This is a genomic window from Elusimicrobiota bacterium (assembly GCA_041660925.1).
Taxonomy (GTDB): domain Bacteria; phylum Elusimicrobiota; class Elusimicrobia; order UBA1565; family UBA1565; genus JBAZUV01.
The window spans coordinates 171368-226146 of record JBAZVI010000003.1; the positions used below are offsets into that span (position 1 = coordinate 171368).

General features: G+C 69.7%; 56 protein-coding genes and 1 tRNA gene (2 of these 57 running past the window's edge). 29 read left to right on the plus strand and 28 right to left on the minus strand.

The annotated features are described in order from the left end of the window. Nucleotides 1-1446: the 5' portion of an OPT family oligopeptide transporter gene (locus WC969_05840; GenBank protein ID MFA6029352.1), read on the minus strand. It extends 357 nt beyond the left edge of the window; the window shows 1446 of its 1803 coding nt (coding positions 1-1446); it begins with the start codon at nt 1444-1446; its stop codon lies beyond the left edge, outside the window. A gap of 112 nt (nt 1447-1558) precedes the next feature. Here WC969_05840 and WC969_05845 point away from each other — a divergent pair, with 112 nt between their 5' ends. Next, nucleotides 1559-2071, plus strand: a complete 513-nt coding sequence (locus WC969_05845) for a hypothetical protein (protein MFA6029353.1) — start codon at nt 1559-1561, stop codon at nt 2069-2071. 53 nt (nt 2072-2124) lie between these two features. Here WC969_05845 and WC969_05850 read toward each other — a convergent pair whose 3' ends face one another. Beyond that, nucleotides 2125-2463 (minus strand): rhodanese-like domain-containing protein, encoded by a 339-nt coding sequence (locus tag WC969_05850; protein MFA6029354.1) that lies wholly within the window; start codon nt 2461-2463, stop codon nt 2125-2127. On the opposite strand from WC969_05850, the gene WC969_05855 reads away from it, so the two are divergent. Beyond that, a complete protein-coding gene (locus tag WC969_05855) occupies nt 2464-2745 on the plus strand; it encodes a 4a-hydroxytetrahydrobiopterin dehydratase (GenBank protein ID MFA6029355.1) in 282 nt (93 codons plus the stop codon). Here WC969_05855 and WC969_05860 read toward each other — a convergent pair. The 4 genes from WC969_05860 to WC969_05875 form a co-directional block, all read right to left on the minus strand. Beyond that, nucleotides 2742-3131 (minus strand): response regulator, encoded by a 390-nt coding sequence (locus WC969_05860; protein MFA6029356.1) that lies wholly within the window; start codon nt 3129-3131, stop codon nt 2742-2744. The genes WC969_05855 and WC969_05860 overlap by 4 nt on opposite strands. A 126-nt stretch (nt 3132-3257) precedes the next feature. Next, nucleotides 3258-3872, minus strand: coding sequence for a NifU family protein (locus tag WC969_05865; protein MFA6029357.1), 615 nt, complete (start codon nt 3870-3872; stop codon nt 3258-3260). A gap of 7 nt (nt 3873-3879) precedes the next feature. After that, entirely contained in the window at nt 3880-4230 is a 351-nt protein-coding gene (locus WC969_05870) for a rhodanese-like domain-containing protein (GenBank protein MFA6029358.1), read from the minus strand. A 100-nt stretch (nt 4231-4330) separates the two neighbouring features. Then, on the minus strand, nt 4331-4543 hold the full coding sequence (locus WC969_05875) for a hypothetical protein (protein MFA6029359.1): 213 nt from the start codon (nt 4541-4543) through the stop codon (nt 4331-4333). Nucleotides 4544-4759: 216 nt separating this feature from the next. On the opposite strand from WC969_05875, the gene WC969_05880 reads away from it, so the two are divergent. The 3 genes from WC969_05880 to WC969_05890 all read left to right on the plus strand — a co-directional run bounded on the left by WC969_05880 (nt 4760) and on the right by WC969_05890 (nt 9599). Then, nucleotides 4760-6361: a hypothetical protein gene (locus WC969_05880; protein MFA6029360.1), complete on the plus strand. Its 1602-nt coding sequence runs from the start codon at nt 4760-4762 to the stop codon at nt 6359-6361. A 248-nt stretch (nt 6362-6609) separates the two neighbouring features. Continuing rightward, complete coding sequence (locus WC969_05885) at nt 6610-8676, plus strand: hypothetical protein (GenBank protein MFA6029361.1); 2067 nt, start codon at nt 6610-6612, stop codon at nt 8674-8676. Next, nucleotides 8673-9599, plus strand: coding sequence for a TatD family hydrolase (locus WC969_05890; protein MFA6029362.1), 927 nt, complete (start codon nt 8673-8675; stop codon nt 9597-9599). The genes WC969_05885 and WC969_05890 overlap by 4 nt, the downstream gene beginning before the upstream one ends. A 118-nt stretch (nt 9600-9717) precedes the next feature. Here WC969_05890 and WC969_05895 read toward each other — a convergent pair whose 3' ends face one another. Next, nucleotides 9718-11211, minus strand: coding sequence for an oligosaccharide flippase family protein (locus WC969_05895; GenBank protein ID MFA6029363.1), 1494 nt, complete (start codon nt 11209-11211; stop codon nt 9718-9720). 37 nt (nt 11212-11248) lie between these two features. Here WC969_05895 and WC969_05900 point away from each other — a divergent pair, with 37 nt between their 5' ends. Next, on the plus strand, nt 11249-12973 hold the full coding sequence (locus WC969_05900; GenBank protein MFA6029364.1) for a glycosyltransferase family 39 protein: 1725 nt from the start codon (nt 11249-11251) through the stop codon (nt 12971-12973). Between the two features lie 61 nt (nt 12974-13034). Here WC969_05900 and WC969_05905 read toward each other — a convergent pair whose 3' ends face one another. Continuing rightward, entirely contained in the window at nt 13035-15044 is a 2010-nt protein-coding gene (locus WC969_05905) for an FIST N-terminal domain-containing protein (protein MFA6029365.1), read from the minus strand. A gap of 106 nt (nt 15045-15150) precedes the next feature. Here WC969_05905 and WC969_05910 point away from each other — a divergent pair, with 106 nt between their 5' ends. Together WC969_05910 and uvsE are read left to right on the plus strand one after the other, a co-directional pair. Further along, nucleotides 15151-16359, plus strand: a complete 1209-nt coding sequence (locus WC969_05910; protein ID MFA6029366.1) for an aminotransferase class I/II-fold pyridoxal phosphate-dependent enzyme — start codon at nt 15151-15153, stop codon at nt 16357-16359. Nucleotides 16360-16361: 2 nt separating this feature from the next. Next, complete coding sequence (gene uvsE, locus WC969_05915) at nt 16362-17327, plus strand: UV DNA damage repair endonuclease UvsE (GenBank protein MFA6029367.1); 966 nt, start codon at nt 16362-16364, stop codon at nt 17325-17327. On the opposite strand, the gene WC969_05920 is transcribed toward uvsE, so the two are convergent. The 3 genes from WC969_05920 to WC969_05930 form a co-directional block, all read right to left on the minus strand. Next, nucleotides 17324-18532 carry a hypothetical protein gene (locus WC969_05920; protein MFA6029368.1) on the minus strand — a complete coding sequence of 403 codons (1209 nt, stop codon included), beginning with the start codon at nt 18530-18532 and terminating at the stop codon, nt 17324-17326. The genes uvsE and WC969_05920 overlap by 4 nt on opposite strands. A 62-nt stretch (nt 18533-18594) precedes the next feature. Then, nucleotides 18595-19908: an adenosylhomocysteinase gene (gene ahcY / locus WC969_05925; protein MFA6029369.1), complete on the minus strand. Its 1314-nt coding sequence runs from the start codon at nt 19906-19908 to the stop codon at nt 18595-18597. A 57-nt stretch (nt 19909-19965) separates the two neighbouring features. Next, nucleotides 19966-20358 (minus strand): response regulator, encoded by a 393-nt coding sequence (locus WC969_05930; GenBank protein MFA6029370.1) that lies wholly within the window; start codon nt 20356-20358, stop codon nt 19966-19968. A gap of 52 nt (nt 20359-20410) precedes the next feature. Here WC969_05930 and WC969_05935 point away from each other — a divergent pair, with 52 nt between their 5' ends. From WC969_05935 to WC969_05945, 3 genes are read left to right on the plus strand one after another with little or no spacing between them, the layout of a single operon-like run. Next, nucleotides 20411-21103, plus strand: coding sequence for a response regulator transcription factor (locus WC969_05935; protein ID MFA6029371.1), 693 nt, complete (start codon nt 20411-20413; stop codon nt 21101-21103). Nucleotides 21104-21105: 2 nt separating this feature from the next. Next, nucleotides 21106-21540 carry a cytidine deaminase gene (locus WC969_05940; protein ID MFA6029372.1) on the plus strand — a complete coding sequence of 145 codons (435 nt, stop codon included), beginning with the start codon at nt 21106-21108 and terminating at the stop codon, nt 21538-21540. A 55-nt stretch (nt 21541-21595) separates the two neighbouring features. After that, the gene (locus tag WC969_05945; GenBank protein MFA6029373.1) at nt 21596-22579 is read left to right on the plus strand and encodes a metallophosphoesterase; all 984 of its coding nucleotides are present in this window, start codon (nt 21596-21598) and stop codon (nt 22577-22579) included. A 10-nt stretch (nt 22580-22589) separates the two neighbouring features. Here the strand turns inward: WC969_05945 and WC969_05950 are convergent, their stop codons facing one another. From WC969_05950 to WC969_05960, 3 genes are read right to left on the minus strand one after another with little or no spacing between them, the layout of a single operon-like run. Next, nucleotides 22590-23099, minus strand: coding sequence for a nitroreductase family protein (locus WC969_05950; protein MFA6029374.1), 510 nt, complete (start codon nt 23097-23099; stop codon nt 22590-22592). Between the two features lie 14 nt (nt 23100-23113). Beyond that, a complete protein-coding gene (locus WC969_05955; GenBank protein ID MFA6029375.1) occupies nt 23114-24121 on the minus strand; it encodes a DMT family transporter in 1008 nt (335 codons plus the stop codon). After that, nucleotides 24118-25173 (minus strand): enolase C-terminal domain-like protein, encoded by a 1056-nt coding sequence (locus WC969_05960; GenBank protein MFA6029376.1) that lies wholly within the window; start codon nt 25171-25173, stop codon nt 24118-24120. Before WC969_05960 ends, WC969_05955 begins: the two co-directional genes overlap by 4 nt. A 35-nt stretch (nt 25174-25208) precedes the next feature. On the opposite strand from WC969_05960, the gene WC969_05965 reads away from it, so the two are divergent. From WC969_05965 to WC969_05975, 3 genes are read left to right on the plus strand one after another with little or no spacing between them, the layout of a single operon-like run. After that, nucleotides 25209-26273, plus strand: coding sequence for a HEAT repeat domain-containing protein (locus WC969_05965; GenBank protein ID MFA6029377.1), 1065 nt, complete (start codon nt 25209-25211; stop codon nt 26271-26273). Further along, on the plus strand, nt 26270-26509 hold the full coding sequence (locus tag WC969_05970; GenBank protein ID MFA6029378.1) for a hypothetical protein: 240 nt from the start codon (nt 26270-26272) through the stop codon (nt 26507-26509). The genes WC969_05965 and WC969_05970 overlap by 4 nt, the downstream gene beginning before the upstream one ends. After that, nucleotides 26510-28003, plus strand: coding sequence for a hypothetical protein (locus WC969_05975; protein ID MFA6029379.1), 1494 nt, complete (start codon nt 26510-26512; stop codon nt 28001-28003). A gap of 223 nt (nt 28004-28226) precedes the next feature. Here WC969_05975 and WC969_05980 read toward each other — a convergent pair. Next, a tRNA-Arg gene (locus WC969_05980) sits at nt 28227-28298 on the minus strand. A 74-nt stretch (nt 28299-28372) separates the two neighbouring features. Here WC969_05980 and WC969_05985 point away from each other — a divergent pair. Beyond that, nucleotides 28373-29218, plus strand: a complete 846-nt coding sequence (locus WC969_05985; GenBank protein MFA6029380.1) for an RNA-binding protein — start codon at nt 28373-28375, stop codon at nt 29216-29218. Nucleotides 29219-29372: 154 nt separating this feature from the next. Here WC969_05985 and WC969_05990 read toward each other — a convergent pair whose 3' ends face one another. From WC969_05990 to WC969_06000, 3 genes are read right to left on the minus strand one after another with little or no spacing between them, the layout of a single operon-like run. Continuing rightward, nucleotides 29373-30134: a glycosyltransferase gene (locus WC969_05990; GenBank protein ID MFA6029381.1), complete on the minus strand. Its 762-nt coding sequence runs from the start codon at nt 30132-30134 to the stop codon at nt 29373-29375. Further along, on the minus strand, nt 30131-31114 hold the full coding sequence (locus WC969_05995; protein MFA6029382.1) for a hypothetical protein: 984 nt from the start codon (nt 31112-31114) through the stop codon (nt 30131-30133). The genes WC969_05990 and WC969_05995 overlap by 4 nt, the downstream gene beginning before the upstream one ends. After that, complete coding sequence (locus tag WC969_06000) at nt 31114-31332, minus strand: hypothetical protein (protein MFA6029383.1); 219 nt, start codon at nt 31330-31332, stop codon at nt 31114-31116. The genes WC969_05995 and WC969_06000 overlap by 1 nt, the downstream gene beginning before the upstream one ends. A 76-nt stretch (nt 31333-31408) precedes the next feature. On the opposite strand from WC969_06000, the gene WC969_06005 reads away from it, so the two are divergent. The 8 genes from WC969_06005 (at nt 31409) to WC969_06040 (ending at nt 38609) form a co-directional block, all read left to right on the plus strand. Further along, the gene (locus WC969_06005) at nt 31409-31681 is read left to right on the plus strand and encodes a hypothetical protein (protein ID MFA6029384.1); all 273 of its coding nucleotides are present in this window, start codon (nt 31409-31411) and stop codon (nt 31679-31681) included. Further along, nucleotides 31678-32838 (plus strand): aminotransferase class V-fold PLP-dependent enzyme, encoded by a 1161-nt coding sequence (locus tag WC969_06010; GenBank protein ID MFA6029385.1) that lies wholly within the window; start codon nt 31678-31680, stop codon nt 32836-32838. The genes WC969_06005 and WC969_06010 overlap by 4 nt, the downstream gene beginning before the upstream one ends. A 13-nt stretch (nt 32839-32851) precedes the next feature. Beyond that, the gene (pepT, locus tag WC969_06015) at nt 32852-34144 is read left to right on the plus strand and encodes a peptidase T (protein ID MFA6029386.1); all 1293 of its coding nucleotides are present in this window, start codon (nt 32852-32854) and stop codon (nt 34142-34144) included. A 122-nt stretch (nt 34145-34266) separates the two neighbouring features. Then, on the plus strand, nt 34267-34470 hold the full coding sequence (locus tag WC969_06020) for a cold-shock protein (GenBank protein ID MFA6029387.1): 204 nt from the start codon (nt 34267-34269) through the stop codon (nt 34468-34470). Nucleotides 34471-34622: 152 nt separating this feature from the next. Next, on the plus strand, nt 34623-35123 hold the full coding sequence (locus tag WC969_06025) for a rubrerythrin family protein (protein ID MFA6029388.1): 501 nt from the start codon (nt 34623-34625) through the stop codon (nt 35121-35123). 179 nt (nt 35124-35302) lie between these two features. Beyond that, entirely contained in the window at nt 35303-35953 is a 651-nt protein-coding gene (locus tag WC969_06030) for an alpha/beta hydrolase (protein MFA6029389.1), read from the plus strand. 161 nt (nt 35954-36114) lie between these two features. Next, entirely contained in the window at nt 36115-38076 is a 1962-nt protein-coding gene (locus WC969_06035; GenBank protein MFA6029390.1) for an OPT family oligopeptide transporter, read from the plus strand. Next, nucleotides 38073-38609: a dCMP deaminase family protein gene (locus WC969_06040; protein ID MFA6029391.1), complete on the plus strand. Its 537-nt coding sequence runs from the start codon at nt 38073-38075 to the stop codon at nt 38607-38609. Before WC969_06035 ends, WC969_06040 begins: the two co-directional genes overlap by 4 nt. Nucleotides 38610-38701: 92 nt before the next feature. On the opposite strand, the gene WC969_06045 is transcribed toward WC969_06040, so the two are convergent. The 9 genes from WC969_06045 to WC969_06085 form a co-directional block, all read right to left on the minus strand. Further along, nucleotides 38702-39082 carry a DUF3467 domain-containing protein gene (locus tag WC969_06045; GenBank protein MFA6029392.1) on the minus strand — a complete coding sequence of 127 codons (381 nt, stop codon included), beginning with the start codon at nt 39080-39082 and terminating at the stop codon, nt 38702-38704. Then, the gene (locus WC969_06050; protein ID MFA6029393.1) at nt 39082-40278 is read right to left on the minus strand and encodes a porin; all 1197 of its coding nucleotides are present in this window, start codon (nt 40276-40278) and stop codon (nt 39082-39084) included. The genes WC969_06045 and WC969_06050 overlap by 1 nt, the downstream gene beginning before the upstream one ends. Nucleotides 40279-40300: 22 nt before the next feature. Continuing rightward, a complete protein-coding gene (locus tag WC969_06055; protein ID MFA6029394.1) occupies nt 40301-40675 on the minus strand; it encodes a metallopeptidase family protein in 375 nt (124 codons plus the stop codon). 69 nt (nt 40676-40744) lie between these two features. Continuing rightward, nucleotides 40745-40945, minus strand: coding sequence for a cold-shock protein (locus WC969_06060; GenBank protein ID MFA6029395.1), 201 nt, complete (start codon nt 40943-40945; stop codon nt 40745-40747). 217 nt (nt 40946-41162) lie between these two features. Then, entirely contained in the window at nt 41163-42440 is a 1278-nt protein-coding gene (locus WC969_06065; GenBank protein ID MFA6029396.1) for a peptidoglycan DD-metalloendopeptidase family protein, read from the minus strand. A gap of 10 nt (nt 42441-42450) precedes the next feature. Continuing rightward, a complete protein-coding gene (locus tag WC969_06070) occupies nt 42451-43221 on the minus strand; it encodes a TSUP family transporter (GenBank protein ID MFA6029397.1) in 771 nt (256 codons plus the stop codon). Next, entirely contained in the window at nt 43218-44348 is a 1131-nt protein-coding gene (locus WC969_06075; GenBank protein ID MFA6029398.1) for an MFS transporter, read from the minus strand. The genes WC969_06070 and WC969_06075 overlap by 4 nt, the downstream gene beginning before the upstream one ends. A gap of 113 nt (nt 44349-44461) precedes the next feature. Continuing rightward, on the minus strand, nt 44462-45385 hold the full coding sequence (locus WC969_06080) for a HAMP domain-containing sensor histidine kinase (GenBank protein MFA6029399.1): 924 nt from the start codon (nt 45383-45385) through the stop codon (nt 44462-44464). Between the two features lie 323 nt (nt 45386-45708). Further along, nucleotides 45709-46242: a hypothetical protein gene (locus tag WC969_06085; GenBank protein MFA6029400.1), complete on the minus strand. Its 534-nt coding sequence runs from the start codon at nt 46240-46242 to the stop codon at nt 45709-45711. Between the two features lie 249 nt (nt 46243-46491). Between WC969_06085 and pruA the strand changes: the two genes are divergently transcribed. The 6 genes from pruA to WC969_06115 all read left to right on the plus strand — a co-directional run bounded on the left by pruA (nt 46492) and on the right by WC969_06115 (nt 53821). Continuing rightward, on the plus strand, nt 46492-48120 hold the full coding sequence (gene pruA / locus WC969_06090; protein ID MFA6029401.1) for an L-glutamate gamma-semialdehyde dehydrogenase: 1629 nt from the start codon (nt 46492-46494) through the stop codon (nt 48118-48120). A gap of 103 nt (nt 48121-48223) precedes the next feature. Next, a complete protein-coding gene (locus tag WC969_06095) occupies nt 48224-49738 on the plus strand; it encodes an alpha-amylase family glycosyl hydrolase (protein ID MFA6029402.1) in 1515 nt (504 codons plus the stop codon). After that, the gene (locus WC969_06100) at nt 49735-50550 is read left to right on the plus strand and encodes a ferredoxin--NADP reductase (protein MFA6029403.1); all 816 of its coding nucleotides are present in this window, start codon (nt 49735-49737) and stop codon (nt 50548-50550) included. Before WC969_06095 ends, WC969_06100 begins: the two co-directional genes overlap by 4 nt. A 219-nt stretch (nt 50551-50769) precedes the next feature. Next, the gene (locus WC969_06105; protein ID MFA6029404.1) at nt 50770-51675 is read left to right on the plus strand and encodes an EamA family transporter; all 906 of its coding nucleotides are present in this window, start codon (nt 50770-50772) and stop codon (nt 51673-51675) included. Between the two features lie 172 nt (nt 51676-51847). Further along, the gene (locus tag WC969_06110; GenBank protein MFA6029405.1) at nt 51848-53230 is read left to right on the plus strand and encodes a nitronate monooxygenase; all 1383 of its coding nucleotides are present in this window, start codon (nt 51848-51850) and stop codon (nt 53228-53230) included. A gap of 162 nt (nt 53231-53392) precedes the next feature. Next, nucleotides 53393-53821, plus strand: a complete 429-nt coding sequence (locus WC969_06115) for a hypothetical protein (protein ID MFA6029406.1) — start codon at nt 53393-53395, stop codon at nt 53819-53821. 42 nt (nt 53822-53863) lie between these two features. On the opposite strand, the gene WC969_06120 is transcribed toward WC969_06115, so the two are convergent. Beyond that, nucleotides 53864-54779, minus strand: partial view of an LOG family protein gene (locus WC969_06120; protein MFA6029407.1) — the 3' end only. Its footprint extends 3914 nt past the window's final position; only the last 916 of its 4830 coding nucleotides appear in the window; the start codon falls outside the window, past its right edge — the gene reads right to left on this strand; it ends in the stop codon at nt 53864-53866.

Here is a 54779-nt window from a genome sequence, read left to right on the forward strand (position 1 = left end):
CTGAGCGCCGGGGGCCGGCCACTGCTCGGAGCCGAGGGCCTCGGCGTTCGGGATGAGGAGGCGGTAGGCCGGCACGACGAAACAGGAGCCGGCGACGACGCCGAAGAACTGCGCCCAGAACTGCTTGCGCGCGTCGGCCTTGAGGATCCAGCCGCTCTTGAGGTCGGTGAGCAGGTCGGCCGAGTGCAGGCCGATGCCGCCCGTGACGTTGGCGGTCATGAGGTTCGTCACCGCGTTGCCCGGGTCGAGCGCGCCGAAGGTGATCTGCGTGATCTTCCCCAGCGCCCCGGTCGGGGTCGTGTCCGTCTCGCCGGTGACGCGGCACGCGACGATGGCGATGAAGAAGGAGAGGAGGATGGAGATCGCGCCCATCCAGACCTTGATGCCGAAGATGAACCACTCCAGGTAGACGACGATCGGCGAGAGCACGGCCATCCCGACGATGAACCAGAGCATCGGGACCTCGGGGACTTCCCCCTCCTTCTGCGCCTCGTGGCGGCCGAGCAGCGAGGCGCCGACGCTCTTGACCGCGCGCAGCACGCTCTCCCACTGGAAGGCGAAGGAGAGGAGGCCGCTGGTGAGCATGATCGCCGAGCCGAACCAGACGCTCCAGGCCACGATGTGCTTGTAGCCGAGCTTGGGGTCGATGATCCCCCGGGTGTAGAGCATGGGCGCGAGGATCCCGAAGTTGATGAAGGCGCCGAGCAGCATGCTCCAGGCGGCGCGGAATCCCATGATGGCGCCCGCGCCGAGCATGATGAGCGAGCCCTCGAAGCTCAGCGTGAAGTCCGCGAGAGGGCGGCCGGCGAGGGTGAGCACGGGGATCTTGATCTTCTCGGGCAGGTTCAGCCAGTCGGCCTTCCACGGCGCTCGGACGTCGCGCAGGAAGGCGACGACGCCGCCGGCGACGCTGGCCCAGCCGAGCAGCTTGGCCTTGCCCTCGCCGCCCGAGCCCCCCTCGCCGTAGAGGGCCTTGAGGGTCTCCGCGGTGGCGATGCCGGTCGGGAAGCGCAGGCCCTCGAGGTTGATCATCTGCTGCTTCATGGGGATGGCCATCACGAGGCCCATCATCGCGATGCTCGCGATCCAGAAGAACATCTGCCAGGGGTCCATCGTCGTGCCGGTGATCATCATGAAGGCCGGGATGGCCGCGACGGTGCCGCCGCCGGTCATGTAGCCCGCGGCGCTCGCCGTGGACTTCATGATGTTGTTCTCCATCATCCCGAACGCCCGGCGCACGATGCGCAGCTTGAAGAGCGCGGAGAAGATCGCGAAGGCGAGGATGCTGGCCGTGATGGAGACCCCGAGGCTCCAGCCGGTCTTGAGGGCGACGTAGAGGTTGGAGAGCGACATGAGGCCGCCGAGCAGCATGCCGGCGACGATGGCGCGCACGGTGAGCTGGGGGACTCCGGCGTGCGGGTCCGCGGCGGCGTGGGTTGGGGTCATGGGGGGCTCCTCAACGGCGCTGGAGGGAGGTTATCATTTTTCCATCCCCCCCGTTCCCGCGCGCGCGAGGGTATTTGATATCATCAAGGCGTCGGTCCGGAGGGAGGCGACGATGGCCGCTGCTGCCGAAGGGGTCTGGGATTTCGCGCACGAGATGGGGAAGGCCGTCCATCTCATGGATCATCTCTGCGAGAGGGGCCGCGCACGCAGCGCCTACCTCGTCGACATCGGCGCCGTCGGCGAGGCCGCGCAGGCCCTTCTGCGCACCCGCAAGGTCCTCGCCGCGCGCTTCAAGGTCCGCCCCCAGCCCATCCCGACCGAGGCCGGCATCCGCCTGTGGGCGTCGCTCGGCGGCGCCGTCGCGCTGCTGACCACCGTGCTCTGCGACAACGAGCGCAAGGGCGGGCGCTGGACGCTCGCGGGCCGTCCCTTCGCCAAGGCCGAAGTCGAGGACCTCGTGCGCGCCGTCGCGGTCCTGCAGGCGAACCGGCACCGCCTCGAGGAGGGCTGGCGCGGCCGCGACATCGGAGCGATCCTCACCCAGTGTTTGAGCCGCTGCCCCGCCGAGAAGGGCTCCTGCCCCTGCAGACCTCGACCCCTGTCTCGACAGGACAGGGGTCGGTAGGCTTTGAAATCCGGCTTCGAGACGGGGAGCGGCTCTCTCGTCGGGAGAGCCGCTCAGGCCTTGGGCATCGAGGGGTCGACGCGTTCGGCCCAGGCCAGGATGCCGCCCGTCAGATTGAAGACCTTCGCGAAGCCCTTCTCCTTCAGGAAGCGCGCGGCCTTGGCCGAGCGTCCGCCCGAACGGCAGTGCACGATGATCTCGTCGGAGACCCGGAGCTCGCCGAAGCGCTGCGGGAGCTCTCCTAAGGGGATGAGCTTCGAGCCGGGCAGGCGGCAGCGCTCGTGCTCGTCGGGTTCGCGGACGTCGACGAGCGTGAAGCTCTGCCGGGCGTCGTACTTCGCTTTGAGCTCCTCGACGGTGATCGACGGCACGTCGCTGCTTCCGAAGAACATATGCGCTCCCTCCTGAACAGGCACGAGATCGACGCCCTTCTTCCCGGCGTCCCCGGCTGGCGGGTGGACCGCTCCGTGCGTCTCGAGCGTTCCTGGAGCTTCTCCGGCCTCGAGGCGGCGGCGGCCTTCCTGCGCCGACTCGACGGGCTCTCCCTTGGACGCGAGGACGTGACGCTCTCCGGCTCGTCGGTCCGCGTCCTTCTCGGGGCCTCCGGGGGGCTGCTGCGCGCCGACTTCGCGCTCGCGCGCAAGGTCTCCGCTGCCGCCCGGCCTCCCCGTTAGCCCGGGGAGTTCCCCTTCAGCATGTACGCGAGCCGTTCCTTCAGCTTGGGGATGCTCACCGGCTTGCTCATCCAGAAGGTCCCGCCCGCCTTGAGGCCCTCGTGGAAGGACGCGTCGTCGGTCATGCTCGTGATGAAGATCACCGGCACGTCCCGCGTCGCGGGCAGCGCGCGGATCCTCTTGCAGACCTCGAAGCCGCTCACTCCCGGCAGGTTGACGTCGAGGAGGACGAGGTCGGGCTTGTAGGACTCGGTGATCTCCGGGGTCCCCTCCCCGAAGGAGAGCGAGACGACCTCGTAGGAGTCGGCGAGCGCCTTCTCGTAGAGCTCGCGGACGGCGACGTCGTCTTCGACGACGAGCAGGACCGGCAGCCGCTTCCCTTCCATGTCTCCCCCGGGTCATGCGGCGCCGACCGGCGCCGCATGTTGTGCTAAGACAGTGTAATATACATGACAATAATAGTCAAGTATACAGAGCACGGAATCCGGCGGTCGTTCTCGCCGGATTCCATGCTAGTGTTCGCAGCCCTCTCCGTGCTCGTGATGATGGTACGGGGCCTGCCCGGAGCCGTGGTCGGTGACGTCGAGTACGTCGTCGAGGGAAGGGATGGCGTCGCGCAGGGCCCGCTCGATGCCCTGGCGCATCGTCATGCGCGAGTGCGCGCAGCCCTGGCAGCCGCCCAGCAGGCGGAGCTCGACGACGGCGCCGTGCACCCCGGCGAGCTCCACTCCCCCTCCGTGTCCGGCGAGGGCGGGATTGATCTCCTTGTCGAGCATGTCCTGGACCTTCGCGCGGATCTCCGCCTCGGAGGGCACGTTGCTCTTCGCGCCGGGCGCCAGCGCGGGCTTCCCGGAGGCTCGATGGGCCTGGAGCGCGGTCGCGACCGTGCGCGCGAAGGCGGGCCAGTCCTCGGCGTCCTCGCGCGCGACCGTGACGGCTCCGGCCGCGATCTTCAGCGCGCGCACGCCTTCGAGCGCGAAGAGGGCCTCGGCGAGGGGCGCTCCCGCGGCGGAGGCCTTGTCCTCGAAGTAGCAGGGAGGCGTCCCCTTCAGGGGCGGCTCGACGTCGAAGCGGCAGACGGTCCAGTCTCCGGCGAGCGTCGCGGTGATCTTCAGTTCTTTGGTCATGGGGGTCTCAGGCGTAGCGCGGCGTCAGAGGGTCGATCTCCTGCGACCAGGCGTCGATGCCCCCCCGCAGGGCCTTCACGTTCGTGAAGCCCTTCTGGGTGAGCACGCGCGCCGCGTCGAGGCCGGAAGAGCCGAAGTGGTCGCAGAGCACGATGTCGGAGTCCTTGGGCCAGCTCGCGAAGAGCTCGTCGACGAGCTTGCGCGTGGCCAGGCGGGCGTCGGGGATGTGCAGGACCTGATACTCGGGCGCGCTGCGCACGTCGAGGAGCGTGAACTTCTCCTTCGCCGCCAGCTTGCGCGCGAGCTCCTTGGGAGCGATGAGGAGCTTGTCGTCGGGGTCGTTCTTCTTCGCGTTCATGCGGAAAATGATAGCAATTCACGCGGAAACGCGGCGGCCCCCTCCCCCCCGGATGCTCGCGCATCCGTGAGGGACAGGGGCCGTTGGGGGTATAAGCCGTCTAATTCTTCTTAGACGCTGAAACGCTCAGCGAAAGGACCCGCTTGTTCCCGCGCGGGACGGCGACGCTCCACGAGCCGCCCACGAAGATAGGGATCATGGTCGCCTTGCCGTCCGACATGCGCTTGCCCCACGAGCGGAGGAGGCTCGCGGCGGGTCGGTCGACGGGCTTCGTCTCCCTGTCAGGCCCTTTGACGACGGTTTCTTTTGCCATAGGGTACACCTCTGCCGATAGCTTAACGCGGGAGCTCTCCCCCCGCATGAAGCGAAGGGCCCCAGCGTCGGGGGCCGAAAGGCCCCAGACGCAATTGGGCCCAAAGACCTAGTAAGCTGAGGTCGAACAAGATGGGTCCATAGACCCTCCGGCCGGGGGCCCCGGGCCCCCTGGACAAAAGAGGAGCGCGCGATATACTATCTTCTCGGAGCGTCTATGACACGAAACCTCTTCCTCCTGCTCGTCTTCGCCGCCGCCCCCGCCCTCGTCCGGGCGCAGGGCAACGTCAAGGTCGACGCGGGCGCCGTGAACCTCTCCGGAGCTACCGGGGTCGTCGGCAGCGGCGTCGGGACCGTCGGAACCGGGACCTCCCTGCCGACCGGCGGGAACATCCAGATCCATACGGGCCCGGCGCTCCCCTCGGTCTCGGGGGGCAACCCGAGCGTCCGGACGCACCCGGGCGGAGCCAACGCCTCGGTCAGCGTCGCCCAGCCGGCCGCGTCCTTCACGGCGCCGGCCGCGGTGCAGCAGCAGAACACGCAGCGCTCCGTCTCCCCGGCCTCGGCGCAGACGCCGTCCCTCACCCCCAAGTCGGTCGTCGGCGACTCCTCGGCGCTCCCGAAAGGGACGCCCGGAGCGGAGAACGCCGCTTTCCTCAAGCCCGAGATCCCCGGCGGGCCGGGAGGCTCGGGCGTCGGCGGCGCGGTGCAGGAGCTTCAGAAGGCCCGCGAGCGCGAGCGCAAGGGCGCCCAGGGGCAGGTGGACGGGGCGCTGAACACGATGTTCGACTCCTCGAAGACCCGCGCGGCCGGCCGCGAGACCGCCGCCCAGAACGCCGCCTCCAAGAACAGCTCCGCGGCCGAGGTCCTGCCCGACCCGCGGATCATGGGTCCCGAGAAGGCCCTCGAGAAGGTGCGCTCGCTGGCCGCCGGCGCCTCGCCGGCCGACGCCCCGCGGCTCTATGAGCACGCGGTCTCCATCGCCAAGGACATGCCCGCCGCGCGCTCCGGTGCGACGGTCAAGAAGATCATCTCCGACGCCTCCGTCCGCGCCCCCAAGGCCGTGCCCGAACTCGCCGGCGACGCCCTTCGCTCGGCGGCCGAGAACCGTCGCGCGGAGACGGAGCGCTACACGAAGGCGCTCAACGGCTGGAACGGGCTCCTCAGCACGCCGCAGGAGCAGTACATCTCCAATCTCCCCGAGTTCCAGGCCGCCGTCGAGGCCGTCCGCGCCCAGGCCGAGGCGGCGAAGGGGCGCAAGCTCCCGACGCCCAAGGTCGCGGCCTCCATCGTCAAGGGCAGCGAGCGCCCGCGCCTCCTCCTGAAGGTGAAGCTCGACGCCGAGCTCGCCTCCGACGTCCCGACGGTCCCGCAGGCGCTGGCCCTCTCCATGGCCCTGCCCGAGCTCCGGACGGTCGCCGCCTGGGAACTCCCCGCGGCGGGCGCCGAGCTCCGCGACTCCTTCGGCCTCGCCCCGCGCGGCAGCCCGGCCGCGTTCTATCGTGCCGCCCGCGCGGAGGGGCGCTCCGTGTTCGCCTCCTTCTGGCTCGCCTCCCGCCGCTGGCTCTCCGCGCGCTCTCTCGCGCTGAGCGAGCGCCTGCGCCTCGCCGTCCTGCGCCTGCTGCAGCGCTTCGGCTTCGTGCAGGGCACGCCCGCGCCGGCCTTCGACGTCGACGTCTCCGACGCCGCGCTCGCGCCGCTGCGCGCGCAGCCGGCCCGCGAGCTCCGCGACGCGGACGGCTCGCGGCTGCAGTCCGACGGCCTGCGGCTCGGCTACCGCATCCACCCGACCGACCAGGGCTCGCTACGAAGTAAGTGATGCACTTCGGGGGCCCGATATTGAGACGATTTCTAGGCGCGACGAGGGAGCATAGCTTAAGCTATGTGACCGAGGAGCAACGCCGAAATCGTCCGATAGCGGGCCTCCCCAAAGGGCCGGGGCGCTTTTGGGCTGCGCCTTCGTCGTTCGTCGCTCACATAGCTTAAGCTATGCTCGCTCCTCACTCCTCGGCTCGCTCCAAAATCGCCTCCGGCGAAGTGTATCACTTACTTCGTAGCGAGCCCTAAGTGAGACCGCGCGGAGCCCTCGTCGGCGCGCTCCTCCTCGTCCTCTTCGCCGCCCCCCTTCCGCGCGCCCAGCCCGTCTGGGAAGTGCGCCGAGGTCCCGCCGTCCCCGAGGCCGCCCGCTGGTTCGCGGAGCGCGACCGCCTCCTCGATTCCCTCGACGCGCTCTTCTGGGAGCTGCGCGACGGCTCCCTCGCTCCGGACGCCGTCCGCGCCCGGGGCGCGGCGGACGCGCTTCTCTCCGCCGCGCGCGAGTACTCGAAGCTCGCCGGCGACGATGAGGCGCTCAAGGCCGCCGACGCGTCCGCCAAGAGGCTCCTGTCGCTCGTCGAGAGTCCCGGCCGTCTGAACGCCGAGGCGCGCGCCGCGCTCTACGGACTGAAGGGCTCCTCGGTGCACCGTTTCGCGCGCCTCATGCTCCAGCGCGCGCTCGAGCTCCCCGGCCCCAAGGGCGCGGTCCCGGCGAACCTCCTCGCGACGGTCCGTCTCGGGTCCATGAGCGTCGAGCTCCCCGCGCTCGACGTCGAAGGGCTCTCGCCGGAGGACGCGGTCCGCGCCCTGCGGCCTCTCATGCCGTCGTTCCTCCGCTGGAAGCCCGCGGGCGGAGCGGTCGTGCTCTCCCGCGAGCGCTGCTGGCTGCGCGTTCCCGGCGGAGAGCTCTACCTTCACCGCGCGGCGGCGGCCGCCGGCGGGACCGTGCGCGTCATCTTCCGCGAGGAGGACGGCTCGCCCGACGCCCAGGCCTCCTTCTACCTCCTCTCCCGCGCGCTGCTCGACGCGGGCTTCGCCGTGAGCGTCGAGAACGGAGACCTCCTCGCCGTCATCGACGGGACCCGCTCCCGGCTCGGCGCCGGAGAGCTTGAGGAGCGCTTCGCCTTCGCGGCGCGCGCCCTCGCCGAGTCCCGCGCGCTGGGTCCGCGCCTGGGCGCCTGGCTGCGCGGCACGACGACGAAGGAGGAGAACGCCGTCCGCCTCGACGCGCTCTCCCGCATCCTCGTCGCCGAAGGCGGCTTCGGGGCCTTCCCCGAGTGGGCCGACACCGCGGTCGGCACCGCGCCCGCCTCCGGGCTCGAGTTCGACGGACCCGACTTCCCCCGCGCCGTCGCGCGCTACCGCGCGCGCGAGGGCGACCGACGCTCCCTGCGCGAGCGGCTCGGCCGCACGCTCTCCGTGCTGGGGCTCCCGTCCTTCCCCGAAGAGCCGGTCGGGCGCCGGACCCTTTCCCTTCATTATGACGGTCCCATCGAAGCGGCTCTCGCGCGCGGCGAGCTCCGTCTGGAGAACGGCCGCCCGGTCCGTGTCGCCGGCTACGACCTCCTCTCCCGGCTCGCACGCGAGGGGCGGCCGCTATCCGCGGCGGCCGCCGCGCGGCTGCAGCCGCTCGCCGGAGGCCTTCGCTTCGTAGGACGGACCGATGGGCGGGCGGTACTCTCCGGTCAGCCGGGCCTCGACGAAGACCGCGCGGTCCTCGTGGCGCTCGGGCTCGGAGCCGGCGGACGCGTCGAGCGCGGCCTCTTCGAGCTGGTCGCGCGCGGGGCCAAGCGCCAGTCTCTCGACGCCGAGAAGGCCCTCGCGCTCCTCTCCGCCGCCGGCGAGCTGCGGCCCGCGCCGAAGTCCCCTCTCCCCCCCGCCGAGGCCGCCGCGCTCACCTCTTCGAGAGGAGCCTCCCTCGACGCGACCCTCCTGCATCCCGGCCCCGCCGTCGAGGCCGAGCTCACCTTCAGCCGGGGCCGCGCGCTCGAGGGCGGAAGGATCTACGCCGCGCCCTACGCCTCGGGCGCCGACGAGAGCGCGCTCTTCCGCGCCAAGGCCCTGCTCGTCACCCACGGCGGGACGCAGTCGGCCCTGCTCGCCGCGGCCGCCGGGCTCCCCGCGCTCGAGCTGCACCGCGCCGAGTGGAGCGGCGCCGGTCTGAGCGTGGAGGTCGGAGGACGCACGGTGCTCCTGCGCGAGGGCGCGCGGGTGCGCGTCGACCCCGCCGCCGGCGTCGTCCTCTTCGTCGAACCGGCCGCCGCGCTCGTGCCCGAGAAGCTCAAGACCCTCCCGCGCATCGAGAGCCTCGCGCGGTGAGCGTCTCGGATTTTCAGACGCCCGAGCATCGGCGTCCGAAAATCCGAGAGTTCAGCCCTCCGGGAAAAGCGGCCCCGTCAGGAGCATTCAAACAGGCGAGGGCCGATTTCCCCGGACTGACCGACGCGCACCTCCATCTCCAGCACGAAGCCTTCGCGGCGGACCTCCAAGGGGTCCTCGGCCGGGCGGATGCCGCCGGCGTCGAGCGGCTCGCGAGCTGCGGCACGCGGCCCGCGGACTGGCCCCGTCTGCTCGAACTCGCTCGCGCGCATCCCCGCGTCGTGATCCCGTCCTTCGGCGTGCACCCCTGGTTCGCCGCCGAGGCGCGCGAGGGCTGGCTTTCGGAGCTCGAGAGATTCCTCGACGCCGTCCCTTCGGGGGTGGGCGAGGCCGGGCTCGACCGCACTCCGCGGGGCGCCCCCGTCGAGGTCCAGGAGCGCGTCTTCCGCGCCCAGCTCGCTCTCGCGCGTCGGCGCGGTCTTCCGCTCTCCGTGAACTGCGTGCGCGCTCTCGGCCGGCTCCTCGAGCTTCTGAACGCCGAGCCGCCGCCCCCCTTCCTTCTGCACGCCTACGCGGGCTCGGCGGAGGCCGTCGAACCGCTCGCGCGCCTCGGCGCGTACTTCTCCTTCGCGCCGTTCAATCTCGCGGGCGCGCGCGCGATTCGTGCTCCTCTCGCGCCGTCCTCCGGGGTGGCGGCCGGGGCCCCGGAGGGCGCTCGAACGCGCGCCCGCGAGGCGCTTCTGGCGGTTCCGCCGGACCGGCTTCTCTTCGAGAGCGACGCGCCCGACGCGCCGCGCCCTCCGTGCTCGGAGCCCTCCCTCCTCCCATCCCTGCTCGCCGACGCCGCGCGCCTGCGCGGCATGGACGCGCGCGAGCTCGCCGCGCTCTGTCGCGAGAACGCCCGACGCCTTTTCGGACGCTGAAAGCACGGAACGAATCTCCCCTCCCGAGCGTATTCCTGAACTTATGCGACTTATTGGCGGGCGGTCGCGGGAATCCGTTCGGGAGAGAGGGGACCTGATGGGGACGTGCGAGGGCTATTTAAACGGAGGGAGCCGGGTTCGGCGGCCCCCGGCGCAGGCGCGCGAGGATGCGCGCGAGGGCTTCCCGTTCATCCAGTGTCGGGAAGTGGGTCCACCACAGCAGCAGCGGGAAGAGGGCCAGCACCGCGACGCGCGCGGCGAGCCATGCGGGGCCTGTGAGCAGGACCGCTCCGGCGTAGACGCAGGAGAGCGTCGCCGCCGCGGCTCCCGCGAGGTGGAGGGCGCGTCCGCCCTCGTAGGGGACGGGGTAGATGGAGCGGCCGACGAGGTAGAGTGCGGCGGCCATCACGCTCTGCGCGAGCAAGGCCGACCACGCGGCGCCCATGAGCTTCCAGTAAGGGATGAGGGCGAAGTTGGCGAGCACGTTCACGGTCGCTCCCAGCAGGGTGACCCAGGGCAGAAGGCCGGTGCGCTTGCTCAGCGTGACCGCCACCATGAAGTTGATGTAGATCCCGTAGACGAAGTAGGCGCTGAGCACGAGCGGCACGACGACGAGCCCGCTCCAGTAGGACGGATGGAAGAGGGCTTTTCCGTGGATCTGGAAGCGCACGAGGTCCGGGATGAAGAAGGACATCGCCAGCACGAGCCAGAAGCCGCCGGCGAGGTAGTAGGTCAGGATGCGCCCGAAGAGGGCGCCGGAGCCGGGCTCCTTCGCCTTCTGCAGGAAGAACGGGCGCCAGGCCTGGTCGAACATGGTGACGACGAGCGCCATGAACACCCCGAGCCGGAAGTTGGCCTGATAGAGGCCGACGGTGGCCTTGTCGGTCAGGCGCAGCATGATGGGGCGGTCGATGACCTGCACGGCCACGGCCGGCAGGCCCGAGGCGACGAGCGGCAGGCCGAAGCGCACGAGGTCCTTCCAGAGAGGCAGGGCGAAGACGGGACGGACGAGCTCGGCGAGCAGCGGGCCGAGCAGGACGAGCGTGGCGCCCGAGGCGATGAGGTTCGCGAGGAACACCCCGTCGACCCCGAGGTGGAGCCGGCGCAGGAAGAACACGTTGAGGACGAGGGTGAGCACGATGTTGAAGGAGCGCACGCCCGCGAAGACCCAGGCCTTGTGGCGCAGGCGCAGCTCCGCGAAGGGCAAGGTCGAGAGCGCGTCGAGCGCGAGGATGCCGGCGCCGAAGCGCACGAGTTCCGGATGGTCGCCGATGCGGCCCCACTCGGCCAGCGGGGCCGCGAAGGCGAAGACCGCGGCCGAGAGGGCGAGCGAGCTGGCGAGCACCGACCAGAAAGCGGTCGAGAACTTCTCCTCGGGTGAGCGGCCGTCCTCGTCGACGGCGTGGCGCATGTAGGCCTGGTCCATGCCGTACTGGTAGACGATGTTGAAGAAGGCGATGTAGGCGAAGGCGGCGGACGCCGTGCCGAGGTCTTCCTTCGTCAGGGTGTAGGTGTAGAAGGGCGTCAGCAGGAAGTTGAGCAGGCGCGCGACGACCGTGGAGAGTCCGTAGACGAGGGTCTCGCGCCCGAGCGTGCGGATGTCCTTGAGCATCGCGCTCAGTGTACTAAATCGATAATATAGCCGCAGAATGAGCCGCAAGAAGAGGCGCGAGCAGTCCCAGGAGCCGTCCCCGGCGGCGGAGCTGCCGGCGTGGCTCAAGCGTCCGGAGCTCGGGCTCTTCCTCCTCGCGCTCGCCCTGCGCCTCCTCCACCTGTGGCTCTACCGCGGGGACTTCTGGGCGTGGACGCCGCTGCTCGACGACAACATCTTCGTCTCCTGGCGCGACCTCATCGCCCGCGAGGGCTTCCTCGCGCGCTCGCTCGGCGTCTTCAACCTCAATCCCGGCTATCCCTACTTCCTCGCCGCCCTGGGCCGCCTCTTCGGGCACGGCCTGCTCGCCCCGGTCCTGCTCCAGCATCTCCTCGGAGCCCTCGTCCCCCCGCTCCTCTACCGGGTGGGCCGCGAACTCTTCGACGAGCGCGTCGGCCTCGTCGCCGGCCTCCTCGCGGCTCTCTACGGTCCCGCGGTCTTCTACGAGTCGCGCCTGCTCGGCGAGAGCTTCATCTATCTCCTCAACGCCGGATTCCTCTTCCTCCTCTGCCGCGGCGCGGCCGAGGCCCCCGAGTTCCGCTCCACCCTCGCGGGGATCCTCCTCGGGCTTTCGGCGGTCTTCCGGCCGACCGCCCTCGCGCTCGCCCCCCTCGCCGCGCTCTGGATCCTTTCGACGACCCGCGTACGCGGGAGCGCGCGGTCCTGGCTCTGCGTCGCCCTCTTCGCCCTCGGCGTCTGGCTGCCGATGCTCCCCGTGCAGCTGCGCAACCGCGCGGTGGACCCGGCCTCCGGCTGGGGGCTCACGACCGCGAGCGGCGGCGTCAACCTCTTCCTCGGAAACAACCCCGAGGCCGACGGCCTGAACAAGGCTCCCTCCTTCGTGCGCTACGGGCCGGGGCAGCAGTACCAGGACTTCAAGGAGGAGGCCGAGCGACGGGCGGGCCGGACGCTCTCCGCGCGCGAAGTCTCCGCGTTCTGGACGGGGCGCGTGCGCGAGTGGTTCCGGGTCCGTCCCGACCTGGCCTGGGGACTCGTCCTGCGCAAGGCGGAGCTCTTCTGGAACCACCGCGAGCCGCCCGACAACTTCTTCCCCTCGCTCTTCGAGCGCTTCACGAAGCTGGGGCCGGTCCCCCTCGTCGGCTGGGGCCTCGTCGCGCCGCTCGGCCTCTGGGGCCTGCTGGCCTCGGTCGGCTGGCTCTCCGGCCGCTGGCTCCTGCACGGCTACGCGCTCGCCTACTTCGGGCTCGTCACCGGCTTCTACGTGCTCTCGCGCTACCGCTTCCCCGCCGCCGCGGCCCTCATCCCGCTGGCGGCCTTCGGCCTCGTGCGCCTGCGCGACCTGTGCGTCCAGCGGCGGCTCGCGCGCGCCTTCGGCATGACGCTGCTCCTGGTCCCCTGCGTGCTGCTCTCGCGCCTGCCGCTCATCGGCGAGGAGGACGCCGCCTCCGCCCACTACAGCATGGGCGTCATCTACGCGAACCAGGGCTGGAAGGAGAAGGCCGTCGAGGAGTACCGCGCCTCGCTCGCGGCCGACCCGGGCTTCTCTTCTTCGTGGCTGAACCTCGGGCTTCTGCTCCATGAGCTCGGGCGCGGCCCGGAGGCCGCCGCGGCGCTCGAGAGCGCGGCGCGCACCGAGACGGATCCCGCGCGCCGCGCGCGCATCGCCTCGGCCGCCGCCGGCCTGCGGGGGCGTGAACCCCGGGACGCGGGATTCACGGGGGATCGGGGAAGAGCGGAAGCTCCTTCAGGAAAAAGGCCGTAGCCGAAGCATCTGCTGAAATCCCGATGTCTGCGCATGGATGCGCAGACGTCGGGATTTCAGATTAGAGGGAGAATTCGAAGGCGACGACGCTCGCGCGCTTGCCCTTCACGGCGAGCTGTCGCCGCTCGCAGTTCGGGAAGAGGGCCTTCCCGCGCTCGTGGAGCTCCGAGCAGACGAGAAGGCGGCCCGGCGTGCAGTTGGACTCCAGGCGCTGCGCGAGGTTCACCGCGTCCCCGATGAAGGTGTACTCGCGGCGCAGCTCCGAGCCGACGTTCGCGCGGACGGCGCGCCCGGCGTTGATCCCGATGCGCACGCCGAAGGGGCTCCCCTTCTCCTGCAGGTCTCGCGTGAGCTCCAGCAGCTCGCGCCCCGTCTCGAGCGCCTGCGCGGGGTCGCGGAAGGCCGCGAAGATGCAGTCGCCGATGTACTTGTCCACGTCGCCGCCCCGCCGGTAGATGGCCTCCGTGGCGGGCTTGAAGATGGCGTTGAGCGCGGCGACGACCTCCTTGGGCGTGTGCTCCTCGCTGTAGGAGGTGAACCCCTTCACGTCCATGAAGAGGAAGCAGCCGACGAACTCGGAGTCGGGGAGCTCGTAGCTCCCCTGCGCGGCCTGGTCGCCCACTCCCCGGAACACCTCGTGCGGCGTGTAGCGGTGGATGACCTCGTTCTGGCGGCGCAGGCGCTCCCCGTCCAGATAGGACTTCCGGCTGAGGTTGGCGAGGAAGCGCTCGGTGTCGTCGAGAGTCCCCTCGCTCTTGGACAGCAGGCCTTTGAGCCGCGCGAGCTCGACGCGCTCGCGCGTGCGCTCGGAGAGCGGCCGCGGAGACGGCGTGCACGCCCGGCTTCCGCGCCGGTCCTTGAGGGCCATGAGGCAGACGGTGGTGGTGTGGTACTGCGAGCCCCCCAGCGGGGCGGCGGGGTCGACGACGTCCGCGTAGCGGCTGAGGCAGGGGCAGAACTCCCCTCCCGAGTAGAAGCCGAAGACGGGGACGTCGCGGCCGAAGACCTCGCGCACGGCCTCGAGCTCGTTGTCCACGCGGCTGTTGAGGATCGCGCTGCGCGAGCAGCAGCTCACGACGAAGACGAGGTCCGGCGTTTCGCCGCCCAGGCCGTCCAGGCACGACTGCGCGGCCGAGCGGGCGCCTTCGAGCAGCCCGCCGCGGCTGGCCAGGATGAGCCGGGCCGTGCGTCCTTCGAGGTTCTCGGCGGGGAAGTAGGAGATGCAGCCCTTCTTGAAGTCGCAGGCGACCGGAAGCTTGATGCGCGAGCGGCCGTCGGCGCCGGTCAGCAGCGAGAAGCCGTAGCGCTGCACGAGCAGCTCGAAGAAGGCGTCGGAGTGCCCGCGGCCGAGGAACTGGCGGTAGTAGTCGAAGACGGGCAGGCCGTCCACCTCGTAGACGGCCGCCCCGTCGCAGCGGGTGAGCGTCACGACGGGCCCGACGGGCTGCCAGCCGTGGGCGTAGCCGAAGGAGACCCCGAAGTCCTTCTTCGGGAGGTCGAGCAGGGCCAGGCGCGCGGTCCGGGTCGTCAGGCGCGCGCCGGAGTACTGGTAGTTCGTCCAGAAGTCGGGGTGGCTCATCCCGAGGTCGTAGTTCCCGCAGGAGAGGCCGCCGAAGAGCGGGAGCGGACCGAGCCCGTCGACGATGCCGGAGAGCATGTCGTGCTCCCAGCCGCTGGTGATCCCCGAGAAGACCAGCCCGAGCGGGAGCCGCCCCTTCCCCGCGGGTCCACCCGCTCCTACGGCGAGGGCGAGGCCGGTCGCGCGCAGGTCCGCTCCGGCGTCGACGCTGGAGAGCGTCGTGTTCGCTCCCTCCGTCGAGAGGAGGAGGACGGCGAGCGAGCCCGTGCTGACGCCCGCGTTGGTGATCTCCGCGTAGCTGGAGCCTCCGGCGAGGATGGAGGGGTCGAGCTCGCGGCAGAGGGCGCGGTGGAGCTGGACCTGGTCGAGATGGGTGGAGCCGAAGGCCAGCGCGAGGTCCGGGCGCGGCACGGTCCGGCGCGCCTGGCGCACGGCGTCCTTCGCCGCGCGGGCGGGGTCCTTGCCGAGGCCGAGTCCGATGCCGATGCGCATGAGGTCGTCCGGGGTCGATTACGCGTCCCGGGAATGGTATTCTACCCTTATTGGTCCGCCCATGAAGCACCGACGAGAAGAAACCCCCAGGTCCGCAGGAGACCGCATGCCCGCCACGCTTTCGAACCACGTCCGTCCCGCCCGGCGCACCGAAGGCATCACCTACGCCGTCCGCGACATCGTCGCCCTCGCCCACGAGGTCGCGAAGACCGGCAAGGAGATGCTCTACCTCAACATCGGCGACCCCAACCAGTTCGATTTCGAGACCCCGGCGCCCCTCATCGAGGCCGTGCACAAGGCGATGCTCGAGAACAAGTGCAGCTACTCCCCCTCCTCGGGCATCCCCTCCGCGGTCGAGGCCGTCCGGGAGGAAGCGGGCCGCAACGGCATCAAGAACATCCTCGACGTCTTCATCACGAGCGGCGGCAGCGAGGCCATCGAGGTCTGCCTCACCGCGCTCGTCGACCGCGGCGAGAACGTGCTCATCCCCTACCCCGGCTACCCGCTCTACGAGGCCGTGCTCGCGAAGCTCGAGGCGAAGGCCGTCCCCTATCTGCTCGACGAGGCGAACGGCTGGCAGCCCGACCTTGAGGACATGCGCCGGCGCATCGACGCGAAGACCCGCGCCATCGTGCTCATCAACCCCAACAACCCGACCGGCGCCGTCTACACCGAGAAGACCCTGCGCGGGATCCTCGCGCTCGCGCGCGAGAAGGACCTGCTCGTCTTCGCCGACGAGATCTACGACAAGCTCATCCTCGACGACAAGAAGCACATCTCCATCGCCTCGCTCGACTCCGAGGCCCCGGTCGTCACCTTCAACGGGCTCTCGAAGGGCTACCTCGCCCCGGGCTGGCGCATCGGCTGGGGCGTCATCAGCGGCGAGGCCGCGCGCCTGAAGGACTACGTCGCCGCGGTCAACAAGCTCCTGCGCGCGCGCCTGTGCGCGAACCACCCCATGCAGCACGCGATCGCCCCCGCCCTCAAGGGCCGCCAGGAGCACCTGCGCCCGGCCCTCGAGAAGCTCCGCCGCCGCCGCGACCTCACCTGCCAGATGCTCAACGCCGAGGGGATCTCCTGCGTGCGGCCCGAGGCGGCCTTCTACGCCTTCCCGAAGATCGACATCGCCGGGCCCGACGAGGAGTTCGTGAAGGACCTCGTGAAGGCCACGGGCGTCGTCACGGTGCACGGCAGCGGCTTCGGCGAGAAGCCCGGCACGCGGCACCTGCGCGTCGTCTACCTCCCCCCCGAGGAGACCCTGCGCAAGGCGTACGCGAGCATGCTGCAGTTCCTGCGCGACCGCCGCCGGCGCTGAGCGTGCTTCGCCTCGGGCTCTGCTGCCTCTTCCTCAGGGAGCCCATCCGCTGCCGCACGACGACGGCCAAGGCCCTGCGCCCGCTGCGCCGTAAGGAGCGGCTCGCGCGCGTTTCGGCGCTCTGCCTGAACAACGTCGCAAGTCTCAAGGCGTCGGTGGAGGCGGTCACCCGTCTGGGGATCGGGGCCTTTCGCATCCAGAGCGGACTCTTCCCGCGGGCCACTCACCCCGAGGTCGGCTATCGGCTGGAGGAACTCCCCGACCGCCGGCGCATCCTCGCGCTGGCCGCGGAGGTCCGCGCGCTCGCGAAGGCTCAGGGGATCCGCCTGAGCTTCCATCCCGACCAGTTCGTGGTCCTTTCCTCCGCGCGCCCGGAGGTCGTGGACTCCTCTTTGCGGGAGCTCGAGTTCCAGGGTCTGCAGGCGGAGCTCTTCGGGGCGGAGGTCATCAACATCCATGGGGGCGGGGCCGAGGGCGGCAAGGCCGCCGCGCTCGCGCGCTTCAAGACTTCGTTCCGTCGGCTTTCGCTTCGCGTTCGGAGGCGGCTGAGTCTCGAGAACGATGACCGCGTCTACACACCGAGAGACCTGCTGCCCCTCTGCCGTGAGCTCGGGGTCCCGCTCGTCTACGACGCTCATCATCACCGCTGCCTGCCCGACGGCCTGAGCGTGTCGGCGGCGACCCGGGCCGCGGCGGCGACCTGGAAGCGGCTCGGCCGCGCGCGCGGTTCGTGCTCCTCTCGCGCCGTCCTCCGGGGTGGCGACCGGGTCCCCGGAGGGCGCGAGCCCTACTTCCACATCTCCTCGCCGCGCGCGGGCTGGCGCGGGGGCGACCCCCGGCCGCACGCCGACTACATCGATCCGCGCGACTTTCCGAAGTGCTGGCTGCGCGGACGCGTCACGGTGGACGTCGAAGCGAAGGCCAAGGAACTCGCGATCCTGCGCCTGCGCGGCGACCTCGGGCTTTAAGGTCCCAGGAGCCGGAAGCTGACTCCGTCGTAGGACGAGCCGGCGCTCGTGCGCGTCGTGAAGGGCATGAGACGCTCGAGTTCGGCCGCGGCCTTCGCGGGCGGGAGCCCGCGCGAGAGGATGAGGTCGAGGTACATGAAGTCGGCGACGGCGCTCGCCGCCCAGTCGACGGTCTGCGCGAAGCCCGAGATCGGGAAGCGTGGGCCGGAGGCGAGTCTCCGCTGGAGCTCGGCGGGGACCTTCCCCTTCATCACCTCGCAGGCGCCGAAGTGGACGAGCTCGATGTTCGTCCCGACGCGCAGCGGCTCGGTCAGCGCGTCGGCGTCGGCGGGACCGGAGTCCGTGTGGAGGCCTTCTTCGCTGCCGTGGGCTGAGAAGTAGAGCACGACGGGCTCGGCCAGCAGGGAGGCCTCGCGCACCCACTTCGCCAGGCTGGCTTTGTCGGTGTAGAAGCGATGGCGGACCTGGACGGCGGGCGTGCGCGTGAAGAAGACCTTGAGCATGTCGCCGTAGGAGTACTCCCGTTCGGAGAGGTCCGACTCCCAGCGGGACTCGAGCACCACCAGCCAGCGGCGGCCGGCCGCCGGTTCGACGCGCGTGCCGTTCCAGTCCGACCACTTCGCGGCGCCGTCCGCGCGCCAGCGTCCGCGAAGGGCGCTCCCGTCCTCGGAGAGGCGGAACTCCCCCTCTCCCTTCTTCTGGTCGCTGTAGCGGAAGCGCAGGGCCCCGTCCCGCACGCGTCCTTCCAGCGACCCTCCGGAGAAAGAGTAGTAGCCCAGGACGCGCTCGCCCGAGCGGCTCAGGCGCAGGCGCCCGAAGTCGGTCTGCCAGAGGCCTTCGAATCCCACGGCGTCGCCGGCTCGGACGCGGCGCCGGCCCTTCCAGGGGTTCCACGCGGAACCGCCGCGGGGGAGCCGTTCCCCCTCGAAGGACTCCCCGTCGGCGGAGAGCCGGAAGCGGCCCTGGCCGGAGGCGTCGGGCTCCTGATAGGCGAAGATGAGCTCGTCGGCGGCGCGGCGGCCTTCGATGGCGCAGGCGGCTCCTCCCATCGTGTAGCTCCCGCGCACGCTCGCGCTGGACTCGTGCAGGGTCATGTCGCCGTAGCTCGTGCTCCACTCGCCCTCGAAGCTCCGGGGAGCGGCGGCGGCGGGATCGGCGAGCGCGAGGACCGCCGCGGCGAGGAGGAAGCGGAGGGGCTTGTTCATGACGGCATTGTAGAAAGAAAAACCCCCGCCCGGACCGCGGGCGGGGGTCTTCTCTCCCGGGCTCAATACCGGTAGTTGTCGGCCTTGAAAGGCCCTTCGACCGGGATGCCGAGGTAGGAGGCCTGCTTCTCGGTGAGCTTCGTGAGCTTCGCTCCGAGCTTGCCGAGGTGGAGGCGGGCGACCTTCTCGTCGAGCAGCTTGGGCAGCACGTAGACCTGGTTCTGGTACTTGCCCTTGCCGCGGGTCCCCCAGAGCTCGATCTGCGCGAGCACCTGGTTCGTGAAGGAGTTGCTCATCACGAAGCTCGGGTGGCCCGAGGCGCAGCCGAGGTTCACGAGCCGGCCCTCGGCGAGCAGGGTGACGCGCTTGCCGCCGGGCCACTCGTACTGGTCCACCTGCGGCTTCACGGTGAGCTTCTTGAGCTTCTTGTCGTTCTCGAGACCCGCGACGTCGATCTCGATGTCGAAGTGGCCGATGTTGCAGACGATGGCCTGGTGCTTCATCGCGTCGAGGTGCTTGCGGGTGATGATGTCGCAGCAGCCGGTCGTCGTGACGAAGATGTCGGCCGTCGGGGCCGCCTCGTCCATCGTGACGACCTGGTAGCCTTCCATGCAGGCCTGCAGAGCGTTGATGGGGTCGATCTCGGTGACGAGCACGCGCGCGCCCATGCCGCGCAGGGCCTGGCAGCAGCCCTTGCCCACGTCGCCGTAGCCGGCGACCACGCAGGTCTTGCCCGCGATCATGACGTCGGTGGCGCGCTTGATGCCGTCGATGAGCGACTCGCGGCAGCCGTAGAGGTTGTCGAACTTCGACTTCGTGCAGGAGTCGTTGACGTTGATGGCCGGGCACTTCAGGTTGCCCTTGGCGGCGCGCTGGTAGAGGCGGTGCACGCCGGTCGTGGTCTCCTCGGTGATCCCGTGGATGTCCTTGAGCAGTTCGGGGCGCTTGTCGTGCACGAGGTTCGTGAGGTCCCCGCCGTCGTCGAGGATCATGTTGAGGTAGGAGCCGTCGGGCCAGCGCAGGGTCTGCTCGAGGCACCAGTCGTACTCCTCGTTGGTCTCCCCTTTCCAGGCGAAGACGGGGATGCCGCGCTTCGCCATGGCGGCCGCCGCGTGGTCCTGGGTCGAGAAGATGTTGCAGGAGGACCAGCGGACGGAGCCGCCGAGCTCGGTCAGCGTCTCCATGAGCACGGCCGTCTCGATGGTCATGTGGAGGGAGCCGCCGATGCGCGCGCCGGCGAGGGGCTTCTTGCCCTTGAACTCCTCGCGCAGGGCCATCAGGCCCGGCATCTCGTGGCGGGCGATCTCGATCTCCTTCTCTCCGAACTCGGCGAGCGAGATGTCCTTGACCTTGTAATCCATGGTAGCGGTGCTCATTTCCTCCTCCGTGATATGCGTCTGAAAGGGGATTATAGCGGATTTCCCGTCGGAGGACTAGGGCGTCTTCGGCGGGTCGCCGATGAGCTCGCGCACCGCGGCGAGGAGGGCGGAGAAAGCGGCCGGTTTGTGAAGCAGGCGGACGCGCGGGTCCTCGAGCGGGACGGCCGCGCGGATCTCTTCGGCGCGCAGGCCCGTCAGGAAGATCACGGGCAGGTCCTTGGGCAGCTCGGCGCTCCCGCGCAGCGCGCGGTAGGCATCGAGGCCGGTCCCGTAGCCGGGCATCATGATGTCGGTCACGATGAGGGCCGGCCGCAGCGCTTCGGCCTGCAGCACGGCCTGGCGGGCGTCGGCGCAGGAGCTCACGCGCCAGCCCTGCGCCTCGAGGCGGTCGACCAGGGCCTCGAGGAGCTGCGTGTTGTCGTCGACGACGAGGATGAGGGGGCGCACGGGGGTCCCGGGAGTGTAGCAACTCCCGCTCCGGAGAGCTATAATGCGGGCCATGCCCAAAGTCACAAAATCGAAGAAGGGTCCCAAGGGGCTGCGCGTCATGCTCGCGGACGACGAGACGCTCTTCCGCGACGTGATCAAGGACATGCTCTCCCAGGAGAAGGGCTTCTTCGTCGTGGGCGAAGCGAGCGACGGCGCCGAGGCGGTCAAGGTCGCCACCGAGCTCAAGCCCGACGTCATCCTCATGGACATCGGCATGGGAGGAGGGATGAGCGGCATCCAGGCGACGGCCGCCATCACCCAGAAGCTCCCCGGCATCCGCGTGCTCATGCTCTCGGCCTACAACGACGACCTCCACGTCATGGAGTCGGTCCAGGCCGGAGCCTTCGGCTATCTTTCGAAGAAGCTCCCCCCCGCCGAGCTCGTCAAGGCGCTCAAGGCCTTCGCCGACGCCGGTACGATGCTGCCGCCGCCCGTCATGGAGAAGGCGGTCGCCCGGCTCCAGCGGATGCAGTCGGTGATGACCCCGCTCGGCTCGGCGACGCCCACCCAGATGCGCGTGCTCGCCCTGCTCGGGATGGGCAAGAGCAACAAGGAGATCGCCGAGGAGCTGGGCTGCAACGTCAAGACGGTCAAGAACCACCTCAACGTCCTCTTCCAGAAGTTCGACGTCAAGAACCGCACCGAAGCGGTCGTGAAGGCCATCAAGGCCGGCCTCATCGCCGGCCGCGAAGGTTCCCGGTAGGGATGCCTCCCCGCCGCAAGCCCCGGCAGCGCGAAGACGGCCTCGCCGCGCGCGACCGCGAGCTCGTCGCCGAGGCTCGGCGCCTCGTGCGCGCGCGCTTCCGCCAGAACTACCACCATCTCGCCTGCGCGCTGCGCACGCGCGCCGGGCGGGTCTTCTCAGGGGTACACCTCGAGGCCTACGTCGGGCGCGTGGCCGTCTGCGCCGAGGCGGTCGCGCTCGGCGTCGCGGCCAGCGCGGCGGGCGACACCGACGTGGACGTCATCGTCACCGTGGACCGCAACGGCACGGTCGTCTCTCCCTGCGGACTCTGCCGCGAGATGCTCACCGACTTCGCCCCCGACGCCCGGGTGGTCGTCCCCGGGAACGGGACGCTCGACCTCCTGCCCGTCTCCGACCTCCTTCCCCGCAAGTACCGCCGCTTCCATAAGGACTGAAGTCGCTTCCAGGTCCCATTGACAGGGGGCGGCCGTGGGCTTACACTTTATCGTCTTGAACTATCCAGACGGTTGGGAGATGGGCGGCCGGGCGATCCGTGAGGCGCTGCATGCACAACGGCCTCAACCCCTGCTGGAGCGCTGGGCCTACGAGGACCTGCGCGGCTTCGTGCGCCGCGGCGAGGACTGGGCCGAGCTCATGCGCCGCGCCTCCCCCTGGCGCACCCGCGTCCAGCTCGACCGCCTCGACGCCTCGCCCCGCCGGGAGAACGAGAGCTTCCGCTTCGCCGTGCTCGGCGATGCGGAGCCCGGCCGCTTCTGGTTCACTCGGGCCCTCTTCGGGGTCGAGGGGATGTTCCCTTCCCAGCTCAAGGACATCCACACGCGCGGGGTGGACTTCGTCATGCAGCTCGGCGACATGGTCAGTCGCGGCAGCGTGCCCAACTACCTGCGCTTCTTCCGCGAGCTCGAGGCCTGCGGCGGGACGACGCCCTACCTGAGCGTCGTCGGCAACCACGACCGCCGCTTCCCGCACGGGCGCTCGGACACCGCGCTCTACGGGGCCCTCTTCGGCCCCACCGACTGGTTCTTCGACCGCGGCCCCGTCCGCTTCGTGGTGCTCGACACGAGCGCTCGGCGGCTCAGCGAAGGGCAGCTCCTCTGGCTCGACCGCGCGCTGGACACCGAGCGGCGCAAGGTCGTTTTCACGCACGTGCCCCCCGCCGCGCTGGGCTCCTGGACGGACTTCGCCGGCCGACGCCGCGCGCTCGGGGGCTTCAAGGACGGGGCGGTGGAGTTCGTGAAGATGATGTCGCGCCGGCGCGTGGACCGCGTCTACTTCGGACACATCCATGCCTTCGGCGTGCAGGAGCTCGACGGGGTCCGCTACGTCCTCAGCGGCGGCGGCGGCTCGCCGCTCTACCCTCTGGGTCTGCAGGGGCAGTTCTACCACTACCTCAGCGTCGAGATCGGTCCCGCGGGCGCGCGGGAGACCGTCTACTGCGCCGACGGCCGCTCCTTCGACATCGCCGGCCGCTGACGTCGGGTCCTTACTTCCCCCCGAACCTCTCCCAGTGCAGGACGGACGCCAGAGGACGCTTGGGCACGCGCCGGCCTTCCTTTCCCGCGTAGCCGAGCGCGATCAGCGAGAGCAGCCGGTAGCGGGCCGGGTCCGCGCCGAGGAGGCGGACGATCTCGGGCGCATAGGGCTTCTTGTCGCCGGCCACCCAGCAGGACTGGACCTTGAGAGAGGCCGCGGCGACGAGGATGTTCTCGGTCGCGGCGCTGCCGTCCTCGAGGAAGTACTTCGCGTCGGCCGCCGTGAGCACGGCGACGCAGGCGGGCGCCCGGCGGATGAACTTCCCGTACTCGGTGACGTCCGCGATGCGCGCGCGCAGGCCGGCCCCGGTCACGACGACGAACTCCCAGGGCTGGATGTTGCGCGCCGTGGCGGCCCGGCGTCCGGCGTCGACGATCTTCGAGAGCGTCGCCCGCGGCACCGGCTTGGGCAGGTAGAGGCGGGTGCTGTGGCGTTCGGCGATGGCTCTAAGGGTGTCCATTTTTCTCCATTTCCTCATTGTCTCCCTTCCCCTTCGGGGAAGGGTCGGGGGTAGGGGAGGACCTTCGTCCTTCCATTTGTTTTGAAGCAGTGACGTTGAAAGAAGTGTTCTCCCCCACCCTGCCCTCCCCCCGACGGGGGAGGCAGTGAGGAAGCCGACTCTGGGAGATTCGCGGACTCTCTTCCCCAAAGTTCTCCCACTATGATCGCTGAAACGATCAACGCTCCTCCCAGCGCCGAGAGCGGCCGGAAGGGCTCGCCGCCCAAGGTCCAGGCGAAGAGGGCGGCGAAGACGGGCTCGAGGGCGAAGACCAGCGAGACGGTGAGCGGCGCGATCTCGCGCTGGGCCAGCATCTGTGCGGCGTAGGCCGAGAGGGTCGGCACCAGCGTGAGGAAGACGATGGCACCGGCGCTGCGCGGCGCGGCGCCGAAGGGGCGTCCGGCGAACGCCGCGAAGAGCATGCAGGCGGCGCCCGCCATCCAGAACTGCTGGAAGGCCAGCGCGGTCATGTCGACTTCCCCCCGCACCCAGCGGTCCATCGCGAAGAGGTGCGCGGCGTAGGCGAGGGCCGCCAGCAGGGTGAGCGCGTCTCCGGGGTTGATCCCGCTGGGTCCGCCCGTGACGAGGCGCAGGCCGACGAGCGCGAGGAGGACCGCGGCCCAGGCCCCGGCGCCGGGGACGCGGCGGTCGCGCAGGAACATGAAGCCCGGCACGAAGAGGATGAAGGTGCCGGTGATGAAGCCGGAGTTGGCGGCGCTCGTGTAGAGCAGCCCCTGCGTCTGCGCCCCGTAGAGGATGGAGAGGAGGAAGGCGAGGACGGCGCCCTCGCGCGGATGTCGGCGCCAGCGCCCGCCGCGCAGCAGGAACGGGAGCAGGCAGGCCGCGGCGAGCAGGAAGCGCCAGCCGCAGAGCGCGAAGGGGTCGACCCCGGAGAGCGCGTCCTTCACCATCACGAAGGTCGAGCCCCAGACGAAGGCGGCGTAGAAGAGCCCGGCGTGCAGGAGCGCGGCGCGGCGGGTCATTCGAGGTGGAGGAGGGGCCCTTCGCGCCGGAACTCCCCGCGCGGCTGTCCGGGTCCGAGGAGGGCGTCGGAGTCGAGGTCGCAGTACGAGAAGGCGCCGAGCCCGCAGGCGAGGTGGACGCTCGGCGAGAGCCCGCGCGCGGTCTCCTGCATGCAGCCGATCATGAGCTTGAGACCGGCCGCGCGCGCGAGCGCGGCGATGTCGAGCGCGCCGCGCACCCCGGTCTTCGCCAGCTTGATGTTGAGGACCCCGGCGGCGCGCGCTTCGATGACGCGCAGGGCGTCCTCCGGAGAGCGGACGCTCTCGTCGGCGGCGACGGGCGCCGGCGAGCGCTTCTGGAGCCACGCCATCCCCCGGAGGTCTTCCCGGGGCAGGGGCTGCTCGAGAAGGACGACGCGGGCGCCCGCCCGTGCGGCCCGCTCGGCGAAGCGCAGGGCCCCCTCGGCGCGGAAGCCCTGGTTCCCGTCGAGGATGATGCCGGGGCGCAGACCGAGCGCGCGGGCCGCCGCGACCGCCGCGCAGACGCGCGCGAGGTCCTGCGCCTTGTCCTTCGTCCCGACCTTGATCTTGAGGGTCCGGAACCCCGCGCGCAGGGCCGTGTCGGCGGCGTCGCGGGTCGGCTCGGGCGGCCAGGCGGAGAGGGTAAGGTCGGTCTCGAGGGATTCCAACGCTCCCCCGAACCAGTCGGACATGCGCACGCCGAGCGCGTTGAGGAGCGCGTCGAGCGCCGCGCATTCGAAGGCGCAGGCGGCCGCGGGGATCTCTCCGGAGAGCGCCCAGATCTCGGCGGCGAGCGGTTCCCGCGCGCTGACGTCGCGTCCCTTCAGGCGCGTCAGCAGGCGCGCGAGCTCCCGCGCGAGGGCCTCCGGCGACTGGTGCTTCATGACGATGGAGCTCGAGGCCTCTCCGGTCCCGCGCGCGCCGCCGGCCAGGCGCAGGGTCACGACGGCGTTGGTGGTCTCGGTCTTCGAGCCGAGCGCGGTCACGAAGGGGTTCTTGAGCGGGACGGTGAGGAGCGAGACTTCGCCGCCGCGGATGACGAAAGGATTCATGGTAAAAGGTGCCGGTATTCTATTAAAATGCGCTCATGAAGATTTTGGCATTGCTCGTTCTGCTCCCCATCCTCGCGCCCGTCCGCGCGCACGCCTCCCGCGAAGAGGCCCGCCTCGACGGGGTCGAGGCGTACGGCACGAACCGTTATGACGAGGCGGCGCTGCGCGGTCTCTACGAGGCGCGCCTGAAGAAATGGCTCGCCCAGGACGCTCTGCGCAACAAGTCCGGCCGGAAGGCCGCGGCCGAGGCGAAGGCCGCGCTCGAGGCCGACTTCCTCAAGGAGGGCGCCTTCGTCCGAGTGATCCTTCAGAAGGTGAGCTCGAGCACGGTCGGCGAGGTCACCGCGGTCTTCGACGTCGTGGAGAAGGCGGATGAGGAGCGGCGACTGCCCTTCCGCGCCGAGCCCAAGGGACATGGCGCAGACCCCGAGGGCCTCCTGGCCGCCTGGACGCGCTACACCGAGGCCGGCTGGGAGCTCATGCGCAGCGGCGCGATCGGCGCCGACCGCGTCGAATGCCCCGCCTACTATTGCAGCTGGGGCGCGTCCAACGGGGAGCTCAAGGCCCTTCAGGACCGCTTCGTCGCCGAGGTCGCCGCCCAGAAGGAGGCGCTGATCGCCGTGCTCCGCGGCGACGCCGACTCCGCGAAGCGCTCCTCGGCCCTCTATCTGCTGGCCTACCTGCGCGACCCCTCCCAGGTCAACGCCGCCGTCTCCCTCGGCCTCACGGACCCGGACGACCGCGTGCGCGAGGCCGCCATGCGCGTCTACTCCGACATGGCGGTCTACCGGCGCGACGTCGCGCTGCCCGTCGAGAAGATCTCCGAGGCGCTCGACTACCCCAGCGTGGACGACCGCACGCGCGCCCTCGCGGTGATGATCGGGCTCGCCGATCATCCTCTGCACAGGGAGTTCGTCGTCAAGAACGCGAGCACGCAGATCCTGCGGCTCCTGCGCCTGCACAACGCGTCGAACCACGACATGGCCCTCACGGCCCTGCGCATGCTCACCGGCCAGGACTTCGGCCGCGACAACGACGCGTGGGACGCCTGGGTGCAGAAGATGCGCCTGGCCGACGGCAGGGAGAAGAAGGAGAAGTGACCTCCGCCGCCCCGGTCCGCCTCGCCGCGCCCGTCCTCCCCGCCCCGGAGGCCGTTCCCGCCGCGCGCCTCGTCTTCCACCCGACGCCCGACGCCTTCGCCAAGGCGCTCGCCGGGTTGATCCTCGCCGCGCTCTCCGTCTACTTCCTGCGCGTCGGCCGCCGGGACAACGACGCCGGCCGGCTCTTCTGGGCCGCGGTCTGCGGCCTGGCGACCCTCGGAGTGTTCCTCTTCTAGATGTCGAAGACGCCGGAGCCGTCGAAGACCTCCGCCCCCGCCGTGCTCACCGCGGGCGCCGAATACCTGCGCGACGCTCACGCGAGCCTCGCCAAGGCGCAGGACATGCTCGTCGAGGCCGCGCGCGAGGCGCCCGAGAAGCTGCGCGGCGAGCTCGAGTCGCTCAACCGACGCATGGGCGACTCGAAGGCCCGTTTCGACGAGCACGTCGAGTCCTTTCGCGAGAAATACCTCAAAGCCCAGCCTACGGAGGACGAGTTCCGCGCCCATCTCGTGATGCTCGAGATGGAGTACTCCAGCCGGCTGCGCGTCGCCGAGACGGGCTTCCGCCTCCTCTTCGAGAACCTCGAGAAGCACATGGTCGGCGTCGGCGAGCGTGTCCGGGGGCTCGTGCAGGAGGCCAACGACGCCTTCGGCGAGCGGATGTACCCGGTGCACGCCCAGCTCCTCGAGATGTTCACCGAGCGCGACAAGCTCGTCACCGACGTCTGGAACAAGCGCGTCGAGGCCCTCGAGGAGGAGTGGGCGCGCAAGCTCGAGGAGGAGCGCGAGGCCCGCGCCCGCGAGCAGGGCCCGCTCGAGGCGCGCTCACGCGAGCTCGCCGAACGCGCCGGCGCGCTCGAGGCGCGGCTCGAGGACGCCGAGGCCGCCTCGCGGCGCTTCGCCCAGGCCCTCGAGGAAGAGCGCTCCGCTCGCGCCCAGCAGCTCATCGAGAGCGAGCGTCTCTCCCGCGAGCTCGAGCATGAGCGCACGCGGCCGCGCACGGACGGCGTCGTTCCGGCCGCCGCCGAAGCCGAGGCTCTGCGCCGCCAGCTCGAGGACAACAAGCGGGAGATCGCGCGGCTCAAGGCCCAGGTCGAGGAGGACCGCAAGCGCGAGGAGACCCGCGTCAGCGCCGGGAGCGGCGAGGCCGCCAAGCGCATCGAGCGCACGATCGCCGATTTCCGCAAGCAGCTGCAGGTCGCCCACGAGGACATGGGCAAGGTCGCCTCCGAGCGCGACATGGCTCAGCGCGCCGCGACGCGCGCCGAGCGCAGCGTCGCCGTCCTCAAGGCCCAGCACGAGGAGGCCGAAGAAGGCCTGCGCAAGGCGCTGGCCGAGAAGGCCCGCGGGCGCGAGGAGGTCCGCCACGCCGAGCAGGAGACCCAGCTCCTGCGCGACGAGCTGCGCGCGATGCGCCAGCGCATGCTTTCCGCGAGCGGCCGCGACGCGGGCAAGGACGAGGAGGCGGCGGCCGCCTGGTCGGCCGAGAAGGAGGAGCTCCTCGAGAAGTTCACCCTGCTCCAGGCCGAGCTCAACGCCCTGCGCATCCTCTACGACCAGAGCCAGCAGACCTGGATGGAGACGATGGTCCGCCAGGACACCAAGCGTCTCGACGAGATCTACAAGCTCCGCACGGAGCTGCAGGCCCTGCGGGCGAGCCGTTCCCTCACGCCCAAGGACGAGCCCGAGAAGCCCCCCCTCCCCCCGTCCACCGACGACCCTAATCCCTAAAAGTATCCTTTTCGGGGGAGGTGACAGCCTTCCTGGCCCCCGACCGTCGAGCATCGACGGGTCGGGTTGGCCGAAGGCGCCAGAGGAGGGGGCAGAGCCCCCTCCATGGGGAGGCGCCGCGCGGAGGGCTACGTCGGAAGGACTCTTCCTCCCCGAAGCGCGGGCACCGGAGCCTTCCTGGCGGACTAGCAGTCCGCCGAATGGCTCCGGCGCCGACAAAGGGTATCCCCGTCAGGAATCGAACCTGAATCACCTGCTTAGAAGGCAGGTGCTCTATCCATTGAGCTACGGGGACGTTCATCGATTCTACTACAAACCATCGTCCCGCTTCCGGCGGAGCTCCGTGTTAACTGCTAGAATGAAGGCCACATGACCAAGAACATCTTCGTCGGCGGCATCGCGTACGAGACGACCAAGGAAGAGCTCGAGCAGCTCTTCTCGACCTGCGGCAAGGTGAGCGACGTGAAGCTCATCATGGACCGCCACACGGGCCGCTCGAAGGGCTTCGGCTTCGTCGAGATGGCCACCGAGGAAGACGCGCAGACGGCGATGACGAAGCTCAACGGCGCCACCCTCGGGCGCCGCCAGATCTTCCTCAGCGAGGCCCGGCCTCAGGCGGAGCGCACCGACGACGCCCCTCCTTCCGCCCCCTCCTCCGCTCCCCGCGCGCCCCGCGCCGCGGGCTCCGGCGACAACATCCCCGGGACTCCCGGCTTCGTCGAGCGCCGCTCCGGCCGGGACCGCCGCGCGCACCCGCCGACGCCGTCGTCCTCCGGCGAGGACCGGGGCGGCTTCGGCGCGAAGCGCTGGGAGAAGCGCCCGGGAGGCTTCGACCGCAAGAAGCCCTGGGAGCGCAAGCCCGCTTTCGGCGAGAAGAAGGAGTGGGGCTCCAAGCCGGGCGGCTTCGGCGGTCCGAAGAAGTGGGGCGACAAGCCCGGCTTCCGCGGCCCGAAGAAGTTCGGCGACAAGCCCGGCTTCGGCGGCCCGAGGAAGTTCGGCGACAAGCCCGGCTTCAGCGGCCCGAAGAAGTGGGGCGACAAGCCGAGCTTCGGCGGCCCGAAGAAGTGGGGCGACAAGCCCGGCTTCCGCGGCCCGAAGAAGTTCGGCGACAAACCTTCCTTCGGCGGCCCGAAGAAATTCGGCGACAAGCCCGGCGGCTTCAAGAAGAAGTGGACGAAGAAACCCTTCAAGCCCGGCGGCTTCAAGCGGGACTGAAAGTCTACCGACGAGATGGGATCGGGCGGGCCGGGTTCGCGCGGTATGCGCTGACCCGGCCCGAAGCTTTGTAGGGGTTCGCCCGCCGCTCATGAGCGGCGGGTGCCTTATCAATGCGGCGGCATGGTACGCAGATGACGGGCGCGAGGCTACGTCATCTGCGCCCGTCGTAGTGCAGGCGGTCGATGCGGGGGTCGTGCATCGCCCGGCGCGGATGCAGGGACATGGCGAGGCCGACCTGGAAGAACTCGCGCGGGCTGTAGAGGGCGAACTTCCGGCCCGAGCTGACGTGGCGGTGCCCGGTGAGGACCGTGAAGCCGAGCGCGTGCGCCTTCCCCCAGGCCTTGAGCGCGCGCGAGAGCGCGAGCTCCTCCCCGGCGGCGATATCGGCGGGGAAGCCCCCCACCGCGCGGAAGGCGTCGGCGCGGCAGAAGACGAGCGAGCCCGCGGCGAGGTCGAAGGCGCGCGAGAGCGCGTTCCAGGATTCGATGAGGAGCTCCCCCCACCAGGGGCAGCGGTCGAAGGCGATGAGGCAGCCTCCTCCGACGACCTTCCCTTTTCGCGCGGCCTCCAGCACCGCCGCGAGCGTCCCGGCCGACAGCCGCGAGTCCGCGTCGATGAAGAGCAGCCAGTCCCCGGTCGCGGCGCCCGCGCCGGTGTCGCGCGAGCGCGAGATGAGGTTCACCGGCTCGAAGACGACCGCGGCGCCGCCCTCGCGGGCGATGCGGCCGGTCGCGTCGGTGGAGTTGTTGTCGCAGACGATGAGCTCGGCCTCGAAGCTCGGGCGTCCCCGCATCGGGCCGGCGTCCCCCGCGAGTCGGCCGCCGAGGAAGGCGACGGCCTCCCGGACGCTCTTGAGGCAGGCGCCGAGGAGCTTCTCCTCGTTGTAGGCGGGGACGATGATGGAGAGCCTCATCCCTTCCGTCCGCCCTTGACCGCTTCCTCGAGGAGCCCTTCCTCGGAGCGCAGGCGCTCGCGCTCCGTCCCATCGAAGGGGTCCCCGGAGACCTTCTGGTAGATGAAGTAGGAGCCGCCGTCGCCGGTCGGGAACTTCCCGTCCTCTTCCTTCTTGAACACGCCCAGCGCCCGCAGGTGTTCCGCGCTCATGGGGCCGGCGTTCGTCCGGAGCCAGGCGTCCGCCCCCGCGAGATCCTCGAACTCGAGCGGGGTCCCGATCCTCCGGTCGTTCTGGAAGAGGTGCCGGTAGGCGAAGCGCGTCAGCGCGAACTTCGAGCCCTCCCGGCGGATATGGTAGTCCTCCCGGCCGTCCTGGAGGGTCTGCCCGTCGGGGCCCGCGGCCGCGCGCGGGTCGAGCGCGAGGGCGGCGGCTTGGAACATCGCCGTGTCCACGAGGAAGGGCGTCCCGCCCTTCGGGGCGACCTCGACGACGGCGTGTCCGCCGTCCCGGCCTTTGAGCGTCCCGCCCACGTAGCGGACGGGGAGCTCCGGCGCGGCGGCGGCGACGAGCTTCTGGAAGGCCTTCGCCGCCTCGACGCAGCCGTTGAAGTCGCCCTCCCCGACGACCCGGGTCCCGTTCCACTCGTGAGGGTCGCGCGGCGGTGAATCGGGACGGTCGTCGCTGAAACGGACGTGTTCGGCCATGAAGCGGAGGACGTTGGCGGCGAGGGCGGCGGGCGCGGTCCCTCCCGGCATGCGCCGGATGCGGGCGGCGGCGGTCTGGAGGAGGGCCTCCGAGAGCGCGGTCCGTCCGGCGGGAGGCGAAGCTCGATAGCGGCGCTGCAGCCCTTCGAACAGCCCGTCGAGGTCCTCGGGCGCAGCCTTCTCGAGCGCCGCGGCGCGCGCGGCGGGCTCGAGGCGCAGATAGTCCGACGGGGATTGCGACGCGGCCGGCGCGGCGAGGAGGAGGACGAGGGCCGCGCGCGGGAGTCCGCGCATCAGGCGCCCGGCGCCCGGCGCGGGAGGAAGGCCGCGCGCACCCAGGTCCAGTTGAGGACCAGATGCGCGAGCGCGAGCAGCAGGAGGAGCACGGCGTTGAGTTCGTGGACGCGGTTGAGCCCGCGGACGTCTTCCTGGAAGTATCCGGTCATCCCCTGGATGAGCAGGGAGAGCGCGAGGAGCGGGTTGACGGCCTTGAGGAGCGTCGGCTTGTCCATGCGGGTATCATACGAAATCGCGCTCCGATAGCCCGTTCCGCTTTCCGGCAAAATCGTATAATCCAAGCGCCTCCTTATGCGCTACTACGTCTACGACAAGAAGACCAAGAGGGTGCTCGGCCCGTTCACGCCCCAGCGCCTGAAGGCCGTCCCCGGCTTCAACCTCGAGGTGAAGGTCGCGCTCGAGGGCTCTTCGAGCAGCGACGACTGGCACCCCGCCGGCGAGTTCGACGAGTTCAAGGCCCTCTTCGCCGCTCCCGCGCCTCCCCCCGACGCCGGCAAGCCGGGCGCGAAGCCTGCCGCTGGGGGCGCTCCCGCCGCTCCCGCCAAGCCGGCCGAGAAAAAATGAGCCGTTTCGGCCGGGTCCTGCGCCGACGCTGGACGCTGGACCCGCGCGTGCGCTACCTCAACCACGGCTCCTTCGGCGCGGCTCCCCGGCCCGTCATCGCCGAGCAGGATGCCTGGCGTCGGCGCATGGAGCGCGAGCCGATGGACCTTCTCGGCCGCGAGCTTCCGGTCCTGCTCCGCCGCGCCGCCGCCCCCCTCGCCGCCTTCCTCGGCGCCCGCGCCGACGACCTCGCTTTCGTCGAGAACGCCACGGCCGGGGTCAACGCGGTACTGCGCTCCTTCCCGTGGAGGAAGGGCGACGAACTGCTCCTCAGTGATCACGCCTATCCCGCCGTGCGCAACACCGCCCTCTTCCTCTGTGCTCGCCACGGCCTGCGCCTGAGGGTCGCCCGCCTCCCCTTCCCCCTGCGCTCCGAGCGCGAGGTCGTGTCGGCCTTCGCTCGGGAGTTCTCCGGCCGGGTCCGCCTCGTCGTCGCCGACCACGTGACCTCTCCGAGCGCGCTCGTGCTCCCGGTCCGCGCGCTCGCCGCCCTCTGCCGCCGCCGCGGAGTCCCCCTCCTCGTCGACGGCGCGCACGCGCCGGGCATGCTCGAGCTCGACGTCCCCGCGGTCGGCGCGGATTGGTACACGGGCAACTGCCATAAGTGGCTCTGCGCTCCCAAGGGCTGCGCCTTCCTCTGGGCCTCGCGCCGGGGTCGCGAGGGCCTGCACCCCGCCGTCATCTCCAATCGCTACGGCGAGGGCTTCCCCGCCGAGTTCGACTGGTGCGGCACGCGCGACCCGAGCGCCTGGCTCTCCGTGGGCGCGGCCCTGCGCTTCCATCGGGCCCTCGGCGGCGCAGCCCTGCGCCGGCGCAACCGCGCGCTCGCGCTGCGCGTCGCCGGCCGACTGTCCGCGGCCTGGGGCGTCGAGCTCCCCGCCCCGGCGTCGTGTCTGGGCTCGATGGCGGCGCTCCCGCTTCCTCTTCCGGGGAAGGCGGGGCAGCCGCAGGCCGACGCGCTCATGCTCGCTTTGCGCCGGCGCGGCTTCGAAGTCCCCGTCTTCCACCTCGACGGCCGGCTCCTCCTGCGGGTCTCGGTGCAGGCCTACAACGAGGAAGCCGACTACCGGCCGCTTGAGCGCCTGGTCCCGGCCCTTCTTGCTAAGATGATCCCATGAAGGAGGAGAACCCATGAAGAACGACGCCCTGCTGGAACGCTTCCTGCGCTACGTGAAGATCGACACCCAGTCCAAGGAGGGCTCGGAGACCTACCCGAGCACCGCCAAGCAGTGGGACCTCCTGCGTCTGCTCGAGCGCGAGCTCAAGGAACTCGGGCTCGCGGACGTCCGCCTCGACCGGCACGGCTACGTCATGGCGAGCGTCCCCTCCAACCTCCCCAAGGACGACCCGGCGTACGGGAAGGTCCCCCCCATCGGCCTGCTCGCGCACGTCGACACCTCCGAGGCGGCTCCCGGCGGTCCGGTGAAGCCGCAGGTCTTCACCTATGAGGGAGGAGACATCGTCCTCCCCGCCGACAAGAGCATCGTCATCAAGGCCTCCGAGAACCCGGGGCTCAAGGACTGCGTGGGCACGACCGTCATCACCACCGACGGGACGACCCTCCTCGGCGCCGACGACAAGGCCGGGGTCGCCATCATCATGAGCGCGGTCGAGCGCTGGCTGAAGGACCCCAAACGCCTCCACGGCGACGTGAAGATCGCCTTCACCCCCGACGAGGAGGTCGGCGCCGGCACGGAGCACTTCGACCTCAAGGCCTTCGGCGCGGAGGCCGCCTACACGCTCGACGGCGACGCCGTCGGCGAGCTCAACAAGGAGACCTTCAGCGCCAACGGCGCGACGCTGACCGTGGAGGGCCGCGACATCCACCCCGGCATGGCCAAGGACGTCATGGTCAACTCGATGCGCGTCGCCTGCGACTTCGTCTCCCGCATGCCCCGGCACATGCGTCCGGAGACCACCCAGGACTACGAGCCCTTCATCCACCCCTACGCGATGGAGTGCACCATCGTGAAGACCACGGTGAAGTTCATCCTCCGCGACTTCAAGACTCCGGGCCTGGCCGAGCAGGAGCGCATCCTGAGGAAGATCCTCGCCGAGGTCCAGCCGCTCTACCCGCAGGCGAAGATGACCCTCGAGTTCCGGGAGCAGTACCGGAACATGGACGAGGGCCTCAAGAAGGACCCCCGGGTCGTGGACGCGCTCTGGGAGGCGGTCGGACGCGCCGGCCTGAAGCCTTATTGGAAGCCCATCCGCGGCGGCACCGACGGCTCTCGCCTGACGGCCATGGGTCTGCCCACCCCCAACGTCTTCACGGGCGGGGCGAACTACCACAGCCGTTCCGAGTGGGCCTCCCTGGACGGGATGCACAAGGCCCTGGAGACCACGCTGCACCTGATGGAGGTCTGGGTGGAGAAGTCCCGGACCGGCAGCCCCAAAAAGGCGAAAGCGGGGGCGAAAAAATAACGAAGGGAACGCTTGTATAAAACGCCGGGACCTGTGGTATAATGTCGGTAAGGGGAAGTTGCTTCCCCTTGCCACAAGAAGTATGTGAGCACGCCGTTAACTAAAGAGGATAAGTAAAAAGCATGCCTACGGGCAAAGTGAAGTGGTTCAACGACCAGAAGGGCTTCGGCTTCATCACGCCGGACGACGGATCCAAGGATCTTTTCGTCCACCACTCGGCCATCCTGGGTGACGGGTTCAAGACCCTGGCTGAGAATCAGGCCGTCGAGTTCGAGACCCAGCAGTCCGACAAGGGTCCTCGCGCCGCCAACGTCAGGAAGATCTAGTACTGACAAAGGCCGCAAGGCCTGTGGTAAAGCCCGCGTCGCCGAAAGGCGACGCGGGCCCTCTTTTGGGCTCCTTCCTCTCTAGGCCCACCATTCGACTTTTTGTTAGATTGAAAAGGTCGGTGAGTAGAATGACTGAGGAGGATGCCCCCATGCCTACGACCCTTGAGAACCTGAAGACCGCTTTCGCCGGCGAGAGCCAGGCGAACCGGAAGTACCTCGCCTTCGCGCAGAAGGCCGAGAAGGACGGCTTCCCGCAGGTCGCCAAGCTCTTCCGCGCCGCCGCCGAGGCTGAGACCATCCACGCCCATGGTCATCTGGCGGCGATGGACGGGATCAAGTCCACGCTGGAGAACCTCCAGGCCGCCGTGGCCGGCGAGACCTACGAGTACAAGGACATGTATCCTCCGATGCTCGCGACCGCCGTTCAGGAGGGCCACAAGGCGAAGACGATGTTCAAGTTCGCCGTAGAGGCCGAGGCCGTCCACGCGGACCTCTACACGCAGGCCCTCGCGGCCGTGAAGGGCGGAAAGGACCTGCCCGCCGGCGAGGTCTACCTCTGCCCGTTCTGCGGTCACCTCGAGATCGGCAAGCCGCCGCTAAAGTGTCCTATCTGTGGTGCTCCGGCCGCTAAGTACGTGAAAGTCGCGTAGACATTCTCAGTTTCCTTAACTCCCCTTCCTGCGGGAAGGGGGCTGGGAGGGGGGTCCAATGAATTCTCCCCCCCACCCTGCCCTTCGCCGCCGCCTTCGGCGCCGGGATCGCGCGCAGTATGGAATCTGATAGCACGAACTCCGCGGGGAAGGGAGTTAAGGTTAGATAGTCCCCCCATATGAACGTCAAAAGGAAAGTCGTTCTCTTCCTTCCGGGCTTCGCCTGCGAGAGCTGGATCTGGGAAGGTGCCGCCGCGCGCTTCTCGGACCGCTTCGACTGCGTGCGCGTCGACTGGCCGCTCGAGCGCACCCCGGACTTCCACGAGGTCGGCGCGTTCGCCGACTGGCTCGAGGAGGCGCATTCCGCGGAGCTCGCGCGTGCCGCGGCGCTCGTCGGTCACAGCATGGGCGGCCTGGTCGCGACCGCGTTCTGCGCCCGCCGTCCCGGGCCGCGCCTCGTCCTGGTCGAGAGCTTCCCCCACGGCATCTCCCCGTTCTTCAAGAACCTCTCGGTCGAGGACGGGTCCTCTGCGACCCATCGCCGGCTGGTGGAGATGGTCCTGCGCAACGGCTCCCGCTACTCCGCGCGCCTGCGCAAGGACCTGCGCCTGCGCGACTACACCGACCTCGCCGCGGAGTACCGCGGCCCATTCGCGGGCGTCTTCGGGATGCGCGCGAGTTCCGACGAGGAGGAGGTCCGGCGGGCGCTCGGCTGGTCGCCCGAAGTCCTCTCCCGCGCCTCTCTGCGCTTCATCCCCCGCAGCGCCCACTTCCCCATGCTGGAGAACCCTAGTGAGTGTTTTCGAGCGCTAGAGGAGTTGTTGGGATAGGGTTCCGTTTCCTCAACTCCTCTTCTCCCTCCCCCCTCGGGGGGAGGAGTTAGGGTAGGATTGCACCCCTATGAGAACGGCAAGAGGAAAGACGTCTTCATTTGGCTATAATCCCCAAGAAGGCGGAGTGATCGGACTCTACGGACGATGAGAGGACTGCCATGAGCGACCCGCACAGCCACGCCCCCGAGCAGCACAAGCACACCGTCGAGGAGCACTCCGAGGGCTTCCCCGATCTCGAGGACGCTCAGCCATCCGACAAGTCCAAGCGCGACGCGGTCCGCACGCCCGAGGAGATCGAGCTTCACTGGTTCCGGACCGTCTATCAGGGCGACGTCCCCCAGCTCACCCTGAAGGCCGTCGTGACCGGTTCCATCATCGGCGGCTTCATGTCCCTCTCGAACCTCTATGTCGGCCTCAAGACCGGCTGGGGGCTGGGCGTGAGCATCACGGCGAGCATCCTGAGCTACGCCTTCTACAAGGCCCTGACGACCGCCTTCCCGAAGACCTTCTCCGAGCCGACCCTGCTCGAGAACAACTGCATGCAGACCACCGCCTCCTCGGCCGGCTACTCGACCGGAGGCACGATGGTCTCGGCCATCGCGGCCTACCTGCTCATCACCGGCGCGCACATGAACTGGCACGTGCTCGCCGCCTGGACCTTCTTCCTCGCCCTCTTCGGGGTCTTCCTGGCCATCCCCATGAAGCGCCAGATGATCAACGTCGAGCAGCTGCGCTTCCCGACCGGCATCGCCACCGCCGAGACCCTCAAGAGCCTCTGCGCGAAGGGCGGCGAAGCCATGCTGAAGGCGCGCGCTCTCGCCTACTCCGGGGTCGGCGGCGGCCTCATCGCCTGGATGCGCGACGCGGGCATCCCGCTCGGCGATGGGAAATGGCTGAAGATGCCCGCCTCCATCCCCTTCGGCGGGCTCACGCTCGGCGGCTTCCCCCTGGCCAAGTGGACGATCCAGTTCGACATGAGCGCCATCATGATCGCGGCCGGCGCCATCATGGGCTGGAAGGTCGCCTGGTCGCTGCTCCTGGGCGCCACCATCAACTACGGGATCCTCGCCCCCTGGGCGGTCAAGGTCGGGGCCATCCCGATCAGTCCCGACGGGGCGGACCTGGGCTATCGCGCCATCGTGCGCTGGAGCACCTGGGCCGGCGCCTCGCTCATGGTGACCTCCGCGCTCTTCGCCTTCTCCCTGCAGTGGCGCTCCATCGGCCGCGTCTTCAGCGGCGTCGCCGCGGCCTTCACGAAGAAGAAGTCCGACGTCGTGGATCCGCTCGAGGCCATCGAGGTCCCGGGCACCTGGTTCGTCGGCGGCGTCCTCGTCTCGGGACTGGGCTGCATGGTCGTCCTCAACACCTGCTTCGGCACGACCTGGTGGATGAGCCTCGTCGCCATCGCGCTGACCTTCCTGCTCGCGGTGGTCGCCTGCCGCGTGACCGGCGAGACGGACACGACGCCGATCGGCGCGATGGGCAAGATCACCCAGCTGACCTTCGGAGTGCTCGCCCCCTCCAACATGGTCACGAACCTGATGACCGCCAGCGTCACCGCCGGCGGGGCCGGCACGGCCGCCGACCTCCTCACCGGCCTCAAGAGCGGCTACCTCCTCGGCGCCAACCCGCGCAAGCAGTTCCTCGCCCAGCTCCTGGGCGTCTTCGCGGGCACGCTCATCGTGGTGCCGGCCTTCTACATCCTCGTGCCGACCGTCGACGTCCTCGGCAGCGACAAATGGCCGGCGCCGGCCGCGCAGGTCTGGGCGGCCGTCGCGCGCCTCCTCAAGGACGGCTTCGGGGCGCTGCACCCCACCGCGCGCTGGGGCCTGCTCTTCGGAGGACTCGTCGGCATCGCCATCCCGGCGCTCGAGCTCGCCTTCCCGAAGGCCCGCAAGTACATCCCCTCGGCGACCGGCATCGGCCTCTCGATGGTGATCCCGTTCTTCAACTCGCTCTCGATGTTCATCGGGGCGCTGATCACCCTCTACCTGGAGAAGAAGCACGCCAAGTTCGCCGACGAGTACGTGGTCCCGGTGAGTTCGGGCTTCATCGCCGGAGAGTCTCTGCTGGGCGTCCTCATCGCGCTGCTCGCGGCGGCGACGATCCTGCCCGGATGAAGAGGAGAACGGCCGGCGCACGCGTCACGAAGCCCGAGTACTACCTCAACATCGCCAAGGAGGTGGCGCGGCGCAGCACCTGCCTGCGCCGCCACTACGGGGCGGTCATCGTCAACAACGACCAGATCGTCGCGACCGGCTACGCCGGCGCCCCGCGCAAGACGACGAACTGCACCGAGGTGGGCTCCTGCATCCGCGTGAAGCTGGGCGTGAAGGCCGGCGAGCACTACGAGTGGTGCCGCGCGGTGCACGCCGAGCAGAACGCCATCATCCACGCTCCGCGCTTCGACATGCTGGGCGCGACGCTCTACCTCGTGGGCGTGACCCCCGACACCGGCGAGGTCATCGACGGCGCCGAGCCCTGCCGCATCTGCAAGCGCATGCTCATCAACGCCGGCATCGAGAAGGCCGTCATCCAGACCGCGCCCGGCGCCTGGAAGGTCCAGCTCGTCTCGGACTGGGTGAAGCACAACATGGGAGACTTCAAGAAGGTCCGCGGGAAGCTCGTGCCGGTCATGCCGAGCGGCTACTGACGCAAATCGGGAATCTCCTGCGGAGATTCCCGACGGGTTTAGGAAGGTTTTACGCAAGCAAAGCAGGGAATCCCCCGTTCGGGGATTCCCTGCTAATGCTTGAGGCCGGGGGCGGGCGGAGCGGCGCTCTCCTGGATGGGGCCGAAGCGGGCCTCGAACTTGCGGACGTTGTCGGCCAGGGCCGCGAGGAGGCGCTTGGTGTGCAAGGGGCTCGAGATGATCCTCGAGCGCAGCTTGGCCTTGGGCTGGGCGGGCTGGAGGAAGAGGAAGTCCAGCACGAACTCCGTCTCGGTGTGCGTGATCCCGGCCAGGTTGGCGTACATGCCCTGCGCGGTCGCGTCGTCGGCCTCGACCTGGAGCTGGACGCCTTCGGGCTGCTGAGGGTTCTTCTGTTCGGTCATGGTGCGGACCTCCGTGGACTTTCCCCACTGGGTGTACTGGTGCTTCCCGCGGACGAACTTCTTCGGCTGCATCAGAACCCAACCTGGAGCTGCAGGACGAACTCATCATTCTTGACGCGGGAGGCTTTCTCGTTCTTCACCGTGTAGTTGGCGGTGAGCCGGGCGTTCTGGCCGTTGATGAACCAGTTCGCGCCGTAGGTCTGCCACTCCGAGTCGAGGTTGTTGGTGAGGGAGTCGTCCGGGTCGTAGCCCTGCCAGCGCACGAGGCCCTCGAACTGCTCGCAGAAGCGCCAGGCTCCGGTGACGTGCCAGCCGTGCGCGTGCACGACCGGGTCCCAGTGGCGGCCCTTGAGGTAGGCGCTCAGGTACTCGCCTTTGAGCGACGCCGGGCCGGCCTTCAGGGCCAGGTCCGCCCCGTAGACGTAGCGGTTGTAGGGGTCGTTGAAGGTCCGGCCGGAGAGGTCGCTCGACTTGAGCGTGCTGGGGTCGCTCTTCGTCCTCTTCCAGAACCCGTTGACGCCCGCGACGAGGGACGACGGAAGACCGTAGAAGTCCCCCTTGGAGGTCCACTGGGTGCGGCCTGCGTAGAGGAGGTCGCCGTTGTCGTTGGAGGTCGTGTTGGGGCCGGAGCCGTTGAAGACGCCCAGCGCGTAGTAGAGCCGCTGGCCGAGGACCTTCCCGCTCGCCTGGACGCCGGCGTCGCGCCCCGAGGGGTTGAGGATCCTGTCCTGGCCGTTGTAGCGGCTGGCGAAGTCGAGCTGGTCGGTCGGGGTGAGGGTCTCGGCGCCGGTCGGGATGAGGAACTGGCCGGCGGTGAGGTTGAAAGCCGGGTCCGGCGCCCAGGTCAGCAGGTAGTCGTAGAGCGCGCTGTTCTGCTGCGTGCTCGCGCCGTTGGTGCGCGCGAAGTCGAGGAGGAGCGAGTACTTGAAGTCCTTCGGGAGGTCGCCCGAGAACTTCAGCCGCGCGGCTTTGACGGCGAAGGCGTTGGTGTCCGTGGACGGCTCCTGCGCCTGAGCGAAGGTGTAGCGGAAGAGGCCGAAGCCGTTGATCTTCAGGGTCGCGCCCGGCATCAGCGTGAACTGCGCCTTCGGCGCCTGGCGCTCCTTCGCGAAGAGGTCGAGCAGAGGGCGCGCCTCCTCCTGGCTGAGCGCGCCTTTCTTGAGGAGGGTGTTCGTGAGCTCTTCAGCCGCCGACGGGGAGGGCTCCCCGGCGCGGGCGGCGAAGGGCAGGAGCAGGAGGGCGGACAGGACGGCGATGCGGGGCGTCATTCGTGTTCTCCGGGGTGAGGGGTCAAGCGCCTTCAGGCCACTTCTCTTCGAGTTCCTCGTCGGTCATCCCGAAGTGGTGGGCGATCTCGTGCTTCAGCGTGAGTCGGAGCTCCTTCTTGAGCTCGGCCATGTCCTCGCAGGAGTCCTCGAGGTTGCGCTGGTAGATGAAGATCTGCGCGGGCTCCTCGGCTTCCGCGAAGGGGCCGATCATCTCGGCGCGCGTCGGGCCGACGTGCAGGCCCATGAGCTCCTCGTCGCCCGCCCACTCCCCCGCTTCTTCGCCGGGGCGCGGACGGACCTCGATCTCGATGTTGTAGAGGAGGTCCCGCACCTCCCTGGGGAGCTCGTCGAAGGCCTCCTCGGCGAGCAGGTCGAAGCGTTCCTGGGAGAGCTTCACGCGAGCGATGGTATCAAAAGGAGAGGGGCCCGCGCAGGCGGGCCCCTCCGTGTGGTTCCGTCCGACCGATCAGGCGGAGCGGACGTTCGCCGCGCGCGGACCCTTCTCAGAGGTCGTCATGTCGTACTCGACCTTCTGGTTCTCGGCGAGCGTGCGGAAGCCCTGCATCGTGATCGCGCTGTGGTGGACGAACACGTCGGCGGAGCCGTCCTCCGGCGTGATGAACCCGAAGCCCTTCTGATCGTTGAACCACTTCACCGTTCCTTTCATCTGTACATCCTTCCTGTTGCGCGTTGATTTGAAGCTCGGCCTGCGGACTCCCCGGGACGAAAAGACCGCTCCGCCGGGTGGGCGGTGCGGTCAGTGCTTCGAGCCGTGGACAGCCAACTTCATGATAAGCGCCTTTTTGATTATAGCACGCGGGACAACCCGCGACAAGCACTTATCAGCAAAATATGGACTGGGACGGCTGAGAAAAATAAGGGTCTCAGGTCTTCGACTTCGCCGCTGGGGACGGCGGCGGGGCTCCGGGAGGCAGCGCTCCGAAGAGCTGGAGGTAGCGGTCTCTCAGGGCGTTGAACTCGGGGGCCTTCGCGGCGGGCACGGAGCGGTCGCGCGGAGTCTTGATGCGCAGGAAATCGAGCCACTGCCCCCCCTTCGAGATCTGGAAGTGCAGGTGGGGGCCCGAGGAGATGCCGGTCGAGCCCACGTAGCCGATGACCTGCCCCTGGCGGACGTGGGCGCCGGGGAAGATCCCCTTGGCGAAGCCCTTCATATGCCCGTAGATCGTCAGGTAGCCGGAGGCGTGGCGGATCTCGACGGCGTTGCCGAGTCCCCCCCGGTAGCCCGACCTCGTCACGACGCCGTTGCCGATGGTCGAGACCGGCGTGCCGTAAGGTGCCGCGTAGTCGGTCCCGTTGTGCGGCCGGCGGTAGCGCAGGATGGGGTGATAGCGCGAGGAGGAGAAGTACGAGGAGATGCGGCGGTAGCTGAGCGGCGCCTTGAGGAACATGCTCTGCAGGGACTTCCCCTTCTCGTCGTAGTAGCCGTCGTTGAAGAGGACGCCGACGTTGCGGCCGGCGGCGCGTCCGTCGTAGACCCCGGCCTCGACCGTGCGGCCCCAGCTGCGCCCGTCCGGGCTGTGCTTCTCGACCCAGGCGACGGCGAAGCGGTCTCCGTCGTGGGTCTCGGTGAGGAAGTCCACCTGCCACTGGAAGATGTCGGCGAACTCCTGGATGATGGTCGGCGGCACGCCCGCGCTCTGCATGGACAGCCAGAGGTTGCTCCGGACGCCGCCCCGCGCGTCCCTGCGGGTCTGGATGATCGGCACGTCGAAGACCTTGGCCTCGAACCCGTCGCCCTTGGGGAGCACGACGATGCGCTTGAGCCCGCGCAGGATCGTCAGGTGCAGGAACTCGTCGCCGGTGGAGAGGGTGATCTCGTAGCCGTCGCCGGGGTAGGCGCGGCTCTGCCCGCCGTACTTGGCGATGGCCTTGAGCAGCCCGTTGACGTCCTTGCGGGAGGCGCCGGTCTCGCGGAGGCGGACCTCGAGGTTCCGGCCGCCGAGGTCCCCGGCGTAGGTCTGCACGCCGTCGGCGTCGTGTTCGATGGAGGTGGCTTCGCGCAGGCGCTGGTACTGCTTGTGCCCGGCGAAGACGAGGAGCGCGAGCAGGGAGTAGAGGACGAAGCGCCCGAGCCAGGGGTGGACGCGATTGAGCTCGTCCCAGACGAAGAGCGCCCCCGCTTTGAGCTTCTCTTTGTTCACGAGGGGGTCATTATACTTTAAAGGTATCGAAGAGGAGCTTCAGGAACAGGCCGGCGCAGACGAGCGCGATGACGGGGCGGATGGCCGCGGCGCCCCGGCGCAGGCCGAGGTGCGAGCCCACCCAGTGGCCGGCGACGCTCACGAGCCCCATCGCGAGGCCGACGCGCAGGTCGACCGTCCCGGCGGCCAGGAAGGCGGCCAGGGCCGCCGCGTTGGATACGAGGTTGACGGCCTTCGCCCAGGCCGTCGCACGCAGCAGGCTGAAGCGGCAGAAGCGGCTGAAGGCCAGCGCCAGGAAGGTCCCCGTCCCCGGGCCGAAGAAACCGTCATAGGCGCCCACCGGCAGGGCGACGGCCGCCGTGCGCGCCGAGAGGACGCGGGGAGCCGTCCCGCGGCCGGAGTCGTCCTCCTTGAAGCGGTGCTCCGAGAGCACCGCCCAGGCCACGGCGGGGAGCGCCAGGAGCAGAAGGGGCCGGATCCATTGCGGCGAGAGGCGCGCGGCCAGCCGCGCCCCGAACCAGGCCCCGAGCATCGCGGCGGCCGCCGCGGGCAGCATGGGGCGCAGGGGCAGGCGCAGGCCGCGCGCGTAGCGCGCCACGGAGACCGTCGTGCCGAGCGTCGAGGCGAGCTTGTTGGTGCCGAGCAGGAGTCCGGGCGGGAGACCGACGGCAAGGTAGGCGGGCAGCGTGATCAGTCCCCCGCCGCCCGCGAGCGAGTCGACGACGCCGGCGACGAAGACGAGCGCGGAGAGGGCGGCGAAGCGCTCGGGGGAGAGCGTCACTCGCGGGCGGGCTCCGCGCGCGCGTGCCAGGCGAGCAGGCCGACCGCCGCAAGGAGGCAGAGTCCCGGCAGGCGGAAGGCGGTCTGCAGCGAGAAGCGGTCGCTCACCGCCCCGATGAGGAGGTGCCCGACGGCGAGGAGCACCGTCATCGCGGCGTAGGCGAAGCTCAGAAGGCTCGGGAAATACTGTTTGTGCTCCTGGGCGAGGCGCGAGCCGAGCAGCGGGAAGATCGGCCCGAAGCAGAAGTAGGCGAGGTAGAAGCCTTCGACGCGGCCGCTCATGCCCAGAGCGCTCCCCGCGACGGCGCCGAGCATGAGCGGCGCGGGCAGCCAGCGCTCCGAGCCGTGCGGCAGGGCGAAGGCGCCGAGGAGGCGGCTGGCCGACATCCAGAGGAAGCAGACCTGCATGCGCGTGCTCGCGTCGGCGACGCTGAGCCCGCCGCGGCCGCTGAGATAGGTGACCAGCCACATCGAGGTCAGTACCTCGCCGAGCACGTAGACGGCGATGACGAGGACGCTCGCCAGCGGGCGGCCGCGCAGCATCGCGCTCCAGGGCATGCGCGGGGCCGGCTCCGCGTGAGCCCCGTCGGCGGGCAGCGCGGCGGTGACGAGGACGAGCCCGAGCACGAGGAGGAGGACGGGGAGGACCACGAGGTTGGGCGCCCAGCGCCCGGCGGTCGCCGCGACGTAGGCCGGGGGCAGCGCCGCGCCCAGGGTGTAGAAAAGGTGGAGCGCGCTCATGAGGCGCGTGCGGTTGCGGTCGTCGGTGCCGCGCATGAGGACGAGGTTGGAGGCCATGCCGATGCCGTTGTTGGCGCCCCAGAGCAGGCCGGAGACGACGAGCGCGGGGTAGGTCGGGATGCCGGCGGCGAGCACGGCCAGTCCCATGCCGAGGAGGCAGAGGCGCAGGTAGGCGCGCTCGGAGAAGCGCGCGAGGAGGTAGACCGAGCCCAGGCCGATGAGCACCGAGGTCAGGCTCGAGCCCCAGAAGAAGGCCGAGGCCTGCGAGTAGTTCAGGCCGTAGCCGCGCGCGAAGAGCGGGAGCAGGGGGCCGCGGATGTTGTCGAAGAACGCGGAGGCGAGGATGACGGCGAAGGCGGCGAAGACGAGCTTCTTCTTGTCGTTCATGGGCCGCGTATTATAACGGATTCCCCAGTGGGGAATCCGTTATCGTGTCCGGGAACATTCTTCGCGTAAAAACGCGGCGCCTCTCACCAGGACTCGATGGAGGCGCCGCGTTTTTACGCGAAAAGGGCGGCGACGACGGTGTTCAGGCGCTTGAAGAGGTTGACGAGGAGGCCGTGATACTCGACCCGCTTCGGGTAGGCGATGACGGGCCGCGCGACGTCGCTGAGGACGACGGGCAGCGTGAAGAGGAAGGTCGCTCCGAGCCCCTTCCAGCTCTCCGCCCAGATCTGGCCGCCCTGCCCCTCGATCATCATCTTCGCGAGGGTGAGGCCGAGGCCGGTGCCCTCCGAGGTCTTCACGCCCAACGCCGACTGCTCGAAGCAGCGGAAGATGCGCTCGAGGTCCTTCTGCGGGACGCCGGGGCCGGTGTCCTTCACCTTGAAGAGCACGGTCCCCAGATGCTCGTGGCGGCCGAGCACGGCGACGATCTCGACGCGGCCGCCGGCCGGGGTGAACTTGATGGCGTTGGAGAGGAGGTTGATGAGGACCTGCACCGTGCGGTGCCGGTCGGCGTGCACGCGGGGCAGGGGCTCCTCGGAGGAGGTGCAGACCAGGCGCACGCCCTTCGAGACCGCCCAGGCGCGGAGGCTGTCGGCGGCCTCGGCGATGAGCTGCTCGGGGTGCACGGGAGTGCAGTCCATGCGGAGCTTCCCTGCACGGAGCTTCTCGAAATCGAGGATGTCGCTGATGAGTCCGTTGAGGCGTTCGGAGTTCCGCAGGGCCAGCGCGAGGATCTGGCGCTCGTCGCCGCCCATGCGGTCCTCGAGCTGGGACTGCAGGAGGGCCAGGGCGGAGCGGATGGAGGTCAGGGGCGCGCGAAGCTCGTGGGTCATATAGGACGCGAGGCGCTGCTCGGGGTCCTCCGCCGCCGGGCCGATGGGGACGATGGGAGCGGGAGCGGCGGCAGGCGCCGGGCCGGGCCTCTCGACGAGGTCTTCCCATTCCGTGTGCGCTTTGCGCCGGGTGGTCATGTCCATGTCCTCATCGATATCATGGACCCTGGGCGTTAAGGGGATGTTTCGCGCCTGTTACGAAGATGTTAACGGGAATCCGTGCCGGATTCCCGCCGCGTAAGGGGATGCGGCCCGCCGACTGGAAATAGAAATCATTCCCCCCATTTTCGGGCGCTCGGGGTGACCCAAGGAGGGGCCCGTCGCCGAGCACCGCAATGTCTGTCGCCGTCTGAGGAGCGCAGGCGACGGGAGGATGCCTTGGGGCAGGACCCCGAGCGCACAAAAGAAGGCCCCCTCTCCCTGTCAGGGAGAGGGGGTCGGGGGGTAAGGGTGAGTATGAGTGGGTTCTACCGAATCCCGAGGTCCTGCTCCAGCTCCCACTCGGGGACGGTGACGCGACGATCGCTTTCGTTGTAGAAAGGCCTTTCGGGGGCGCGCTCGAGCTCGGGGTTGTCGTAGGGGTCGACCGGGCTCTGGGAGGCCGAGGTCTCGGCTTTCACGCCGTCGAAGACCTGGGTGAGGAGCATCGCGTCGACCGGGAGGCCCTTCTCGCGGGCCTGGCGGAGGGGCGAGGGAAGCTCGATGCGGGCGGCGATGGCCGGGGCGATGTTCGCGACGGCGGCCGTGTGCTTCACGGCGAGCTTGGGGGCGGCGGCGATGGAGGGAAGCGTGACGGTCTGGAAGGTGATGGGGCCGGTCGGGAGCGGGTTCTTGATGGGCTGCGGGATATAGGGGACTTGGGCTCCGGGGAGCCAGACCGGCGGGACGATGGGGATGTTGTTGGGGATGACGGGGACGATGACCTGGGCGGCGGCGGGCGTCGCTGCGGCGAAAAGGGCTGCGGCGATGAGCTTCTTGATGAGCGAGCGCTGATGGTTCATGTCGGGTATCTCCAGAACGGCAAAAACAGTATATCCGCGCCGCTTCCCCGCCGCCTTGCGGGGAGTCAAGGAAAGGTCTTGATGGGCGCGGTTGATTCAGGACATTGAGCGCGGTCAATACGGGTTAGTTCCGGGAATCCCGCCTCCCGGAACCGACGGCGTCGAGGGGCCCGTTTCCGCTCCGTTCCGGGAAGCCGCAAATCAGGTAGAATAGCGCCCGGTCTCGAACTCATATCCGGAGGAACGACCATGAACTCCCTCGTCCGAATCCCCCCCGTCGCCAACGAACCCATCCTCGGCTACGCGCCCGGCAGTCCCGAGCGCTCCGAGCTGAAGGCCAAGCTTAAGGAGATGTCCGCGGCCCAGATCGAGATCCCCATGGAGATCGGCGGCAAGCCGGTCCGCACGGGCAAGCTCGGCGACTGCCGGCCGCCGCACGACCACGCCAAGCTCATCGGCCGCTACCACATGGGCGGGAAGAAGGAGATCAAGGCCGCCATCGACGCCGCCGTGAAGGCCCGCCGCTCCTGGGCCGCCACCCCGTGGAACGAGCGCGCCGCGATCTTCCTGAAGGCCGCCGACCTGCTCGCCGGGCCGTGGCGCTCGACGCTCAACGCCGCCACGATGCTCTGCCAGTCGAAGAACGCCTTCCAAGCCGAGATCGACAGCGCCTGCGAGCTCATCGACTTCTGGCGCTTCAACCCGAACTTCGCCGAGCAGATCTACGCGAACCAGCCTTTCTCTCCGAAGGGGACCTGGAACCGGGTGGAGTACCGGGCGCTCGAAGGATTCATCTACGCCGTCACGCCTTTCAACTTCACCTCCATCGCGGGCAACCTGCCGACCGCCCCGGCCCTCATGGGCAACACCGTGCTCTGGAAGCCGGCGGCGAGCACCGTCTACACGGCCCACTACATCCTGCAGATACTCAAGGCGGCGGGCCTGCCCGACGGAGTCATCAATCTCGTCACCGGCTCCTCCGCCGAGATCAGCGAGCTCGTGCTCAACCACCCGGACTTCGCCGGCATCCACTTCACCGGCTCCACCCCGGTCTTCAACTCCATGTGGGGGACCGTGGGCCGCAACATCGCCAATTACCGGACCTACCCGCGCCTCGTCGGCGAGACGGGCGGCAAGGACTTCGTCGTCGCCCACCGCTCCGCCGACGTCGACGCCCTCGCGGTCGCGCTCGTGCGCGGAGCCTTCGAGTACCAGGGGCAGAAGTGCTCGGCCGCCTCGCGCGCCTACGTCCCGGACAACCTCTGGCCCAAGCTCCGCAAGCGCGTCGGCGAGGAGCTCGAGGCGCTCAAGATGGGCGGCGTCGAGGACTTCCAGAACTTCGTCAACGCCGTCATCGACAAGCGGGCCTTCGAGAGCATCACGGGCTACATCGCCGAGGCCAAGCCCTCCAAGGGCGGACGCATCCTCTTCGGCGGCAAGTCCGACGCCTCGAAGGGCTACTTCATCGAGCCCACGGTCATCCTCGCGGCCAAGCCGGACTTCAAGACGATGTGCGAGGAGATCTTCGGGCCCGTCCTCACCGTCTATGTCTACCCCGAGAAGAAGTACGACGAGACCCTGCGCCTCTGCGACCGCACCTCGCCCTACGCCCTCACCGGCGCGGTGTTCGCGCAGGAGCGCGCGGCGCTCTCACGGGCGACGGACCTGTTGAGCAACGCGGCCGGCAACTTCTACCTCAACGACAAGCCGACCGGTGCGGTGGTCAACCAGCAGCCCTTCGGCGGCGCGCGCTCCTCGGGCACCAACGACAAGGCGGGCAGCTTCCTCAACCTCGTGCGCTGGACCTCGGCGCGGACCATCAAGGAGACCTTCGTCCCTCCGACCTCCGTCCCCTATCCGTTCATGGCCGCCAGCTGAGGGGGGCCGGAGCCCCCCCCTCACCCCTTGTGCCCCTCTCCCGGCGTGGCGGGAGAGGGGGCGCGGGGGTGAGGGGGCGGGGCTTGAGGCTTCCGATTCGACGATGATGCCCCGCCGCCCCTGGTACGAAGACGCCGTCTTCTACGAGCTCCGCGTCCGCTCTTTCGCCGACGGCAGCGGCGGCGGCGTCGGCGACTTCGCCGGCCTGCGCCGCGCCCTCCCGTACCTCGAGCGCCTCGGCGTCGACGCGCTCTGGCTGACCCCCATCCACCCCTCTCCTTTGAAGGACGACGGCTACGACGTCTCCGACTTCTTCGCGGTCCACCCCGACCACGGAACGCTCGAGGACTTCAAGGCCTTCCTGCGCGAGGCGCACCGGCGCGGTCTGAAGGTCCTGCTCGACCTCGTCCTCAACCACGTCTCCGACCGGCATCCCTGGTTCGAGGACGCGCGCCGCCCCGGCTCGCCGCGCCGGGACTGGTTCGTCTGGAGCCCGACGAAGGACCGCTACCGGAAGGCCCCGGTCATCTTCAAGGATTCCGAGCCCTCCAACTGGACCTGGGACGCGCGCGCGGGCGCCTTCTACTGGCACCGCTTCTATGCCTCCCAGCCCGACCTGAACTACGCGAACCCGCAGGTGCTCCGCGCGATGCTCTCCGTCGCCGACTTCTGGCTCGCGCTCGGCGTCGACGGCTTCCGTCTGGACGCCGTCCCCTATCTCTGCGAGCGCGAGGGCACCGAGTGCCGCGGGCTGCCGGAGACGCATGCCGTCCTGCGCGCGCTGCGGCGGCACGTGGACCGGAAGTGGCCGGGGACCGTGCTCCTCGCCGAGGCCTCGGGCCCCGCGCGAACGGTCGCTTCCTACATGGCCGGCGGCCGCGAGTGCCACATGGCCTTCGACTTCGAGCGGACCGCACGGCTCTATCTCGCCCTCGCCGACGGCGACGCCCGCGGCCTGCGCCGCTGCGTCGAGGCCTCCCCCCGCCTCGCACCGGGCTGCCGCTGGGGGGTCTTCCTGCGCAACCACGACGAGCTCGCCCTCGGTCTCCTCGCGCCGGCGGAGCGCGCCCGGATGCTCGCGCGCTATGCGCCCGAGCCGGGACAGCGCCTGCACGGGCACATCGTCCGCCGCCTCGCGGACCTGCTCGGGCGCGGCCAGGGGCCGCTCCTCGCCCACGCGCTCCTGCTCTCCCTGCCCGGGACCCCGGTGCTCTACTACGGCGACGAGCTCGGCATGGAGGGCGACGCCTCCCTTCCCGACCGCTTCAGCCAGCGCACGCCGATGGACTGGCGCGCCGCGAAGCGCCAGGCGGCGGACCCGCGCTCGCTGCTGCGCTCGGTCTCGCGCCTGCTCTCCCTGCGCCGCGCGCATCCGGCCCTGGCGCGCGGGGCCTGCCGCTTCCTCGACGCAGGGGACGAGGGCGTCCTCGCCTTCGCGCGCGAGCTGCCCGGCGAGCGGATCCTCGTCGCCGCCAATCTCTCCGGCCGCCGCGTCCGCGTCCGTCTGCGCGGCCGCCTGCCGGGACATGCCGTGGACCTTTCGACGGGACGCACCGTGCCGACGCGGACGCTGGAGCTCGGTCCGCGCGGATTCGTCTGGATGAGGTCATCGAAATGACGGAAGAACTGAACGCCAAAGTCGTCGGGAAGCAGGAGTTCGCGCCGGGCAACTTCGTGCTCCGCGTCGCCCCCGTGGGCTGGGAACTCCCCGAGTTCAAGCCGGGCCAGTACACGGTGCTCGGCCTGCCGGGTTCGGCGCCGCGCGCGCCGTTCTCCGACGCCGAGGACCCCGTCCCCGACCCCGACAAGCTCATCCGCCGCGCCTACTCCGTCGCCTCCCCCTCCCCGACACGGGAGTACGCCGAGTTCTACGTCGCCATGGTCCGCTCGGGCGCGCTCACCCCGCGACTCTACGCGCTCAACATCGGCGACAAGGTCTGGCTCGGCAAGAAGTTCACCGGCCTCATGACCTTGGAGGAGGTCCCCGCCGACGCCAACGTCGTGCTCATCGCGACCGGCACGGGTCTGGCCCCCTACATGTCCATGATCCGCACCCTCGTGCTGACCAAGGGCTTCGACCGCCACTACGCGGTCATCCACGGCGCCAAGCACTCCTGGGACCTGGGCTACCGCTCCGAGCTCGAGACCATGGAGCGCATGACGCACAAGCTCGCGTACCTGCCCGTCATCAGCCAGCCCTCCGAGGAGCACATGTCGTGGAGCGGGGCGACCGGCTTCGTCGAGGACGCCTGGAAGAGCGGCGCGCTCGAGAAGGCGTGGAAGCAGAGGCCGGCGCCGGGGAACACGCACGTCTTCCTCTGCGGAAACCCGATGATGATCCAGTCGGCGTTCTCCTTCCTCGGGGCGGAGGGCTTCAAGGAGCACTCGCGTCGGGAAGCCGGTCAGATCCACGTCGAGAAATACTGGTAGACCTCCGCGGGGTCAGACGTTAACTTTTGCAACTTATTATCCGACGCCCTGTCGCGGCATCCGGCGATCGGAGAGGGCTTCGGCGCTTCTGCGTCCGGGAATAAGTTTCATAAGTTATGGTGCCTGACGCCGTGGGATGCGCAGCAAATGCAGGGCTCACACTATGGGATACGATCCACATTCGGAGAAGTTCCATCTCGCGAAGGGCGGTCTGATGACATGAGGACTGAAAGGAGCGCGACGGCGGCGGGGCTCGGGGCGCTGCTCCTGTGGTCCACCTCCATCGCGCTCATGCGCGGCATGAGCGAGCGCAGCGGTCTCCTGACCGGGCCCATGTGCGCGTCCCTGCTCGGCGGCGTCGTCGGTCTTCTCTGGGCGCTCGCGCGGGGGACCTCCCCTGCGCGCATGCTGGGGCTCGGCCGCCGCTACCTGCTCGGCTGCGGCGTCCTCTTCGTGCTCTGCAACGTGACTCTCTACCTCGCCATCGGGGCCTGCCGCGACCGCGCGCAGACCCTGGTCGTCGGCCTCGTCAATTATCTGTGGCCCTCGCTGACCGTGGCGCTCTCGGTCCCGCTGCTCGGGCGCCGGGCGCGCGCCGGGCTCCCGTTCGGGCTCGCGGCCGCCGTGGCCGGCACCGCGCTCGCGGTCCTTGGGGGCGGGGCGCTCGCGGGCGCCGACAACGCCTTCTGGGCCACGCCGCGCGGGCTTTTCGCGCTCGCCATGGCCGCCGCCGCCGCGCTCACCTGGGGACTCTACTCCAACCTCGCGCGCCGCTGGGGCGACCCGGAGCGCGGCGCGGTGCCGCTCTTCGCGCTGGCCACCGCGGGAGCGCTCGGCTTCCTGCTGCTCCTGCGGCCGGAGACCGTGGTCTGGAGCGCGCGGGGGGCCGCCGAGGTCGCCGTCATGGGCGTCGCCTCTCTGGCCGGCGCATACGCGCTCTGGGACCTCGGCATGCGGCGCGGCGACCATGCTCTTCTGGGGGTGGCCAGCTACTTCGTCCCGGTGGCCTCCACCGCCGTCTCGGCCCTCTACCTGGGGGTGCGGCCGGGCTGGAACGTTCTCGCCGGCTGCGCGCTCGTGGTGCTTGGTGCCTGGCTTTCGAAGAGCGCATTGCTCGAGTCCTGAGACACAGCTAAAAGAACGGGTGCCAGACACCGGAGGGGTCGCTTTTCATGGCTCCTTTCGGTCGGATAACTGCTATTCTGGATGAGGACGGGGAAGGATTGCCGCGCGCCGTTCTTTCCCCCAGCGGATGACTCCTTCTAACGCAGCCCTTCCCGACATCATCGTAGGCGGAATGGGCATCGACGTGTCCAGCGTCGAGCTCGTTTCGACCGTCGCCAATCACCCCTCCGGCCGCTGTTCCGGCAGCCTCTCCGCCACGGCCCTCCCCGAGGTGTACGCGCGCATCCTTCAGCTCGGCGACCCTGAAGGAAAGGTGCGCGAAGCCTTCGAGGCCTGCGGTCGCGCCGCGCCCGCGCTCGCCGCCGAGATCGACGCGCTCTACCGGCGCTTCCACATCGCCGGCGGCAAGGCCGCCGACGCCTTCTTCCGCGGGCCCTCCATGGCGGGGATGACCCCTCCGCGCGACGTCCAGATCCTGACGGTGGCCGCGACCTTCGCGCACGTCTGGCGCGCGAAGAAGGCCGCGCCCGGCCGGCCCATCGGCATCAACTTCCTTCGAAAGATCGACCGCATCCTCCTTTTCGGCATCTACGGCGCCATGCTCGGCCGCGCCGACTGGATCGTCATGGGCGCCGGCGACCCCGGCGACATCCCGGCCATCATGAACGCCTTCGCCCGCCACGAGCCCGCCGAGCTCGCCGTGCCCGTCGCCGCCGTCCCGCGCGGCACGCATCGCATCCGCTTCGACCCCAAAGACCTCGTCGGGAACATGGCGCCGCCGCCGCGTCCCGCCTTCTACGCCATCGTGAGCTCGCACCTGCAGGCGCGCGCGCTGGCGCTCTCGGCCGAGAAGCGGCCCGAGGGCTTCGTCATCGAGGGCCCCACCGCGGGCGGGCACAACGCCCCCCCCGTGAAGGGCGGACGCGACGCGCGCGGCTATTGCGTCTACGGGCCCGAGGACGACGCCGACCTCTCGGCCGTCGCGGCCCTCGGCCTTCCCTTCTGGATCGGCGGCTCCTGCGGCTACCCCGAGTGCCTCAAGGGCATGGGGCCGTGGCATCGGCGCATCCAGGTCGGCACGCTCTTCGCGCTCTCGAAGGAATCGGGGATGGCGCCGGAAGTGCGCCATCAGGTCCTCGAACTCATCTGGAAGCGCAGACTCGAGGTGGCGACGATGGCCAACGCCTCCCCCAGCATGTACCCCTTCAAGGTCGCGCTCGCGCCGGGCACCCTCGGCGACGACACCGTCTACGCCGCGCGCAAGCGCGTCTGCGACGTGGGCCACCTGCGCAGCTGGCGCTTCCACGGCGACGAGCTCGTCGGCCTCTGCCCGGCCAACGATCCCGAGCGCTACACCGGTTCCGGCGGGCCCGCCTGGCGCACGAAGGGCTCCATGTGCCTCTGCAACGGCCTGCTCGCCGCCCGCGGCCTGAGTCTCGAGGGCGAGACGCCCGTCGTCACGCTCGGAGACATCGGCTCGGTGCGCATCCTGCAGAACCGTCTGCGGCGCATCGAGTACACCGCCTCCGAAGCCGTCGACTACCTCCTGTCCTAGTCGGGGATTCCTTCAGTCGAGATCGTTGCCGTGCACCGTTCCAGCGGGCGGGTGGGCGGTGGCGCCTGGCAGCAGGTTCGGCTCGGAGAACGTCGAAAGACCGAACCGGCTGCCGCCGGATCCTCGTCCTAAGCTGTCATGGGCCGATCCAGGAGGAGTTCGATGAGCTTATCGAAGGACTATTTCCGGCGTTCGATCCTGCTCGCGGCGTTCCTCGCCGTCGCCGCGCCCGCCGGCACGCCGCTCGCCGAGCCGGGCAAGCGCGCCGCGCCGGCGCCCGTCGTGCTGAGCGCGTACGACCGCATCCAGTACGCGGCGGACACCGGCGAGCTGACGCGCAAGGAGGCCGTCCTGCTGACGGCCGAGCTCCTCTTCATCCCCTCCCTCATCCCCAAGGATTCCAAGTTCGCCCTCAAGGCGGGCGACGTCCTGACGCGTGAAGAGGGGGCGACCGGATTCTACAAGGACGTTCACCGGGTCTTCGCCCAGCTCGACGCGCAGGAGCGCCGCTTCCTGAGGGGCCTCAGTCCTTCCCTGGAAGCCATCATCTCGACGAAGGAACAGGAAGAGAAGGCCGCGCGGAAGAAGTAGCTCCACCCTCCCCGCCCACCGCGGCGGTGCGCGGCGGCTTTCCTAGTCGACGACGCTGAAGAGGTCTTCGGGCTGCGCCTGGAGGAGGCCGTCGGCGGCGAGGCGGTCGTACTGCGCGAGGAGGCCGGCGAAGAAGTCCCGGCCGACGAGGCGGATGTCCATCTTCGGCGCCTTGCCCCGGTACTTGTTGAGCGCGATGAGCCGGGTCGCTTCCTTGAGCGCGTCGGGGCCGGGCGTCACGACGTAGGCGTCCCCTTCCCGGCGGACGGAGCTTCCCCCCGCCGCTTTGCGCTTCGCGGGCGCGATCTTGAGCGGCGTCCCGACCAGGGCGAGGATCTCGTCGGCCGAGTCGACGACCGAGAAGAGCTCCTCGGGGCGGTGCGCGAGCAGGCCCTGCGCGTGGGCCCGTGCATACTGCTCGCTCAAGCCGCGGTAGTACTCCTTGCCGACGAGGATGATGCGCTTGGGCGCGGCGCCGAGGTCGTTGCCGTCGATGAGCGCCGAGACCTCCTCGAGCGACGAGGCGCCGCCGGGGAACAGGAGGAAGTGGTCCGAGGCCTTCGCGAACTGCCCGACGCGGGCGCTCTCGGACTCGGCGGTGCCGATGGCGCGGGAGCGGACGATGTCCTCGTCGCCCCAGGTCGGGATGCGGACGATGGCGAGGTTCTCCCCCGGCACGACGCCCTCGCGCGGCTTCTCCTGGGAGCCGACGGCCGCGGCCTCGAAGGCCGCGCCCATGACGCCGGCGTTCCCGCAGCCGGAGAGGATGTTGTAGCCGCGGGCGATGAGCTCGGCGGCCACCTTCGCCGCGACGGCCATGGCGGCGAGGATCTTCTCGTCGGTGCGCGAGCTGCCCAGCACGGTCACGGTCATCGCGCGCGAGGCGTGCGCTGCGTAGCGCTCGTCGAAGGCCGGGATGTCGGCGAAGGTCTTGGGGCGGGGCGCGTCCACGGAGGGC

Bases quoted from the DNA above. Each gene is read 5' to 3' on its own strand.
- WC969_05905 (MFA6029365.1), bottom strand. From the start codon at position 15,044: ATGCGCATCGGCATCGGACTCGGCCTCGGCAAGGACCCCGCCCGCGCG.
- WC969_05850 (MFA6029354.1), bottom strand. From the start codon at position 2,463: ATGTTCTTCGGAAGCAGCGACGTGCCGTCGATCACCGTCGAGGAGCTC.
- WC969_05985 (MFA6029380.1), top strand. From the start codon at position 28,373: ATGACCAAGAACATCTTCGTCGGCGGCATCGCGTACGAGACGACCAAG.
- WC969_05955 (MFA6029375.1), bottom strand. From the start codon at position 24,121: ATGACCCGCCGCGCCGCGCTCCTGCACGCCGGGCTCTTCTACGCCGCC.
- WC969_05940 (MFA6029372.1), top strand. From the start codon at position 21,106: ATGCCTCCCCGCCGCAAGCCCCGGCAGCGCGAAGACGGCCTCGCCGCG.
- WC969_06005 (MFA6029384.1), top strand. From the start codon at position 31,409: ATGCGCTACTACGTCTACGACAAGAAGACCAAGAGGGTGCTCGGCCCG.
- WC969_06085 (MFA6029400.1), bottom strand. From the start codon at position 46,242: ATGAACCATCAGCGCTCGCTCATCAAGAAGCTCATCGCCGCAGCCCTT.
- WC969_06050 (MFA6029393.1), bottom strand. From the start codon at position 40,278: ATGACGCCCCGCATCGCCGTCCTGTCCGCCCTCCTGCTCCTGCCCTTC.
- WC969_05865 (MFA6029357.1), bottom strand. From the start codon at position 3,872: ATGACCAAAGAACTGAAGATCACCGCGACGCTCGCCGGAGACTGGACC.
- WC969_06110 (MFA6029405.1), top strand. From the start codon at position 51,848: ATGGGCATCGACGTGTCCAGCGTCGAGCTCGTTTCGACCGTCGCCAAT.
- WC969_06105 (MFA6029404.1), top strand. From the start codon at position 50,770: ATGAGGACTGAAAGGAGCGCGACGGCGGCGGGGCTCGGGGCGCTGCTC.
- WC969_05960 (MFA6029376.1), bottom strand. From the start codon at position 25,173: ATGAATCCTTTCGTCATCCGCGGCGGCGAAGTCTCGCTCCTCACCGTC.
- WC969_05870 (MFA6029358.1), bottom strand. From the start codon at position 4,230: ATGAACGCGAAGAAGAACGACCCCGACGACAAGCTCCTCATCGCTCCC.
- WC969_06030 (MFA6029389.1), top strand. From the start codon at position 35,303: ATGAACGTCAAAAGGAAAGTCGTTCTCTTCCTTCCGGGCTTCGCCTGC.
- WC969_06080 (MFA6029399.1), bottom strand. From the start codon at position 45,385: ATGGACATGACCACCCGGCGCAAAGCGCACACGGAATGGGAAGACCTC.
- WC969_05895 (MFA6029363.1), bottom strand. From the start codon at position 11,211: ATGCTCAAGGACATCCGCACGCTCGGGCGCGAGACCCTCGTCTACGGA.
- pepT (MFA6029386.1), top strand. From the start codon at position 32,852: ATGAAGAACGACGCCCTGCTGGAACGCTTCCTGCGCTACGTGAAGATC.
- WC969_05880 (MFA6029360.1), top strand. From the start codon at position 4,760: ATGACACGAAACCTCTTCCTCCTGCTCGTCTTCGCCGCCGCCCCCGCC.
- WC969_06000 (MFA6029383.1), bottom strand. From the start codon at position 31,332: ATGGACAAGCCGACGCTCCTCAAGGCCGTCAACCCGCTCCTCGCGCTC.
- WC969_06060 (MFA6029395.1), bottom strand. From the start codon at position 40,945: ATGAAAGGAACGGTGAAGTGGTTCAACGATCAGAAGGGCTTCGGGTTC.
- WC969_05875 (MFA6029359.1), bottom strand. From the start codon at position 4,543: ATGGCAAAAGAAACCGTCGTCAAAGGGCCTGACAGGGAGACGAAGCCC.
- WC969_06100 (MFA6029403.1), top strand. From the start codon at position 49,735: ATGACGGAAGAACTGAACGCCAAAGTCGTCGGGAAGCAGGAGTTCGCG.
- ahcY (MFA6029369.1), bottom strand. From the start codon at position 19,908: ATGAGCACCGCTACCATGGATTACAAGGTCAAGGACATCTCGCTCGCC.
- WC969_05935 (MFA6029371.1), top strand. From the start codon at position 20,411: ATGCCCAAAGTCACAAAATCGAAGAAGGGTCCCAAGGGGCTGCGCGTC.
- WC969_06010 (MFA6029385.1), top strand. From the start codon at position 31,678: ATGAGCCGTTTCGGCCGGGTCCTGCGCCGACGCTGGACGCTGGACCCG.
- WC969_05995 (MFA6029382.1), bottom strand. From the start codon at position 31,114: ATGCGCGGACTCCCGCGCGCGGCCCTCGTCCTCCTCCTCGCCGCGCCG.
- WC969_05920 (MFA6029368.1), bottom strand. From the start codon at position 18,532: ATGAACAAGCCCCTCCGCTTCCTCCTCGCCGCGGCGGTCCTCGCGCTC.
- WC969_05965 (MFA6029377.1), top strand. From the start codon at position 25,209: ATGAAGATTTTGGCATTGCTCGTTCTGCTCCCCATCCTCGCGCCCGTC.
- WC969_05855 (MFA6029355.1), top strand. From the start codon at position 2,464: ATGCGCTCCCTCCTGAACAGGCACGAGATCGACGCCCTTCTTCCCGGC.
- WC969_06115 (MFA6029406.1), top strand. From the start codon at position 53,393: ATGAGCTTATCGAAGGACTATTTCCGGCGTTCGATCCTGCTCGCGGCG.
- WC969_05950 (MFA6029374.1), bottom strand. From the start codon at position 23,099: ATGGACACCCTTAGAGCCATCGCCGAACGCCACAGCACCCGCCTCTAC.
- WC969_06075 (MFA6029398.1), bottom strand. From the start codon at position 44,348: ATGAACGACAAGAAGAAGCTCGTCTTCGCCGCCTTCGCCGTCATCCTC.
- WC969_06045 (MFA6029392.1), bottom strand. From the start codon at position 39,082: ATGCAGCCGAAGAAGTTCGTCCGCGGGAAGCACCAGTACACCCAGTGG.
- WC969_05975 (MFA6029379.1), top strand. From the start codon at position 26,510: ATGTCGAAGACGCCGGAGCCGTCGAAGACCTCCGCCCCCGCCGTGCTC.
- WC969_05845 (MFA6029353.1), top strand. From the start codon at position 1,559: ATGGCCGCTGCTGCCGAAGGGGTCTGGGATTTCGCGCACGAGATGGGG.
- WC969_06095 (MFA6029402.1), top strand. From the start codon at position 48,224: ATGATGCCCCGCCGCCCCTGGTACGAAGACGCCGTCTTCTACGAGCTC.
- WC969_05990 (MFA6029381.1), bottom strand. From the start codon at position 30,134: ATGAGGCTCTCCATCATCGTCCCCGCCTACAACGAGGAGAAGCTCCTC.
- pruA (MFA6029401.1), top strand. From the start codon at position 46,492: ATGAACTCCCTCGTCCGAATCCCCCCCGTCGCCAACGAACCCATCCTC.
- WC969_06025 (MFA6029388.1), top strand. From the start codon at position 34,623: ATGCCTACGACCCTTGAGAACCTGAAGACCGCTTTCGCCGGCGAGAGC.
- WC969_06035 (MFA6029390.1), top strand. From the start codon at position 36,115: ATGAGCGACCCGCACAGCCACGCCCCCGAGCAGCACAAGCACACCGTC.
- WC969_06040 (MFA6029391.1), top strand. From the start codon at position 38,073: ATGAAGAGGAGAACGGCCGGCGCACGCGTCACGAAGCCCGAGTACTAC.
- WC969_05900 (MFA6029364.1), top strand. From the start codon at position 11,249: ATGAGCCGCAAGAAGAGGCGCGAGCAGTCCCAGGAGCCGTCCCCGGCG.
- WC969_05910 (MFA6029366.1), top strand. From the start codon at position 15,151: ATGCCCGCCACGCTTTCGAACCACGTCCGTCCCGCCCGGCGCACCGAA.
- WC969_06020 (MFA6029387.1), top strand. From the start codon at position 34,267: ATGCCTACGGGCAAAGTGAAGTGGTTCAACGACCAGAAGGGCTTCGGC.
- WC969_05860 (MFA6029356.1), bottom strand. From the start codon at position 3,131: ATGGAAGGGAAGCGGCTGCCGGTCCTGCTCGTCGTCGAAGACGACGTC.